The organism is Actinoplanes lutulentus, from assembly GCF_003259845.1.
In the GTDB taxonomy this organism is placed as follows: domain Bacteria; phylum Actinomycetota; class Actinomycetes; order Mycobacteriales; family Micromonosporaceae; genus Actinoplanes; species Actinoplanes lutulentus.
The window spans coordinates 1-56,954 of the sequence record NZ_QLMJ01000017.1 but is presented as its reverse complement, the minus strand read 5'-3'; the positions used below and the strand labels follow the sequence as shown (position 1 = coordinate 56,954).

54 protein-coding genes (1 of these 54 running past the window's edge) are annotated in these 56,954 nt (G+C 69.1%); 32 read left to right on the top strand and 22 right to left on the bottom strand.

From position 1 onward, the window contains the following. Positions 1 to 386 carry the 3' portion of a dihydrofolate reductase family protein gene (locus B0I29_RS31210; RefSeq protein ID WP_111652710.1) on the top strand. The gene continues 238 nt to the left of window position 1, outside the view, so the window shows 386 of its 624 coding nt (coding positions 239–624); its start codon lies off the left edge, out of view; it ends in the stop codon at positions 384 to 386. A 28-nt stretch (positions 387 to 414) separates the two neighbouring features. Here the strand turns inward: B0I29_RS31210 and B0I29_RS31205 are convergent, their stop codons facing one another. Further along, positions 415 to 744 carry an STAS domain-containing protein gene (locus B0I29_RS31205; protein ID WP_146616937.1) on the bottom strand — a complete coding sequence of 110 codons (330 nt, stop codon included), beginning with the start codon at positions 742 to 744 and terminating at the stop codon, positions 415 to 417. A gap of 115 nt (positions 745 to 859) precedes the next feature. After that, the gene (locus B0I29_RS31200) at positions 860 to 2,437 is read right to left on the bottom strand and encodes a GAF domain-containing SpoIIE family protein phosphatase (RefSeq protein WP_111652708.1); all 1,578 of its coding nucleotides are present in this window, start codon (positions 2,435 to 2,437) and stop codon (positions 860 to 862) included. 156 nt (positions 2,438 to 2,593) lie between these two features. On the opposite strand from B0I29_RS31200, the gene B0I29_RS31195 reads away from it, so the two are divergent. Beyond that, the gene (locus B0I29_RS31195) at positions 2,594 to 3,265 is read left to right on the top strand and encodes an enoyl-CoA hydratase-related protein (RefSeq protein ID WP_111652707.1); all 672 of its coding nucleotides are present in this window, start codon (positions 2,594 to 2,596) and stop codon (positions 3,263 to 3,265) included. 78 nt (positions 3,266 to 3,343) lie between these two features. Here the strand turns inward: B0I29_RS31195 and B0I29_RS31190 are convergent, their stop codons facing one another. Then, on the bottom strand, positions 3,344 to 3,907 hold the full coding sequence (locus B0I29_RS31190; protein ID WP_111652706.1) for a TetR/AcrR family transcriptional regulator: 564 nt from the start codon (positions 3,905 to 3,907) through the stop codon (positions 3,344 to 3,346). Between the two features lie 93 nt (positions 3,908 to 4,000). Between B0I29_RS31190 and B0I29_RS31185 the strand changes: the two genes are divergently transcribed. The 3 genes from B0I29_RS31185 (at position 4,001) to B0I29_RS45995 (ending at position 6,507) form a co-directional block, all read left to right on the top strand. Next, positions 4,001 to 4,951, top strand: a complete 951-nt coding sequence (locus B0I29_RS31185; RefSeq protein WP_111652705.1) for an NADP-dependent oxidoreductase — start codon at positions 4,001 to 4,003, stop codon at positions 4,949 to 4,951. 68 nt (positions 4,952 to 5,019) lie between these two features. Next, the gene (locus B0I29_RS31180; RefSeq protein ID WP_111652893.1) at positions 5,020 to 6,186 is read left to right on the top strand and encodes an RtcB family protein; all 1,167 of its coding nucleotides are present in this window, start codon (positions 5,020 to 5,022) and stop codon (positions 6,184 to 6,186) included. Positions 6,187 to 6,354: 168 nt separating this feature from the next. Beyond that, a complete protein-coding gene (locus tag B0I29_RS45995; RefSeq protein WP_181558059.1) occupies positions 6,355 to 6,507 on the top strand; it encodes a hypothetical protein in 153 nt (50 codons plus the stop codon). Here B0I29_RS45995 and B0I29_RS31175 read toward each other — a convergent pair. Genes B0I29_RS31175 through B0I29_RS31165 form a run of 3 tightly spaced genes read right to left on the bottom strand, consistent with a single transcriptional unit; the run spans position 6,480 to position 9,201 of the window. Then, positions 6,480 to 7,409 carry a hypothetical protein gene (locus B0I29_RS31175; protein WP_111652704.1) on the bottom strand — a complete coding sequence of 310 codons (930 nt, stop codon included), beginning with the start codon at positions 7,407 to 7,409 and terminating at the stop codon, positions 6,480 to 6,482. The genes B0I29_RS45995 and B0I29_RS31175 overlap by 28 nt on opposite strands. Beyond that, positions 7,406 to 8,365 (bottom strand): phosphotransferase, encoded by a 960-nt coding sequence (locus tag B0I29_RS31170; protein ID WP_111652703.1) that lies wholly within the window; start codon positions 8,363 to 8,365, stop codon positions 7,406 to 7,408. The genes B0I29_RS31175 and B0I29_RS31170 overlap by 4 nt, the downstream gene beginning before the upstream one ends. Continuing rightward, positions 8,350 to 9,201 carry a radical SAM protein gene (locus tag B0I29_RS31165; protein WP_181558058.1) on the bottom strand — a complete coding sequence of 284 codons (852 nt, stop codon included), beginning with the start codon at positions 9,199 to 9,201 and terminating at the stop codon, positions 8,350 to 8,352. The genes B0I29_RS31170 and B0I29_RS31165 overlap by 16 nt, the downstream gene beginning before the upstream one ends. Positions 9,202 to 9,313: 112 nt before the next feature. Between B0I29_RS31165 and B0I29_RS31160 the strand changes: the two genes are divergently transcribed. Continuing rightward, the gene (locus tag B0I29_RS31160) at positions 9,314 to 10,963 is read left to right on the top strand and encodes a hypothetical protein (RefSeq protein ID WP_146616936.1); all 1,650 of its coding nucleotides are present in this window, start codon (positions 9,314 to 9,316) and stop codon (positions 10,961 to 10,963) included. 19 nt (positions 10,964 to 10,982) lie between these two features. Continuing rightward, entirely contained in the window at positions 10,983 to 11,753 is a 771-nt protein-coding gene (locus tag B0I29_RS31155) for a protein phosphatase 2C domain-containing protein (protein WP_111652700.1), read from the top strand. On the opposite strand, the gene B0I29_RS31150 is transcribed toward B0I29_RS31155, so the two are convergent. Both B0I29_RS31150 and B0I29_RS31145 read right to left on the bottom strand, forming a co-directional pair. Then, positions 11,750 to 12,484, bottom strand: coding sequence for a copper homeostasis protein CutC (locus B0I29_RS31150; protein WP_111652699.1), 735 nt, complete (start codon positions 12,482 to 12,484; stop codon positions 11,750 to 11,752). The two genes, B0I29_RS31155 and B0I29_RS31150, sit on opposite strands and share 4 nt — an antisense overlap. 42 nt (positions 12,485 to 12,526) lie before the next feature. Beyond that, on the bottom strand, positions 12,527 to 15,625 hold the full coding sequence (locus B0I29_RS31145; RefSeq protein WP_221403187.1) for a diguanylate cyclase domain-containing protein: 3,099 nt from the start codon (positions 15,623 to 15,625) through the stop codon (positions 12,527 to 12,529). Positions 15,626 to 15,768: 143 nt separating this feature from the next. Here B0I29_RS31145 and B0I29_RS31140 point away from each other — a divergent pair, with 143 nt between their 5' ends. Further along, complete coding sequence (locus tag B0I29_RS31140) at positions 15,769 to 16,158, top strand: MmcQ/YjbR family DNA-binding protein (RefSeq protein ID WP_111652697.1); 390 nt, start codon at positions 15,769 to 15,771, stop codon at positions 16,156 to 16,158. 117 nt (positions 16,159 to 16,275) lie between these two features. On the opposite strand, the gene B0I29_RS47740 is transcribed toward B0I29_RS31140, so the two are convergent. From B0I29_RS47740 to B0I29_RS31125, 3 genes are read right to left on the bottom strand one after another with little or no spacing between them, the layout of a single operon-like run. Continuing rightward, a complete protein-coding gene (locus B0I29_RS47740) occupies positions 16,276 to 16,605 on the bottom strand; it encodes a cold-shock protein (RefSeq protein WP_111652696.1) in 330 nt (109 codons plus the stop codon). Between the two features lie 23 nt (positions 16,606 to 16,628). Beyond that, complete coding sequence (locus tag B0I29_RS31130) at positions 16,629 to 17,453, bottom strand: TIGR03619 family F420-dependent LLM class oxidoreductase (protein ID WP_111652695.1); 825 nt, start codon at positions 17,451 to 17,453, stop codon at positions 16,629 to 16,631. Further along, positions 17,450 to 18,589, bottom strand: coding sequence for an LLM class flavin-dependent oxidoreductase (locus tag B0I29_RS31125; protein ID WP_111652694.1), 1,140 nt, complete (start codon positions 18,587 to 18,589; stop codon positions 17,450 to 17,452). Before B0I29_RS31125 ends, B0I29_RS31130 begins: the two co-directional genes overlap by 4 nt. 215 nt (positions 18,590 to 18,804) lie before the next feature. Here B0I29_RS31125 and B0I29_RS47005 point away from each other — a divergent pair, with 215 nt between their 5' ends. Further along, on the top strand, positions 18,805 to 19,815 hold the full coding sequence (locus B0I29_RS47005; RefSeq protein ID WP_245972856.1) for an ATP-binding protein: 1,011 nt from the start codon (positions 18,805 to 18,807) through the stop codon (positions 19,813 to 19,815). A gap of 25 nt (positions 19,816 to 19,840) precedes the next feature. After that, a complete protein-coding gene (locus tag B0I29_RS31115) occupies positions 19,841 to 20,461 on the top strand; it encodes a DUF4937 domain-containing protein (protein WP_111652693.1) in 621 nt (206 codons plus the stop codon). On the opposite strand, the gene B0I29_RS31110 is transcribed toward B0I29_RS31115, so the two are convergent. The 4 genes from B0I29_RS31110 to B0I29_RS31095 form a co-directional block, all read right to left on the bottom strand. Then, on the bottom strand, positions 20,458 to 20,817 hold the full coding sequence (locus B0I29_RS31110) for a VOC family protein (RefSeq protein ID WP_111652692.1): 360 nt from the start codon (positions 20,815 to 20,817) through the stop codon (positions 20,458 to 20,460). The genes B0I29_RS31115 and B0I29_RS31110 overlap by 4 nt on opposite strands. A 105-nt stretch (positions 20,818 to 20,922) precedes the next feature. Then, positions 20,923 to 21,918, bottom strand: a complete 996-nt coding sequence (gene meaB, locus B0I29_RS31105; RefSeq protein ID WP_111652691.1) for a methylmalonyl Co-A mutase-associated GTPase MeaB — start codon at positions 21,916 to 21,918, stop codon at positions 20,923 to 20,925. Next, complete coding sequence (gene scpA, locus B0I29_RS31100; RefSeq protein ID WP_111652690.1) at positions 21,918 to 24,110, bottom strand: methylmalonyl-CoA mutase; 2,193 nt, start codon at positions 24,108 to 24,110, stop codon at positions 21,918 to 21,920. The genes meaB and scpA overlap by 1 nt, the downstream gene beginning before the upstream one ends. After that, a complete protein-coding gene (locus B0I29_RS31095; RefSeq protein WP_111652689.1) occupies positions 24,107 to 25,900 on the bottom strand; it encodes a methylmalonyl-CoA mutase family protein in 1,794 nt (597 codons plus the stop codon). The genes scpA and B0I29_RS31095 overlap by 4 nt, the downstream gene beginning before the upstream one ends. 192 nt (positions 25,901 to 26,092) lie before the next feature. On the opposite strand from B0I29_RS31095, the gene B0I29_RS31090 reads away from it, so the two are divergent. Both B0I29_RS31090 and B0I29_RS31085 read left to right on the top strand, forming a co-directional pair. Beyond that, on the top strand, positions 26,093 to 27,682 hold the full coding sequence (locus B0I29_RS31090; protein ID WP_111652688.1) for an MFS transporter: 1,590 nt from the start codon (positions 26,093 to 26,095) through the stop codon (positions 27,680 to 27,682). A gap of 159 nt (positions 27,683 to 27,841) precedes the next feature. Next, entirely contained in the window at positions 27,842 to 29,290 is a 1,449-nt protein-coding gene (locus tag B0I29_RS31085; RefSeq protein WP_220091451.1) for an MFS transporter, read from the top strand. Between the two features lie 55 nt (positions 29,291 to 29,345). On the opposite strand, the gene B0I29_RS31080 is transcribed toward B0I29_RS31085, so the two are convergent. Both B0I29_RS31080 and B0I29_RS31075 read right to left on the bottom strand, forming a co-directional pair. Then, positions 29,346 to 29,669, bottom strand: coding sequence for a hypothetical protein (locus B0I29_RS31080; RefSeq protein WP_146616935.1), 324 nt, complete (start codon positions 29,667 to 29,669; stop codon positions 29,346 to 29,348). 36 nt (positions 29,670 to 29,705) lie between these two features. Continuing rightward, positions 29,706 to 30,443, bottom strand: a complete 738-nt coding sequence (locus tag B0I29_RS31075; RefSeq protein ID WP_181558057.1) for a nucleotidyltransferase domain-containing protein — start codon at positions 30,441 to 30,443, stop codon at positions 29,706 to 29,708. Positions 30,444 to 30,731: 288 nt separating this feature from the next. On the opposite strand from B0I29_RS31075, the gene B0I29_RS45320 reads away from it, so the two are divergent. The 9 genes from B0I29_RS45320 to B0I29_RS31030 all read left to right on the top strand — a co-directional run bounded on the left by B0I29_RS45320 (position 30,732) and on the right by B0I29_RS31030 (position 42,064). Continuing rightward, entirely contained in the window at positions 30,732 to 31,331 is a 600-nt protein-coding gene (locus B0I29_RS45320) for a hypothetical protein (protein WP_146616934.1), read from the top strand. A 259-nt stretch (positions 31,332 to 31,590) separates the two neighbouring features. Next, positions 31,591 to 32,133, top strand: a complete 543-nt coding sequence (locus B0I29_RS31065; RefSeq protein WP_220091450.1) for a hypothetical protein — start codon at positions 31,591 to 31,593, stop codon at positions 32,131 to 32,133. A gap of 156 nt (positions 32,134 to 32,289) precedes the next feature. Further along, positions 32,290 to 33,381 (top strand): hypothetical protein, encoded by a 1,092-nt coding sequence (locus B0I29_RS31060; RefSeq protein ID WP_220091449.1) that lies wholly within the window; start codon positions 32,290 to 32,292, stop codon positions 33,379 to 33,381. Between the two features lie 92 nt (positions 33,382 to 33,473). Further along, on the top strand, positions 33,474 to 35,726 hold the full coding sequence (locus tag B0I29_RS31055) for a tetratricopeptide repeat protein (protein ID WP_146616932.1): 2,253 nt from the start codon (positions 33,474 to 33,476) through the stop codon (positions 35,724 to 35,726). A gap of 248 nt (positions 35,727 to 35,974) precedes the next feature. Continuing rightward, positions 35,975 to 37,591 (top strand): glucuronyl esterase domain-containing protein, encoded by a 1,617-nt coding sequence (locus B0I29_RS31050; protein ID WP_245972855.1) that lies wholly within the window; start codon positions 35,975 to 35,977, stop codon positions 37,589 to 37,591. A gap of 16 nt (positions 37,592 to 37,607) precedes the next feature. After that, entirely contained in the window at positions 37,608 to 38,927 is a 1,320-nt protein-coding gene (locus tag B0I29_RS31045; RefSeq protein ID WP_111652682.1) for a glycoside hydrolase family 10 protein, read from the top strand. A 20-nt stretch (positions 38,928 to 38,947) separates the two neighbouring features. Continuing rightward, a complete protein-coding gene (locus tag B0I29_RS31040; protein WP_375790655.1) occupies positions 38,948 to 40,216 on the top strand; it encodes an extracellular catalytic domain type 1 short-chain-length polyhydroxyalkanoate depolymerase in 1,269 nt (422 codons plus the stop codon). Positions 40,217 to 40,411: 195 nt separating this feature from the next. Beyond that, positions 40,412 to 41,512 (top strand): hypothetical protein, encoded by a 1,101-nt coding sequence (locus B0I29_RS31035; RefSeq protein WP_111652680.1) that lies wholly within the window; start codon positions 40,412 to 40,414, stop codon positions 41,510 to 41,512. Between the two features lie 48 nt (positions 41,513 to 41,560). After that, positions 41,561 to 42,064: an LURP-one-related/scramblase family protein gene (locus B0I29_RS31030; RefSeq protein WP_111652679.1), complete on the top strand. Its 504-nt coding sequence runs from the start codon at positions 41,561 to 41,563 to the stop codon at positions 42,062 to 42,064. A 6-nt stretch (positions 42,065 to 42,070) separates the two neighbouring features. Here the strand turns inward: B0I29_RS31030 and B0I29_RS31025 are convergent, their stop codons facing one another. Beyond that, positions 42,071 to 43,039, bottom strand: coding sequence for a zinc-dependent alcohol dehydrogenase family protein (locus B0I29_RS31025; RefSeq protein WP_111652678.1), 969 nt, complete (start codon positions 43,037 to 43,039; stop codon positions 42,071 to 42,073). A 75-nt stretch (positions 43,040 to 43,114) separates the two neighbouring features. Here B0I29_RS31025 and B0I29_RS31020 point away from each other — a divergent pair, with 75 nt between their 5' ends. Further along, positions 43,115 to 43,750 carry a TetR/AcrR family transcriptional regulator gene (locus tag B0I29_RS31020; RefSeq protein WP_181558055.1) on the top strand — a complete coding sequence of 212 codons (636 nt, stop codon included), beginning with the start codon at positions 43,115 to 43,117 and terminating at the stop codon, positions 43,748 to 43,750. A 199-nt stretch (positions 43,751 to 43,949) separates the two neighbouring features. Here the strand turns inward: B0I29_RS31020 and B0I29_RS31015 are convergent, their stop codons facing one another. Then, positions 43,950 to 44,408, bottom strand: coding sequence for a UTRA domain-containing protein (locus tag B0I29_RS31015; RefSeq protein ID WP_111652677.1), 459 nt, complete (start codon positions 44,406 to 44,408; stop codon positions 43,950 to 43,952). A 100-nt stretch (positions 44,409 to 44,508) separates the two neighbouring features. Here B0I29_RS31015 and B0I29_RS31010 point away from each other — a divergent pair, with 100 nt between their 5' ends. Then, complete coding sequence (locus tag B0I29_RS31010) at positions 44,509 to 45,060, top strand: TetR/AcrR family transcriptional regulator (RefSeq protein ID WP_220091448.1); 552 nt, start codon at positions 44,509 to 44,511, stop codon at positions 45,058 to 45,060. Between the two features lie 5 nt (positions 45,061 to 45,065). Further along, the gene (locus B0I29_RS31005) at positions 45,066 to 46,103 is read left to right on the top strand and encodes a ketopantoate reductase family protein (RefSeq protein WP_111652675.1); all 1,038 of its coding nucleotides are present in this window, start codon (positions 45,066 to 45,068) and stop codon (positions 46,101 to 46,103) included. On the opposite strand, the gene mraY is transcribed toward B0I29_RS31005, so the two are convergent. Then, a complete protein-coding gene (gene mraY, locus B0I29_RS31000; protein WP_111652674.1) occupies positions 46,073 to 47,176 on the bottom strand; it encodes a phospho-N-acetylmuramoyl-pentapeptide-transferase in 1,104 nt (367 codons plus the stop codon). The genes B0I29_RS31005 and mraY overlap by 31 nt on opposite strands. A gap of 229 nt (positions 47,177 to 47,405) precedes the next feature. On the opposite strand from mraY, the gene B0I29_RS30995 reads away from it, so the two are divergent. The 5 genes from B0I29_RS30995 to B0I29_RS30975 all read left to right on the top strand — a co-directional run bounded on the left by B0I29_RS30995 (position 47,406) and on the right by B0I29_RS30975 (position 51,738). Then, on the top strand, positions 47,406 to 47,960 hold the full coding sequence (locus tag B0I29_RS30995) for a hypothetical protein (RefSeq protein WP_111652673.1): 555 nt from the start codon (positions 47,406 to 47,408) through the stop codon (positions 47,958 to 47,960). Between the two features lie 54 nt (positions 47,961 to 48,014). Continuing rightward, complete coding sequence (locus B0I29_RS30990; RefSeq protein ID WP_245972854.1) at positions 48,015 to 48,212, top strand: helix-turn-helix transcriptional regulator; 198 nt, start codon at positions 48,015 to 48,017, stop codon at positions 48,210 to 48,212. Positions 48,213 to 48,291: 79 nt separating this feature from the next. Next, complete coding sequence (locus tag B0I29_RS30985; protein WP_181558054.1) at positions 48,292 to 48,873, top strand: DUF2975 domain-containing protein; 582 nt, start codon at positions 48,292 to 48,294, stop codon at positions 48,871 to 48,873. Next, the gene (locus B0I29_RS30980) at positions 48,873 to 49,118 is read left to right on the top strand and encodes a helix-turn-helix domain-containing protein (protein WP_111652671.1); all 246 of its coding nucleotides are present in this window, start codon (positions 48,873 to 48,875) and stop codon (positions 49,116 to 49,118) included. Before B0I29_RS30985 ends, B0I29_RS30980 begins: the two co-directional genes overlap by 1 nt. A 67-nt stretch (positions 49,119 to 49,185) precedes the next feature. Continuing rightward, positions 49,186 to 51,738 carry a P-loop NTPase fold protein gene (locus tag B0I29_RS30975; protein WP_111652670.1) on the top strand — a complete coding sequence of 851 codons (2,553 nt, stop codon included), beginning with the start codon at positions 49,186 to 49,188 and terminating at the stop codon, positions 51,736 to 51,738. An 86-nt stretch (positions 51,739 to 51,824) separates the two neighbouring features. On the opposite strand, the gene B0I29_RS30970 is transcribed toward B0I29_RS30975, so the two are convergent. Further along, entirely contained in the window at positions 51,825 to 52,742 is a 918-nt protein-coding gene (locus B0I29_RS30970) for an oxidoreductase (protein WP_111652669.1), read from the bottom strand. A 107-nt stretch (positions 52,743 to 52,849) separates the two neighbouring features. On the opposite strand from B0I29_RS30970, the gene B0I29_RS30965 reads away from it, so the two are divergent. Together B0I29_RS30965 and B0I29_RS30960 are read left to right on the top strand one after the other, a co-directional pair. After that, on the top strand, positions 52,850 to 53,446 hold the full coding sequence (locus B0I29_RS30965; protein ID WP_111652886.1) for an acyl-CoA-like ligand-binding transcription factor: 597 nt from the start codon (positions 52,850 to 52,852) through the stop codon (positions 53,444 to 53,446). 113 nt (positions 53,447 to 53,559) lie between these two features. Continuing rightward, a complete protein-coding gene (locus B0I29_RS30960; protein ID WP_111652885.1) occupies positions 53,560 to 54,930 on the top strand; it encodes a family 43 glycosylhydrolase in 1,371 nt (456 codons plus the stop codon). A gap of 32 nt (positions 54,931 to 54,962) precedes the next feature. Here the strand turns inward: B0I29_RS30960 and B0I29_RS30955 are convergent, their stop codons facing one another. Next, the gene (locus B0I29_RS30955) at positions 54,963 to 56,141 is read right to left on the bottom strand and encodes a CobW family GTP-binding protein (protein ID WP_245972853.1); all 1,179 of its coding nucleotides are present in this window, start codon (positions 56,139 to 56,141) and stop codon (positions 54,963 to 54,965) included. A 108-nt stretch (positions 56,142 to 56,249) separates the two neighbouring features. Here B0I29_RS30955 and B0I29_RS30950 point away from each other — a divergent pair, with 108 nt between their 5' ends. Continuing rightward, positions 56,250 to 56,828, top strand: a complete 579-nt coding sequence (locus B0I29_RS30950) for a HutD family protein (RefSeq protein WP_181558053.1) — start codon at positions 56,250 to 56,252, stop codon at positions 56,826 to 56,828. Positions 56,829 to 56,954 lie beyond the last annotated feature (126 nt).

Here is a 56,954-nt window from a genome sequence, read left to right as displayed (position 1 = left end):
TCGACGCCGGCGAGCACGCCTGGCCGGAGGACGCGCCGTTCCACACGCCGGTCTTCGTGGTGACACAGACAAAGCGAGACCCTTGGGTACGCGCGGGTGGCACCACTTTCCACTTCGTCAACGACGGCATCGAGGCCGCACTCGACCAGGCCCGCCAGGCCGCCGGCGACCGCGACGTGCGCATCGCGGGTGGCGGCGAGACGATCCTTTCGTCAGTGAACGCCGGGCTGGTCGACGAGTTCACGATCGCGCTGTCGCCCGTGCTGTTCGGCGCGGGTGTCCGGTTGTTCGAGGGTGTGGACGCGTCCAGGGTCGCACTGGAGCAGGTTCGCTCGGAGGCGTCGGACCGGGTCACCCACCTCACCTATGTCGTGCGCGCGAGGTAGGCGCTCTTTGGGCGTACCCAGAAGGGTTTTAATCGGGGTTGCCGATCAGCAGTTGGTAGACGCCGGTGATGTCCAGGACCTGGCGGACGCTGGGGCTCGCGCCGGTGATGGTGAACGACTTGCCGGTGCGATGGCAGTGGTTGAGGGCGGCGACGAGCGCGCCCAGAGCCGCGGAGTCGAGGAAGATCACCGCGGACAGGTCGGCGACGACGGCTTCGGCGGTGGGCTGGTCGAGTTGATCGATCAGGGTGAGGCGGAGTTCGTCGGCCGCGGCGAGATCGAGTTCGCCGCCGAGGGCCACGATGCGGGTGGTGCCTTCGTCGTGCAGACGGCTCGACCACAGGGGTGTTTCGGCCATGCTGTTCCTGACGTCGTGGATCACGCGCTCGGCCTGCTGGCACCGCGACGCCTGGTGGAGCTCTATGGGTCTTCAGCTCTGCTTCTTGCCCTGCCGGGGCCGAGTGCAAACGGCGTCAGCGCGGAACACGCAGGGCGAGCAGGGCCACGTCGTCCTCGTGGTTGTCGCCGGCGAGGCGGGTCAGAGTCTCGTCGAGCAGGTCGGGGAGTGGCGCGGTGGCCAGGCCGCGCAGGACCCGGTGCAGTTCGCGTTTACGGACGTCGATGACATCGGTACGGGTCTCGATCAGGCCGTCGGTGTAGAACAGCACCGTCGAACCCCGTGGAAGCGTGCGGGTGTGATCGTTGCGTGAGGTGTGGTGGCGTACGCCGAGGAGCATGTCGCGGCCGGTCAGCGGGGTCACCGTGCCGTCGAGTTCGATCAGTACCGGCGTGGGGTGCCCGGCGTTGGCCCATTGCAGGCGGTACCCGGCGGCGTCCGGTTCGACGTACGCGAGCACCGCGGTGGTGGGGAAGTGGTCGTCGAGGATCCGCATGGCGTTGTCGAGGCGGCGCAGCAGCGCGGACGGCGGTTCCTGCCGGTCGATGATGTAGGCACGCAGCATGCTGCGCAGCTGTCCCATCCGGCCGGCGGCGCGCATGTCGTGTCCGGCGACGTCGCCGACGACAAGCGCGAAATGCTCGTCCTTCACGCGGACGACGTCGTACCAGTCGCCGCCGACGTGCTCGCCGCGGGTGGCCGGGGCATATCGGGCGGCCAGTTCGAACGGCGCCGCCTCCGGCAGGTCGCTGAGCATGGCCTGTTGCAGCAGGGTGGCGACCTGTTCCCGGGAGAACAGGTAGTCGGCGCGCAGCAGGGCCTGTGCGACGTAACCGGCGAGGGCGGCGAGCACCGTGCGTTCCGCGTCGTCGAGGGGATAGGGCTGTTTCCAGGCGAAGGTGAGCGTGCCGATCGGGCCGGCCGGCCCGGGCAGCGGCACGCTGACGGCGGCCTGCCAGCCCATCTCCTGGTACGTCGCCTCGGTCGGGCTGAGCGGGGAAACCCCGACGTAGTCCGGGTCCAGGGTGCCGGTGACCAGGGTACGGACGATGTCCACGACGTCGGCGACCGTGGTGGTGTTCGCCAGGGCGACGCTGGCGCGCAGCAGCAGCTGGCTGCGGTCGAAAGCGGCGCCGGTGGCGCCTTCCCGGTCGCCGGCCGCGACGGTGGCGATGCGCAGCCGCAGACTGTCCGAGCAGGTTGCCGCCAGGTCGGCGAGCAGGTCGAGCTCGCCGGTCGTCCACTGCCTCGGCGAGGTGTCGATGGCGCACAGGGATCCGAGCAGGTGACCGTCGGCGTCGGTCAGCGGCATGCCGGCGTACCCGACCACGCCCAGCTCGGTGACGGCGAGGTTCCCGGCGGCGCGCGGGTCGGTGCGGGCGTCGGTGATCACCAGGGGTACGCCGCTGGTGACGACGTGCTGGCAGAACGAGTGCGACAGCGGCGTCCATCGTTGCTGCTGCCAGGGTTCGGCCAGCCCGCACGCCCCGGGGAACACCTGCTGGACGTCGTCGACCAGCGACACCAGCGCGACGGGGACGCCGAGAGTCCGCTGAACGATGCTCGCGAACCGGTCGAACGCGGGGTCGGGCTTTGCTTGCAGGCCGGTCCGGCGCAGAGCGTGCAGGGGGATGTGGTCACCAGACGTCTGCACTCAGTCCCCTTACGCCGTACCTTCTCGCCTGTGACGGTAGGGCATTTCCCGGAACCCCCGGTTTTTACGCGGCCTCCGTGTCGTTCGCTTGTCTCTTAAGTTACCCATGAGTAGCATCGGGCTGGTTCAACCCGCGCAAACACCCCGGAGCCGTCGATGCCTACCCTCGATCGTCAGAACGATGTCTTCATCCTCGACCTCGGGGACGGCGAGAACCGGTTCCACCCCGACTGGATCGCGTCGGTGAACGCGGCCCTCGACGAGGTCGAGAAGGCGCCGAACCCGTCCGCCCTGGTGACCGCGGCGACCGGCAAGTTCTTCTCCAACGGCCTGGACCTGGCCTGGCTGGGTGTCAACGGCGACCAGTACGACGCCTACGTGATCAGCGTCCACGACCTGTTCGCCCGGTTCCTGGCACTGCCGGTGGTGACCGTGGCGGCGCTGCAGGGTCACACGTTCGCGGCCGGAGCGATGCTGTCGCTGGCCCACGACTTCCGGGTGATGCGCGCCGACCGCGGTTTCTGGTGCCTGCCGGAGGCGGACATCGGCATCCCGTTCACCCGGGCGATGTCCGCGCTGATCCAGGCCCGTCTGTCCCCGGCGACCGCCCACGAGTCGATGGTCACCGCCCGCCGGTACTCGGGGTCGGACGCGGCCGCCGCCGCGATCGTCGACAGGGCGGTCGGCGAGGACGAGGTGCGGTCGGCCGCGATCGAGATCGCGGCGGCGCAGGCCGGCAAGGCCGGCTCGGTGCTCGGCACGATCAAGGCCCGGATGTACGCCCCGGCGCTGGAGTTGCTGCGCGACACCGACAACCCGCTGGCGTGACATAGCGAATTCGGGCCTACACCCGCTGCGGGCGTGGTCACATCCACAGTGGGTGTAGGCCCGAAAAGCCATATAGGCCTAGGCCGGGACGGCCGGCGCGCGGAGGCCGGCGAGGACGAGGGCGGCCAGCTTGCCGATGATGCGGGCGCCGCCCGGCGCCGGCAGCCGGTGCAGCGAGGCGAGCGCGAGCAGCCCGGCTCGGACGTCGTCGGCGTCGACGCCCTCGCGGAGCACTCCGGCCGACCGGGCGCGGCTGACCAGGATGTTCAGCGCCTCGGAGTGTTCCTGACGTTCCTTCGGAAAGGCGTCGCCCGACCCCAGCAGCGCCTCGTTGAGCGCCCGGTCGTGGATCTGCCGGTCGGCGAACGTGAGGATCGTGCCGGCCAGGGCACGCCACGGGTCCGGGTCGTCGAGGGCCGCGCGTACCTGCTGGTTGCAGGCCTCGACGCGTTCGGCGAGCACCGCCGTGATCAGCTCGGTGCGTGACGGGAAGTGCCGGTACAGGGTTGCCACGCCGATTCCCGCCCGCCGGGCGATCTCCCGCATGGGTGCGTCCAGCCCGGCGTCGGCGAACGTCTCGCGCGCCGCGGCAAGGACCCGTTCGCGGTTGGAACGGGCATCGGAACGCTGGTTCTGAGACATCTGCTGCCGCTGTCCTTCTCACTTCGACGCTCGGCGGAACACCCGCTCCGTTTCCGGCTTACGGTACGACGCAGCCACGTCAAGGAGCGTTCGATGTTCGCAGTACGGTTCGAGGAATTCGGTGACCCGCGGGTCCTTGCGCTCGGTACGGCGCCCGCGCCGCGGCCGGAGCCGGGCCAGATCCGGGTACGCGTGCGCGCCGCCGGCGTCTCACCGGCCGATGCGGCCCTCCGGTCGGGTCGTACGCCGATGAGCGCCCGCCTGACACTGCCGCACATCCCTGGTGTCGACGCGGCCGGTGTCGTCGACGAGATCGGTGACGGCGTCGGCGGGGTGGCCGCCGGCGACGAGGTCTTCGGCGTGGTGGATCTGGCGAAGCTCGGCGGCGCCAGCGCGGAGTTCGCGGTGCTACACCTGTGGGCCGACAAGCCGGCCGGCATGCCGTGGGAGCAGGCGGGTGCGGCCGGTTCCAGCGTCGAGACGGCCACCCGGGCTCTCGACCTGCTGGATCTGGAGCCGGGGATGACACTGCTGATCGACGGTGCCGCGGGTGGTGTCGGCAGCGTCGCCGTCCAGCTGGCCGTGGCTCGCGGCGTCCGTGTCGTCGGTACCGCTCGTGCGGCCAACCACGACTTCCTGGCGAGGCTCGGGGCGGCGCCGATCACCTACGGTCCGGGACTCGCCGGCCGGGTCACCGGGCGGGTGGACCGGGCTCTGGACGTTGCCGGGGCCGGATCGGTGCCCGAGCTGATCGGGCTGACCGGCGACCCGGGCGCAGTGCTCACCCTGGCCGACTTCACCGCTCGTGAGCTGGGCGTTCGTCTGTCGATGGGGCAGCTCGCCGGTGAGCCCGACGGCGGACACGGCCTGGCGGTGGCCGCCGACCTGTTCACACGGGGCCGGTTCACCGTTCCGATCGACGCCGCCTTCCCGCTGGCGAAGGCGGCCGACGCCCACGAGCTGGCGGAGCAGGGATCCCGTCGCGGCAAGATCGTGTTGACGGTGGACTCTGTCCGGCGTGCCCGCACGGGTTCGCGCCTTTAATCAGAGGCGCGGGGGCGATCTTGGCGGTTACCGTGGCGGCGACCGGAGAGACCGGGGAGGGAAGTGTCATGGAGCGCGTCAACGACCGTCTGATCAACTGGGCCAGCCTGATCGAGGAGGGCACCCTGGCTCAAGCCCGAACCGCGTCGACGCTGCCGTTCATCTTTCCGCACATCGCACTGATGCCCGATGCGCACCTCGGTAAGGGCGCGACCGTCGGTTCGGTCATCCCGACGCTCGGGGCGATCATCCCGGCGGCGGTCGGCGTGGACATCGGCTGTGGCATGGCGGCGGTGCGGACCCAGTACCACCGCGATGATCTCGGGCCGAAGCTGGCCGATCTGCGTACCGCGATCGAGCGGGCCGTGCCGCTCTCGGCGGGCTCGTACAACACGGTGCTCACCGAGACGGCCGCGCGCCGGGTCGAGGAGCTGACCGTCAAGGCGGACAAGGCCGGTTTTGATCCGGGACGGTACGCGGGGAACTGGACGCTGCAGCTCGGCACGCTGGGCAGCGGTAACCACTTCATCGAGGTGACCGCGGACGAGAAAGGCGCGGTGTGGCTGTTCCTGCACTCCGGGTCGCGCGGCGTCGGCAACAAGATCGCCACGCATCATATCAAGGTGGCGCAGGAGGCGATGAAGCGCTGGTGGATCAGCCTGCCAGACCCGGATCTCGCGTACCTGGCCGAGGGTACCGAGGAGTTCTGGCGTTACATCCGTGAGCTGCGGTGGGCGCAGGACTTCGCCCTGGCGAACCGGGACGAGATGATGGACCGGGTGATCGACTGCTTCGCCGCGTTCGTCGGCGGGCCGGTCCGCGAGCTCGAGCGGGTGCAGTGCCACCACAACTACACGGAGCAGGAGACCCACTTCGGCAAGAAGGTGTGGCTCTCCCGTAAGGGCGCGATCAACGCGGAGAAGGGCCGGCCGGGCCTGATCCCGGGTTCGATGGGTGACGCGTCGTACGTGGTGGTCGGCAAGGGTGACCCGGTTGCGCTGAACTCGTCGCCGCACGGCGCCGGGCGTAACTACTCGCGGTCGAAGGCCCGCAAGACCTTCACCCGCGAGCAGCTGCGCGAGGCGATGAAGGGCATCGAGTACCGCGACACCGACGCGTTCCTCGACGAGATCCCGCAGGCGTACAAGCCGATCGACGTGGTGATGAACGACGCCGGCTCGCTCGTCGAGATCCGGCACACGCTGCGCCAGATCGTCAACGTCAAGGGCGACTGACGCCGGCCGGGGACATCGTGGAGGCTGCGTGAGTTTCCCGGATCCTGTGCCGCATCGCCGGTCTCTGTGAGCGTTTCCCCTCCGGCTCGGCCGGAACTCGAAGGGCGGCGGTCTCCGCCTCCATGCTCTGCATCGTCACACCGACGCTGTAGCGCCCCTGGAGGCGAAATGCCCATCGATGAAATTCTCACTCTTGTGGCCGGCGTGCTCAGCATCGTCGCCAATGCCGGGCGGATCGGCGGTCTGGTAGCCGCCGCCGCCCGGCGATGGCGGGGCCGGGCCGGCGACGACGGTCAGGACCAGCCGCCTCGCCGGCCGTAGATCAGCTTCCGATGTGCCCAGAGCTGATCCCGTGCGCGGAGGGTGTCCATGTCGAAACGTCCGGTGCGGAGCATCTCGATGCCGAACTGGCTGACCCCGAAGTGCAGGCTGCGGTGGTACTGGAAATGCCACCACTCGGCGCACAGATAATCCGCCGGGAATCCGGGGCGGGGGCCGATCGGGGCGAACCCGTGCCCCGCCGCCGCAGCCGTGAAGTCGACGACGCGGGCGGTGACCCGTACCGATGTGGTCGCCGCCCCCTCGTGCACCACCGCGTCGAGGGTGCGGGGCCGGCCCCGCGCGGTCCTGGCCCAGACCCGCCACTCACCCGGCTGCTCGGTCACGAGGTACGGGTCCGTGTGCGGGTCCCGCATCCCGTCGGCGATCCACAGGTCGAAGGCCAGGCCCGCGTAGTGCATGGACGCCGCGGACCGGCCTGAGGTGACCGGGGCGTCCGGCCGGCGCACCCCGCCGGCCGTCGTGACGATCGCGCCCGCCGACACCATCTCGTCCCGCAGCGCGCGGAACGCGTGGGCGGCGTCGGCGCGGAGCCAGAGCGCGTCATGGCCGTGCGAGCCGGACGGCGAGACACGGACGTCGACCTCGGATCGGACGATCGGCACCAGGTCCCTGTCGTCCGCTGCACCCAGGTGCAGCTCCCAGAGCGTGTCCGCGCAGGCGATCCCGTCCGTGCGAAGCTCGCCGATGCCGCGCTGGAAGACCGATACCGCGTCCAGGACGTCGCGCGTCGTCGGGCCGGAGACCGTGATCCCGTTCTTCTCGACGAGCCGGCGGAGCGATTCGGCGTAGGCCCGCTCGTGCCTTCTCAGCACCGGCTCGTCGACCCCGAGATAGGCACAGAGCCCGGAATAGGTGCCGTCCCCGGCTTCACGAGCCGTCACGCCACACCGGCCGGCGCCGAGCCGACGAGCTCCCGAACCGCCGCGGTGGCCGGATGTGTGCCCGGCAGGTCACCGAGGTACCACAGCGCATTGCGCAGCTCCCGCCGATAGCGCTCCTTCCGGTCCCGGTGGATCAGCCGCGCGCAGACACCGGCGAGCTGCAGCAGCCGATGCGCGGCGGCCACGTGGATCCGGCTGACGAAGAGCTCCGGCGAATCGGGGGTCAGACCGGCTCGCCGCCAGATGCCGAAGGCCTCGTCCAGAAGGGCACGGCGAGCCGAGGAGGGTCTGCGGACGGCCGGATCGAACACGAACGTCGCGAGGTCGATCGAGGCCGGCCCGACCATCGCATCCTGGAAATCGATCACCCCGAGCCGGCCGTCCAGCCCGACGATCAGGTTGCCGGCGTGGAAGTCGTTGTGCTGGAAGCACGCGGGCTGCCCGGCCAGCTCCGCGGCCAGCGCCCTGACGACCGGCTCGCCGGACGGCAGGAACCACTCGAGGAACGGTTCCAGCGCGACGGACAACTCCACCGCGCCCCGGCGGGGGAGATCGGGCGCCGCGCCGAGGGGAAGGGCGTTCATCGTCGCCAGAATCGTCAGGGCCGATCGCGCGACTCCGGGACACTCGCCCGCGGCGAAAAGATCATCGAGCCGGGTACGACCGAGATCGGACTGCAGCATCACTCCGGCTGACCGGTCGTACGCCAGCACGGCGGGCACCGGAAGACCCGCCGTGCAGAGCCAGTCCCGGATCGTGCCGAAGCGCAGCGCCCCGGCCTGGCCGCCGGCCGGATCGAGGACACAGCAGATGATCGACCCGCGATCGGTCGACGCGCGCAGGTAGCGCCGTGTCCCCGCGCCGGACGGGATGCTCTCCAGGGCGGCGACGCGGTAACCGTGACGCGTGAGGCAGGCCCTGGCGCGCGCGGCTGTCGCCGTTACGCCGGCACCCATGCATGCCCCTCCTTCTTGTGGCAGCTCGAACAGCCCGGCACGACCGCGCGGGTCTCGGCCGTGACGCGGCGACGCAGGTCGCGCGCCCGGTCGAGCACTGCCATCACGCCCTCGTCCACGACCGAGCCGAGCCGCGTTCCCTTGCGGAGCAGGCAGGTCCAGGCGTAGCCGTCGACGTCGATGGCGAGCACGTTGCCCAGCCAGAAACACGGTCCGCGCGGTATCGCGAGCGGCTGGTGCCCGATGACCGCGCCGTCGAGGTCGACGGGTTTCTCCACCACGTGGCTGTCGACCCGTTCGGTGATTCTGACGAATCGTTCGTCGTACGATTCCGGGTCGACGCCAAGATCGAGTTGGTAAATGCCGATGAAGGGCGTTGCGCGCCCGTTTCTCGCGTCGAGCAGCGCCTCCGCGCCACGCAGCGCTTTCGGCCAGGCGCCGGCGCCGCGATTCTTCTCGAACGAGTCGCGATCGCCGCCGTCCAGCGACATCATCACCCGCTGGCCGGGGTGAGAATCGATGATCGCGGGTGCGTTCCGGTCCGTGATGATGGTGGCGTTCGTGTGCCACTCGACCGGCCAGGGGTGGCGCGTGAGGGCCGACAGCATCGCCGCGAGACGGGGATTGCTCGCGGGCTCACCCCTCCAGTTGAGATGGAACTTCATCACCTCGACGGGCGCGGCCCGGACCGCGTCGACGATCGCGGAAAACAGATTCATCCGCATGAAAGAGGCGGATCGCATCGGAGTCGTATAACAGAGTTGGCAGGAGAGATTGCATGTCGCCGAACTGTCGAGCCAGATCCAGACAGGTGTTCTTGCGAACGTCGCGCTCACATTCCTCGCCCCACGTCGTCAGATACAAGATCATGAATAGCTCCGACCGCGGACATCGGCAATCTAACATGGAGAAGGGTCGATGCGGAATGATCTTGATAGCGTGGATGAGGTGAGCCAGCCATCGGCCGATGACGTGCACCGGCTGCTCAATGCCTTCCGGTCGACTCTGGACGGGACGTGCTCGGCGAGCACCAAGGCGGTCCCCGCGGCGCTGGCCGGTCATGTCGTCGATCCGGAGACCGGGATTCGCCGGCCGCTGGGGCAGACACGGCAGCTGCTTCTCGGCCAGGTCGACCGCGCGTTCGATCTGACGCCCCTCGAACGCACCGTTGTGTCGCTGAGTTACGGCCTGCACCTTCTGCGGATGCCCGCGACCCACGAGACGGGCCCGAGCATGGCAACGCTGCTGCCCGCGCCGGCGGCGAGTACCGGCCGGCCCCGGACCAGCGATCCGCACCTGCTCGGGGTCAACGGCGTCCGGCACTGCCGGAGCAAGGCGCTCGCGAAGCTCGCCGCCGTCTGGACGCCCGAGCCCGGCCCGGAACCGGTGGTGCCCGCGGTGGAGCCGGCGGCGACGAAGGCGGCCTGGTTCCGGCACGCCACCACCCGGCTGGACGAGGCGGACAGGTTCGCGCTGGTGCTCAACGCGCTGCGGTCGGCCCGCCGCACCTGCGGCTCAGTGCCCGAGATCCGCGACGAGCTCTGGCTCGACCTCGACTGGTGGGAGTTCCGCAACGCCCGGTCGCGTCTGGGTGTCGCGCTGGGGCGACCGGACCGGCCGGTCAATCAGGTCCGGCTGGCCCGCGCCGAGGCGAGGATGAGCATCGCGCTGTGGGATCTGCTGGCGGGGGTACGCGAGACGGCCGCACGGAACACCGGATCACTGACGTCGCTCGTCGTGCCGAGCCGGTTCGTCAGTGACATCGTCGGACTCGACTCGCCGGTGGAGGCCGCGCGGTCGGCCATCGTCAGCCTGGAACAGCAGGGGCTGCGCGGCGTGACCGACCCGGATCTCGCGCTGCTCGTCGCGTGGCTGGAGCCGACCCTCCCCGACGAGCTGGACGCCGAGTGGTGCGGCCGGGCAGCAGCGGTGGTGACCAGGGCGGCCGCCGACCACCCCGCACTGCAGTCGATGGGTTCGAACTGGTTCGACATCGCGACAGCCCGTGGTGCGCCCGTCCGGGTGCTGGCGGAGGCGGCCCTGAACCTCTCGGTCGCCTACTCGGCCCGCCGTCGGTACGCCGAATCCGCCCACGCGTTGAACAGCTTCGCGCCGTCCGCGGGCACCGATCCCCTCACGGCGGGCCTCCTCGCGATCGGGCAGGCGGCGTGGCGCCGGCGTGCCCTCAGTGAGGTCCTCCGGTCGCACCGCACCTTCGACCTGGACCGGGCCAGGCAGATGGCGGCCGACGGGGTGCGGCACTCGCAGACGGCCGTCGAGCAGATCCGGCGAGCCGGTGCCGACGGCATCTCGGCCGAGCTGCGCGCGACCGTCCGGCTGGCCGAGGCGCTCGCCCTCGGCTCGGCGCTGCTGCACACCACCACGGTCCGGCCCGGCCGGGCGGCCGCCGCGCTCAGCGCGCGGGCGACCACACTGTTCGACACCACCGCGGACCTGGTCAGCCGGCACAGTGCCACGAACGATCTGCTCGCCTACGAACGGGCACGCTTCCAGGTCATCACCGACATCGCACATAGTCTCGAGCGGGGTGACCAGATGACTGAGTTCGGCGTTCTGTCACGGGCCAGACGACTCTAATTTCGGACGGTGGTTCGACATGCAGTACACCTTTGTTTCCAGTGCCCAACCCGGCCCACGGGAGAACGAGGATTTCGTGGTCGCGTCCGCCGACTGGGTGCTGGTCCTCGACGGGGCCACGCCACGCCGGGGAGTCGACAGCGGCTGCCGTCACGGGGTTTCGTGGGTCACCCGGCGGCTCGCGGCGCTGACCACCACCGTGTTGATGAACGAGCCGGACTGTTCGCTCGGCGACGGCCTCGCCGAGGCCATCCGGGCGCTGCGCCGATGTCACGGACCGTCGTGCGACGTCGACAATCCGGACAGTCCGTCGGCCACCGTGAGCCTGCTGAGGCACCGGGCCGATGTCGTCGACTACCTGGTGCTCGGTGACTCCCCCCTCATCCTCGAGGTGCGCGGCGAGGTCACTCCGATCGTCGACGAGCGGGTCAACCAGCTGCGCGACTACTCCGTGCAGGGTGTCCGCGCCAGCCGCAATCAACCGGACGGATTCTGGATCGCCTCGACGTGCCCGGAGGCCGCCCTCAACGCCCTCGCCGGCAGCCTGCCCGCGAGCGAGGTGAGCCGCGCCGCGGTGATGACCGACGGCGTGTCCCGGTACGTCGAACGGTTCGAGCTGGGCTCGTGGCGTGACCTTCTCGACGAGCTGTCGACGAGCGGTCCGCTGAGTGTCATCGCCCGGGTACGGGCGGCCGAGAAGGCTCTTCCGGAGTTCAGCGAACAGCCCAACGGCCGTCCGCTGAAGCGTCACGACGACGCCACTGCCGTCTACCTGGAGATAAACGGCTAGGGACGCAGGGCTGCCAGGATGCCGGCGACCTGCGCCTCGTCGGTGGTCTCCCGGCCGGAGCCGCCGGCCGGGGCGGCGGTGCCCAGGCCCACGCCGACGTTGTCCGCGACGGTGCGTTTCGCCGACGCGTGCACGGCCGGGACGCCGGCACGGACCAGGTCGGCGACGACCTCGGGACGCACGCCACCACCCGCCATGATCTCGATGCGGCCGGCGGCGGCCTCGACCAGGGACGCCAGCGCCGGCAGGGCGTCGGCCACGGAGTCGGCCCCGGCTGAGGTGAGCACTCGGCGTACCCCCAAATGGGCGAGAACGTCGAGAGCCGCCGGCGGGTCGCTGAGCGTGTCGAACGCGCGATGGAAGGTGACGTCGGCGCCGCAGGCGGCGTCAATGACCCGCTTGACCAGGTCGGCGTCGACCTGACCGGCGCGAACGCCACCGACGACGACGCCGGACGCACCGGCCGACACGGCATGCCGGACGTCGCGCACGATCAGGTCGGTCTCGTCCGGGGTGTGGTCGAAACCGCCCGGCCGGGGACGCACCAGCACGTGCACGGGCGGGATGCCGGCGGTGGACACGGCGGCCTCGATGAAGGCGAGCGAGGGTGTGAGCCCGCCGAGCGGCAGCGCGACACACAGCTCGATCCGGTCCACCGCGAGCTTGGCGGCGACCGACAGACCGTGCGTGTCCTGGACCGCGAGCTCGAAAGCGACGTCGTTCGGCTTCAGCGGAGGCTCCTGGCGTCACGGGGAAAGATCAACCGCAGTATCTCATCCGGCCGAGGCGGGGGAGGGGTCGGTGCGCCGCTGCTGTTTCGCGGCATACATGGCCGCGTCGGCCTCCTCCAGCGCCGCGGTGAAGCCCTGCTCGGGGGTGACCGAGGCCCAGCCGATGGAGGCGGTCACGCCGGCGGCCGCGAGTTCGAGATGCAGCCGGGTGGTGACGGCGTCGGCGCTGGCCCGGTCGCAGTGGGCCAGCAGCAGGCCGAACTCGTCACCGCCGAGGCGGGCGATCAGGTCGGTGTCGCGGATGACGCTTCGCGCGGCGCCGGCCGCGGCCTGCAGGTAGGTGTCGCCGGCCGCGTGACCGAGGGTGTCGTTGATCGTCTTCAACCGGTCGAGGTCGATCATCACGATCACGGTCGGGTCGGCGAGCCGCTGGTAGTGGGCCTGCCACTCGGCGATCCCGCGCTCCCAGGCGCGCCGGTTCGGCAGCCCGGTCAGCACGTCGGTGTCGGCGCTGAGCTGCTCGCGCAACAGCGCGTTGGTGGACCGGTTCTGCGCGCGGTCCGACGCCAGCGCGCCGGTGAGCAACCGGCCCAGCAGGGCGAGCAGCGGCTCCGCGTGCGCCATCCGCAGGTCACCGGTGTGGGTACGCGGATCGAGCCCGCAGATCGCGCCGAACAGCGAACCATCCGGCTCGGTGATGGCGGCGCCCGCGTAGGTGCCGATCTCCAAGGTGCTGTTGACACCGGCATTCGCGTACAGCGGGACGGCCTGGGCGTCGCGGGCGACCGCCGGCGCGCTTCCGGCGGCCATGTGCACGCAGAAGCTGTCTTCCCAGGCATGGCTCTGGCCCTGCCGTAGCCCGTACCCGTTGTCGGCGTCGAGGTACAGGTAGGTCTGCCTGCCGTTCTCCACCCGGGTGACCGACCAGAAAGCCAGGGGGATCTGCTCGTGCAGGTACTCCAGGACCAGCAGGGCGGCGTGCTCGAAAGCCGCGGCGGGTGGCAGCGGTGCGGCCGTACCGGCGTCCGCCGCGGGTTCGGGCCGCGGTGTCGCTTCCGCCCGCGGTTCGGCATCGGCGGCCGGCGGACGCTCGTCGGAACCGGCCACCGGCGCCTTGCGCGCATCCGCCGGCAGGGTGAACGTGAACCGCGATCCCGCACCGCTCGGATTGTCGGCCGCGGCGATGGTGCCGCCGTGCCGCTCCACGATGCGTTTGCAGATGCCGAGACCCAAACCCGTTCCCGTGTACGCGGCGCCGGGGTGCGCCCGGTGGAAGTTGTCGAAGATCCGGCCGTGCTGACCCGCCGGGATCCCGATGCCGTTGTCGTCGATGATCACCGTGACCATGCCGTCGGCGAGCTCGGTGTGGATGCGCAGCGCCGGGGTGACACCGGGCGCGGTGTACTTCACGGCATTGCTGATCAGGTTGTCGAGCAGCTGCCGGAGCAGGACCGCATCGGCGTACACCTGATGCAGTTCGTCGATCGCAAAGATCGGCGCGGGTTTGCCGGTGCTCTCGGCCTGGTCGATGCGGCCGGTGGCGATGTCCTCCGCGATCTCGCGCAGGTTGATCGGCGCGAAGGCCACGGTGGCGTCACGGGCGGTGGTGTACGCCAGCAGGTCCCTGATCAGGTTCCGCATCCGGACCGCGGCCCGGTCGATGCGGGCCAGCCCGTCGCGGGCCTCGGCGGCGTCGGGATGATCGGATTCGGCGAACGTGTCCGCCAGGGCCTCGGTCCAGCCCTCGACCGTGCTCAGCGGGTTGAGCAGGTCGTGGGCGACCACCCCGGCGAACGAGGCCAGCTCCCCGCGATGGCGGCGCTCGGCGGTGACGTCGTGGAAGACGGTCACCGCGCGGCGGGCGCCGTCCTTGTCGACGGGCAGGGTCCGGGAGCTGACGCTGAGGATACGGCCGTCCGGCACACCGGGGTTGCGGACCAGGATGTCGATGCCGCGGATCTCGCGCCCGGTCAGGGCGAGCCGGTGCGGCATCTCGTCGGGGTGCACCGGCGAGCCGTCCGGATGGAACAGCCCGTAGTAGTCCGGCTGCGCCACCTCACCGGAGGCGCTGGTCATCCCGCCCAGCAGGTGACGCACGGCGGGGTTGCGCAGCAGCAGGCGACCCTGTTCGTCGACCACGGTGAGCCCTTCGCTCAGCGAGTCGACGATGGTGTTCATCAGCTTGGCCTGGCCGATCGCGGCCTGCTGTGCGGTAAGCAGGTCGCTGACCAGGGCGATCCGTTCGTCGCGGCCCAGCGCCAGGGCCAGGCCCACCACGGCGATCATGCCGACGAACACCTGCGCGACCAGGGCCCGGGCGGCATGCGACTCGATCTGGGCGAACACGCCGTACCCGTTGAGGGTGAACAGCACGGCGACCGAGCCGAACAGCAGATCGTGCACCACCACGAAGGCGGTGTGCAGCCGCGAACCCGCCCAGACGGTCATCGCGATCACCGTGAACGCCAGCGGCAGGGACGTGTTCACCCCGAACACGGCGAAGTAGGCGCCGGCCGACAGGACCAGCACGGCCACGTACTCCAGCCGGCGCGGGGCGCTCACCGTCGACCAGGCCGCGTGCAGGTCCGCGCGGGACAGCTGGGGCAGGCGTACGCGTACCAGATGGCCCAGGCGCAGGCCGGTGGCGCCGATCAGCAGGATGCTGACGGTGTTGCGGGTGAGCCAGACCGCCGTCGCCGGCCAGGAGTAGTCGCCGTTGATCACCCAGACCCCGGTCGGCCCGATCAGCGCACCGCAGGCCGTGCTCAGAAACGCCGCCGCCGCGAGGGGCCACAGGTCACTGAGCCGGGCCAGCGGACGGTCACCGCCGCCGCCCCAGAGATGCGGCAGCCATCGGCGGAACAGGTAGACGAACAGCCAGGCCTGCGCCAGGTTCGCCACCACGAACCATTCGGCGAGCACGAGGGGCGCGCCGGTCGCCACGTTCACGAACACGGTCACCGCGCTGAGCGCGATGACGTCGAGGATCCGCCACGGCGACGACCACTGGGCCAGGAACCACACCGCCGAGACGCCCGCGGCCGGCCACACCAGGCTCAGGTTGGTGTCGTCCATGACGGTGAGCCGGCCGGCATAGGTGGCGGCCAGATACAGAGCAGCGAAACCGAGGGTGCGTCTCACCCGTGAGCGAATGTTCACGGCTCATCCCATCGATCCCGCAACGCCGTTTGCTGCTGTGCCGTCCCTGTAGTGGTCCTATCGGCGCGGATGGGCCGGGAATGAGCGCGGAGTTGCGCATAGCATGGGGTGTGGCGCATCCGAGGATGTTCGATGAGGCAGATCCGCTCCTGGGCCGGGTACGCGTGCTCGCGCTGGCCCTCCCCGACGCGGCCGAGAAGGTTTCGCACGGGCGTCCGGCGTTCTTCACCACCAAGGTCTTCGCCTATTACGGCGGGTCGGTGAAGGTCGACGGCGTCTATCGCCAGCACGAGCAGTCGGTCATGGTGCTGCCCGACCCGGACGAACGGGAGGCACTGCTGGGCGACGAGCGGTGTTTCGTGCCGGCGTACCTCGGCGTTTCCGGCTGGGTGGGCGTGGACCTGACCGAGGACAGCGACTGGCAGGAGATCGCCGAGCTGCTCGGCGCCAGTTACCGCCGCACGGCCGGTCCACGCCGGATCGCCGCGCTCGACGCCCGCTCCGCAGCCTCCTGAGGTGGGGCCGTGCCCGGCCCGGGGCATGTGTGCGACTTGTGTGCCACACCCGTTGCGGGTGTGGCCACACCCACGACGGGTGTGGCGCGATTTCGAGGTGTACGACCCGGGCGATGCCTACGTCTGCGCGCTTGCCGGGCCATCCGGGCGAGGCGGATCGAAGGTCAATGTCAGCGTGCTGCGGTAGGCGACCGACCTGTTCTCGGTGGCTGCCTCGTCGGCTGGTTCGGTGCTGCCTGCCCAGACCTTCAGCGCCCGATAGGCGAAGCCGTCCTGGTCGGCGGGCTCCGCTCGGAAGCTGACCCGCTGTCCCGGCGTCAGCTCGCGATAACCGTCCATGACGATGGCGGAGAAGGACACCCAGCAGCCGCCCGGCACGTCGGGACCATCGATGATGCCCCAGCCCTCGTCGGCGTTGAAGGCTCGTACCGTTCCCTCGCTCGTCATGAGCACAGTCTGTACGGAAACCGTCAGAGCCGGCCGATCAGGGTTTCGCCGATCGTGGTGATCAGGTCGTCGACGCGGTCGTCGGGGACGCCCTCCAGCTCGATGATGAGCCGGTCGACGCCCGTGTCGGCATATCGGCGGGCGGTGTCGAGGTCGGGGAGGCCGGTCGGTGTCAGGGTGATCTCCAGTTCGCCGAGCGCGGCCGGTCGCTGCTCGGTGCGGGTGGCCTCGGCCAGGGTGCGCTGCGCCTGTGCGGTCTCGTCGGGGTCCAGGCCCCACCCGTACCAGCCGTTCGCGGTCCGGGCCGCTCTGCGGTAGGCCGCGCGGGAGTGGCCGCCGACCAGGATCGGCGGGTGCGGTGACTGGACCGGCGACGGATGCTGCACGACACCGGCGTAGGAGGCGAACCGGCCGGTGAACGCGGGCTCGGCGGTCCACAGGGCGTGCATCGCCGCCAGGTATTCGTCGGTCCGGGCACCGCGTTCGGACAGTGCGACGCCCATGGCGTGCAGTTCCGGTTCGACGTAGCCCGCGCCGACGGCGACGGTCAGCCGGCCGCCGGACAGCACGTCCAGGGAGGTGAGCTGTTTGGCGAGCAGCACCGGCTGGCGTTGCGGGAGCACGATCAGCCCGACGCCGAGGCGGATCCGGCTGGTCACGGCGGCCAGGTAGGTCAGGGCGATCAACGCCTCCAGGCGGGGCGGGTTGCCCTCACCGGGCGGCAGCGCGATGTGGTCGCCGACCCAGAGCGACTCGAAACCGGACTGCTCGGCCAGCGCTGCCCGCCGGGCCAGGACGTCGGGCGCCACGTTGCGGTCGCGGTGCAGGCCGTACAGACCGAACTTCATCGGGTCCTGGCCTTCTCGATCTCGGCGGCCGCGTCCGGGGTGGTGCGGCCGTGGGCGGCCGGGCGGCCGCCGTACGGGTCCTGGTCGCTCCACAGGGTGGTCGGCGCGGCTTTGCGGACGACCGGGAGCACCTCGGCGGCGAGTCTTTCGAGCATCGCCAGCTGCTGCTCGTGCGGGATCATCGTGGGCAGGCTGAACGACTGCAGGTCGTGGCCGTACGCCTCGTGGAACCAGAGGATCTTCTCGGCGATCTGCTGCGGCGAGCCGACCAGGACCGGCCCGTGGGCGATGGCGTCGTCGATGGTCGCGAAGGTCATCGCGTTGCCGGGTGTGTGGTTCCCGGGCTGGTTGAAGTACGCGACGATCTTCTCGTAGGTCGGGCCGAACGCCTCCCGGGCCTGCTGGGTGGTGTCGGCGAGGAACAGGAATCCGGCGCCCGCGCCGACGTACGCCAAGCGCGGATCGTGACCGTGTCCGGCGTACTGCTGCCGGTAGTGGTCGATGAGAACGGTGTAGTTGTCGCGGGGCTGGATCGCGTTGGCCGAGAAGAGCGGGTCACCCCAGGTCGCGGCGAGCTCCGCCGAGGTCCGTGTGGTCGCCGAGCCGTGCCAGACGCGTGGGGCGCCGGCGTACGGCCGGGGCAGGCTGGTGACCTCGGTCAGCGGGTCCCGGAAACGGCCCTGCCAGGTGACGTTCTCCTCGCGCCACAGCCGGCGCAGCAGCTCGTACTTCTCGGCTAGGGCGTCCCACTGGTCGCCGTTGGTGATGCCGAACATCGGCAGTTGGCGCAGCTCGTTGCCCTTGCCGATCACCAGTTCGAGGCGGCCGCGGGAGAGCTGATCGACCGTGGCGTAATCCTCGGCGACCCGCAGCGGATCGTGGATCGACAGGACCGAGACCCCGGTCATGATCCGGACCCGGCTGGTGGTGGCGGCGACCGCGCCGAGCAGCACACCGACGCCGCTGGACAGGAACGCTCCGGCGTGCCGCTCGCCGATGGCGACAGCGTCGAAACCGAACTCCTCGGCGTACCGGGCCGAGGTCAGGGCCTGGGAGAACCGCTCGTCGGGCCGGACCTCGCGGCCGGTCACCGGGTTCGTCAGGTTCGGCAGGATGTCTAGGACCTGGAATTTCACGCGCTCTCCTCGGGGACGAGCAGATCCGGCTCGCCCGAGGATACTCGTCATCGCCGATAGGTGAAGAGGTGATACCGGCGTACCCGGAAGGGTGCGGGAGCGAACCGCTCAAGCGTGCGGAAACGGCCTATAGTCGACATCACAGCGTTTTCGCTGCTCCGGTCCCTGGTGGCGCATTCAGCTTCTTCGTGATGCCGGTCCAGGGAGCACCACCGATGAAACAGCCGAGCGTCGTTTGGGATCTGATCGGCGCCTACGGCCCGGACCTGGTCGAGTTGTGCCGGGCGGGCACCGCGTTGATGCCGGGCATCACCGGGATCGGCGTCTCGGCGGGCCCGCTGACAGCAGGCCCGCTCCTCGCCTCTCAGCCCGGCAACGCGACTCTGCTGACCCGGTTCAGCAGTGACCGGGCCAGCGCGCGGCTCGAATCCGCGCAGGAAACGCTCGGCGACGGTCCGTGCCGCGACGCCACCGCGACCCGCCAGCCGGTTCATGCCGCCGATCTGAACGACCCGTCGTGGCGGGCACGGTGGCCGCGGTTCACCCCCGCCGCCCTGGACGCGGGCGCGCGAGCGGTGTTCGCGCTGCCGCTGCACGCCGGCGGGGTTCGGTACGACGGCGCCGTCGACCTGTACCGGCGCACCCCGGGGGAGTTGCCCGCCGCTGACCAGGACGTCGCGGCGGCGTTCACCGGCGCGGCCGCCGAACTGCTCACCCTGGAACGGCACGGCCTGGACTGGAGCGGAGCGTTCGCCCGAGCCCGGATGGGCCAGGCCGCCATGACCGCCGCCGGTCCGGCGGACCTCGTACGTGACTGGACCGCCGCGTTACCGCTGGTCCGCTGGTTCGACGGCGGCGCGCTGCCCGGGTTGCGCCGGCGGATTCACACCATCGGCATCGTGCACGGCCTGGCCGGTCAGGACGCTCACCGATTGGTGCTGGCGGTGCACGAGGCGATGATCAACGTCGTCCACCACGGCGGCGGACGTGGCCAGTTGCTGCTGTGGCAGCGCGGCGGCCGGCTCTGGTGCGAGGTGAGCGACCACGGCCCCGGCATCGGCACCACCCTGCGGTCCAGCAGCGGCGCCACCGACCCGCCGCGGTCCCGAAACCGGCAGCGTCACCCGACCGGCCTCGAACTCATCGACCAGGCCTGCACCAGCCTGGACATCACCACCGACGGCACCGGCACCCGCCTGCGGCTCAGCCACGCGCTCGGGTCGTGAGGACGGCACTGGATATGGTCGATCCATGCTCGTCAAATGGATCACCTGCTGGGCATCGGACAGGGCGGCTTTCGATCAGGGCCAGCAGGCCTGGGCCGAGCTTCAGGGCGTTCCAGGATTTCGGGGCCAGGCCGGCGGCTGGGGCACCGGCACCGCGCAGATCTTCGGATTCTGGAGCGACCCCGACCGCTACCGGGCATTCATGGAACGCGACCACGACCGCATCGCGGCCACCCAGTCCGGCACGTTTGACCAGGTGCGCGCCCGCGTCTTCGACCACCGGCTCGACATCGGCGGCGGCTTCCCCGCCGACCTGACGGCGGTCGCCCTGGTGCGACTTGCCCACTGCCAGGTGCGCCCAGGCCGTCAAGACCACTTCGTGCGTACGCAGATAGAGGTTTGGAATCCGGGCATGACCGCGGTGTCCGGCATGTGCGGCGGTGTGGTCGCGCAGAGCGGCGACACCGAGTTCCTGGTCCTGTCAGCGTGGCGAACACCCGCCAACCACCAGCACTACCTCGACGAACACTTCGGCGCTCTGCGCGATCGAGCGGCGCTGACCACCGACCTCGCCGGCATCACCGGCGACGTGATCACCCTGGAGCCGGCCTGGACCGTCAGTGGCCGGCCGGTGCCCGAGATCTAGAGCCATTTGGTCAGGTTGAGCATGTTGCCGTCGGGGTCGAGAACGTGCGCGACGCGCTGCCCCCACGGCATGTCGTGGGGTTGTCCCGGCACCGTGCCACCGGCCGCCTCGACAGCGGGGAGCAGCGCGTCGACATCGTCGACGTCGGCGCTGAGAATGATCCGCACCGGCGCGCCGATCGTGGTGTCAGCCTCGTGCACGAGCCCGAGAGTGGTCGCGCCGATCCGCAGCTCGACATAGAACTCAGGGCCGTCCTCGGGTACGCGGAAGGTCTGCGTAGCACCGAGCACCGTCTCGTAGAAGGCGCGGAGCCGGGGCAGGTCGGGCGTACCGGCGATGGGCTGGATCGAGGTCATGAGGCTTCTCCCGGGTAGTGGTTTCGTGAGGTAGACCGCACGGCCTCACCAAACTCATCGACGCCTCGCCCAAGGCGTCTCCCGAGCATGGGGTGTAGCACCGAACTAGGCGTCGTCGGTGTCGAAGGCGGTGAGTAGCTGGTCGACGGCCTGGGCGGGGGTGAGGGAGCCGTCGAGGATGTGTTGCTCGACGGATTTGCCGGTGGTGCGGACCGCTGGGTTGGTGTCGAAGCGGGTCAGGATGGTTTCGCGGGCCATCGCCCACATCCAGCCGACCTGCTGGCGGCGGCGCTTCGCGGCGAAGGCGTTGTCCGGCTCCAGGCTTTCGCGGTGGGCGGTCAGCTGGGACCAGACGTCCTTCACGCCGGTGCCTTCGACCGCGCTGCAGGTCAGGACCGGCGTCACCCAGGATGACTCGCCGCCGCGCAGCAGGCGTAACGCGCCGGACAGCTCACGGGCCGCGCTCTTCGCCTCGGTGGCGTGCGGGCCGTCGGCTTTGTTGATGGTGATGACGTCGGCGAGTTCCAGGATGCCCTTCTTGATGCCCTGGAGCTGGTCGCCGGTGCGGGCCAGGGCCAGCAAGAGGAATGAGTCGACCATGTCGGCCACCGCCGTCTCGGACTGGCCGACGCCGACCGTCTCCACGATGACGATGTCGTATCCGGCTGCCTCGACGACGACGATGGCCTCGCGGGTGGCCTTGGCGACGCCGCCCAGGGTGCCGGCGGTGGGCGACGGGCGTACGAAAGCGGCCGGGTCCGCCGCGAGGCGTGACATCCGGGTCTTGTCGCCGAGGATGCTGCCTCGGGTACGCGTCGACGACGGGTCGACGGCCAGCACCGCAACCCGATGACCGGCAGCCGTCAGGTCGCTGCCGAGCGCGTCGATGAACGTCGACTTGCCGACGCCGGGCACACCGCTGATCCCGATCCGGTGTGACCGGCCGGCGTCCGGGGTGAGCAGTGCCAGCAGCTGCTGGGCCAGCACCTGGTGGTCGCGGCGGGTGGATTCGACCAGGGTGATGGCGCGGGCCACCCAGGCCGGCGTGCCGGCGCGGACACCCGCCGCCATCTCCTCGACGTCGACCGGAGGCCGGGCCATCACGCCGCGGCGGGGTGGCCGAGCCGGTCGGCCAGGTCGGCGAGCAGTTCGATCGCGGCGTCGGCGAGGACCGTGCCCGGTGCGAAGATCGCGGCGGCGCCGGCTTCGCGCAGCGCGTCGTAGTCCTGGGGCGGGATGACGCCACCGGCGATGATCACGATGTCCGGGCGGCCCTGGGCGGTGAGCTCGTCGCGCAACGCCGGGATCAGGGTGAGGTGTCCGGCGGCGAGGGAGTTGACGCCGACGATGTGCACGTCGGCTTCGATGGCCTGGCGGGCCACCTCGGCCGGGGTGGCGAACAGCGGGCCCACGTCGACGTCGAAGCCGAGGTCAGCGAACGCCGTCGCGACCACTTTCTGCCCTCGGTCGTGGCCGTCCTGGCCCATTTTGGCGACCAGGATGCGGGGCTGGCGGCCTTCGGCGTCGGCGAACGCGGCGGCTGCGGCCCGGGCCTGTTCGATGTTGGTCACCGTGCCTGCTTCCTGCCGGTAGACCCCGGAGATCGTACGAATGCGGGCGGTGTGCCGTCCGTAGACCTTCTCCAGAGCGTCGGAGATCTCGCCGACGGTGGCTTTCGCGCGGGCCGCGTCGACGGCGAGGGCGAGCAGGTTCGCTCCCGGTTCGCCGGCGGCGGCCCTGGTCAGGGCTTCGAGGGCGGACGTGCAGGCGTCCTGGTCGCGTTCGGCGCGCAGCCGGCGCAGTTTCTCGACCTGGCTGGCGCGCACGGCGGCGTTGTCGACCTTCAGGACGTCGATCGGCTGGTCGACGGCCGGCCGGTACTTGTTCACGCCGATGACGGGCTGGCGGCCGGAGTCGATGCGGGCCTGGGTGCGGGCGGCGGCCTCTTCGATGCGCATCTTGGGGATGCCTTCGTCGATGGCGCGGGCCATGCCACCGGCGGCTTCGACTTCGGTGATGTGTTCCCAGGCGCGGGCGGCGAGGTCGTGGGTGAGGCGTTCGACGTAGGCGCTGCCGCCCCACGGGTCGATGGCGCGGGTGGTGCCGGACTCCTGCTGGATGAGCAGCTGGGTGTTGCGGGCGATCCGGGCCGAGAAGTCCGTGGGAAGCGCGAGGGCTTCGTCGAGGGCGTTGGTGTGCAGCGACTGGGTGTGGCCCTGTGTCGCGGCCATCGCCTCGATACACGTACGCATGACGTTGTTGTAGACGTCCTGGGCGGTCAGCGACCAGCCGGAGGTCTGACAGTGCGCGCGCAGGCTCAGCGACCGTGGGTCTTTCGGCTCGAACTCGCGGACCAACCGAGCCCAGAGCAGCCGGCCGGCGCGGAGTTTCGCGACCTCCATGAAGAAGTTCATGCCGATGGCCCAGAAGAACGACAGCCTCGGGGCGAACGCGTCGACGTCGAGACCGGCCTTGCGGCCTGCGCGCAGGTACTCCACGCCGTCAGCGAGGGTGTACGCCAGCTCCAGGTCGGCGGTCGCTCCGGCTTCCTGGATGTGATAGCCGGAGATGGAGATCGAGTTGAAGCGGGGCATCCGCTGCGAGGTGAACGAGAAGATGTCGGAGATGATCCGCATCGACGGCTCGGGCGGGTAGATGTAGGTGTTGCGGACCATGAACTCTTTGAGGATGTCGTTCTGAATGGTCCCGGACAGCTGCTCCGGGGCGACACCCTGTTCCTCGGCGGCGACGATGTAGAGGGCGAGGATCGGCAGCACCGCGCCGTTCATCGTCATCGACACGCTCATCTTGTCCAGCGGGATGCCGTCGAACAGTTGCCGCATGTCGTAGATGGAGTCGATCGCCACCCCGGCCATGCCGACGTCGCCGGTGACCCGCGGGTGGTCGGAGTCGTAACCACGGTGGGTGGGCAGGTCGAACGCGACCGACAGGCCCTTCTGCCCGGCGGCCAGGTTGCGCCGGTAGAACGCGTTCGACTCCTCAGCGGTGGAGAAACCCGCGTACTGCCGGATCGTCCACGGCTGGTTCACGTACATCGTCGGGTACGGCCCGCGCAGATACGGCGCGATACCCGGATAGGAGTTCAAGGAGTCCAGGCCGGACAGGTCCGCGCCGGTGAACAGCGGCGGCACCGCGATGCCCTCCGGGGTGTGCCAGAGCAGGTCCTCGGCGGACTGGCCGGTCTCGGCGAGCACCGCGGCATGCCACGCCTTGTCGGCGCCCGGTGCCGGCGAGGCGGCGGTCAGTTTCGCGGTGGAGAAATCGGGGATCACTCCGGCACTCCCAGGTCAGCCAGTGTGGTGGTCAGCAACGCGACGGCGTCACCGCCGGCGAAAACGTACCCGTCGACGCCCGGGTAATCGCCGCGGCCGGCCAGCAGCACACGACTCGCACCGGCCGCCCGCAGCCGCTCGGCCAGCGGGCCGGCCTGCTCCGGGTACGCCTTGTCGGGCCCGCACACGCAGGCCACCGCCGAACCGGGTTCGGTGCTGACGGCGATGCCCCCGGCGGCGAACAGGTTGGTGGTGAACGTGACCCGGGGGCCGTGCGCCGCCGGTGAACCCAGCGTCGCCAGGTGCACGACCGGACGGCTGCCGGTCGCGGCCAGGTAGGCGTCACTGCGGTCGCGCAACCGCTCGTACGCCTCCGCGTACCGGTGCTGGGGCAGACCGCCGCCGACGGGTGTGGCAGCGGGCCGGCGCGCTGGGAGCTGCTCGCCCAGGTTGGGGAACTCGCTGACCCCGGTGATCGGGTTACGGCGGTGGGCTAGATCGGCCGCCCGTGCGTCCCAGGCCGCGGCCAGCCGGTCGGCGACGAGGCCGCTGTCGAGTGCGGCGGCGAGGCCACCGGCCCGTTCGATCTCGGTGAACCACTGCCAGGCGGCCTGCGCGAGCTGCTCGGTGTAACTCTCCACGTACCAGGACCCGCCCGCCGGGTCGAGGACCCGGGCGACGTGCGCCTCCTCGACGAGCAGGATCTGCGTGTTGCGGGCCAGCCGCCGGGAGAACGCGTCGGGCCGGCCGAGGCGTTGGTCGAACGGCAGGACCGTGACCGCGTCCGCACCGCCGACCCCGGCGGCGAAGGAGGCGATCGTGGTGCGCAGCAGGTTCACCCACGGGTCGCGGGCGGTCATCATCGCCGCCGAGGTCACCGCGTGCTGATGCTGCCCGCCGCTCTCAGCTTCCTCGGACAACTCGGCGACCCGGGCCCACAGCCGCCGGGCGGCGCGCAGCTTCGCGATGGTGGCGAACTGGTCGACGGTTGCCGCGTACCGGAACTCGATCTGGCTCAGCGCCGCGCGTACCGAAAGGCCGGCGCCGGTCAGCGCCCGCAGGTACGCGACCCCGGCCGCGACGGCGCAGCCGATTTCCTCCACCTCGGAGCCGCCGGCGTCGTGGTGGATCGTCGCGTCCACGGTGATCGCCCGCAGCCCGGGAGCGTCGGCGACACATCGGCCGGCCAGTGCGGCGGCGTCGGTCAGGGCGCCGGCGAGACCGGCGGTGTCACCCGTACGGGCGCGCCAGCCCAGGGGGTCGGCGCCGAAACCGCCGGAGGCCTTCCCCGGCTCGACGTCGCGGGCGGCGAGCAGGTCGAACCACGCGCGGGAGGCCGGAACGAAGGCGTCACCCGGGTCGAGGACCACCGCGGCCAGGTCCAGATACACCCCTTCGAGGGCGTCCGGCAGGGCGTCGGTCGGCAGCGCGCCGCTGCCGACGGCGAGCCAGACTGAGGTGGTGCCGTTCTCCAGGTCGCCGAGGACCGCCTCGCGGAGCTCTGCGGGCTCCGGTTCGGCGTAGCGCTGGCGGATGTCCCAGCCACCGGCCACGGCACCGGCGGCGCGGGCACCCCGGACGAATGGCTGCTGGCCGGGCAGGCCGATCTCCGGCGGTGACGCGGTGTCGGGGGTGTGCAGGGCCGCGACCGTCAGCCCGCCGTACGTGGCAGTGGCCAGCAGGTCGTCGACCTGCTCCAGGGTGGTGTCCTCGGTCGCGCCACCGGACCTGCGCAGCGCCGCGAGGGCGAGGCCCCGCCACTGCTCGGCGGTGGCGGCGGGAAAGTCCATCGACACGCTTCACCTTTCGTCAGCTCTCATCGTCCGGCAACCCTTAGCCCGGGACATTAGCGCGAGGAAAAAGTCACAGTCCGGCGAACCCGGTGCCACCCGAGGGGTTCTCGCTGCGCAAACTTGCCCACTGTGCACCGATGCTGAATGCTTGGCGGCACCATCCATTCACACCCCGGGAGAAACCGCGCGATGAGCGCAGCTACCACCACCGGCACCGAGCCGATGTCCCACCGGCGCATTCTCGAAGCGCTCAGCGGCCTGCTGCTGGTGCTCTTCATCGCCCTGCTCAGCAGCACGATCGTCTCGACCGCGCTCCCGAAGATCATCGGATCGCTGAACGGCTCGCAGACCCAGTACACCTGGGTCGTCACCGCGACCCTGCTCACCGCGACCGCGACCACCCCGATCTGGGGCAAGCTGTCCGACCTGTTCAACAAGAAGACGCTGATCCAGGTCAGCATCCTGATCTTCCTGGCCGGATCCATCATGGCCGGGCTGTCGCAGAGCGCCGGGCAGCTCATCGCCGCCCGCGCCTTCCAGGGCCTCGGCGTGGGCGGCCTGCAGGCGCTGGTCCAGGTGGCGATCGCCGCGATGATCCCGCCGCGCGAACGCGGCCGCTACAACGGGTACCTCGGCGGCGTGATGGCCCTCGCCACGGTCGGCGGCCCGCTGCTCGGCGGTCTCATCGTGGACACGTCATGGCTCGGCTGGCGCTGGTGCTTCTTCGTGGGCGTACCGGTCGCGCTCATCGCGCTGGTCCTGCTCCAGCTCACCCTCAACCTCCCGACCGTACGCCGGGACAACGTCAAGATCGATTACGTAGGCGCCACGCTGATCGCGGCCGGAGTCAGCGTCCTGCTCGTCTGGATCTCCTTCGTTGACGACACGTTCGCCTGGATCTCCTGGCAGAGCGCCGCCATGGTCGGCGGGGGAGTCGTGCTGCTCGCGCTCGCCGTCTGGGTCGAGTCGCGTGCCGCCGAGCCGGTCATCCCGCTGAACATCGTGCGGCAGCGGACCACCGCGCTGGCCATCCTCGGCAGCCTCGCCGTGGGCATGGCGATGTTCGGCGGCGCCGTCTTCCTCGGCCAGTACTTCCAGATCGGCCGCGGATACAGCCCCACCGAGGCGGGACTGCTCACCATCCCGATGATGGCCGGCGTACTGATCTCCTCGATCGTCAGCGGCCGGCTGATCACCAAGACCGGCCGGATCAAGCCGTACATCCTGGCCGGCTCGATCGTGCTGGTCGCCGGGTTCGGCATTCTCGGCACCATCGACCACGAGACCGCGCTCTGGTACGTCGGCGCGGGCATGTTCCTGGTCGGCGCCGGTGTCGGCATGTCGATGCAGAACCTGGTGCTGGTCGTGCAGAACACCGTGGCGCTCAAGGACATCGGCGCGGCCAGCGCGACTGTGGCGTTCTTCCGATCGCTCGGCGGCACGATCGGCATCGCGGTGCTCGGCGCGGTCCTGGCCCGCCGGGTCACCGACCAGATCACCAGCGATCTGGCGGCGGCCGGGGTGCCGGCGTCCAGCAGCGGCGGAACCAGCAGCCTGAACCTGAGCGCGCTGCCGGACCCGGTGCTGCACATCGTCCGGGCCGCGTACGGCGACGCGACCGGGCACATCTTCCTGATTTCCGCCGTCATCGGCGTTGTCGGTGTCATCGCCGCGGTGCTGCTGCCGCAGGTCACCCTGCGGACCAGCCTCGACCTGCCCGCCGCGGCCACTGATCCGGTCGCTGAACCGGCCGTTGACCAGCCGCCGACCCGCGGCTGACCAGGCGACACGACGAGGCGGCGGGGTCCGATCGGGTTCCGCCGCTTCGTCGCCTGCGTCACATCAGGGGTACGGATCCGGCCGGCGCGGAGCAGCCTGATCATCACGTGGTGGGCTTCGAAACGCGCGCCGGTTAACGCGTACCAAAGGAATTTGATCTTGAAGGTTGTCTCGCGCCGCCCAGGGCTGATTCTCGCCGTGCTCGCGGCCTCCGGCGTCGTGGTGTCGATCATGCAGACGATCGTGGTGCCGCTGCTGCCGTCGCTGCCGAGGCTCACGCAGAGTGAGCCGACCGATGTGAGCTGGCTGGTCACGATCGCGCTGCTGACCGGCGCTGTCTTCACGCCGCTGCTGGGTCGAGCAGGTGATATGTATGGAAAAAGACGGATTCTGCTGTCGGTCCTCGCTCTGTTGATCGTGGGGTCGTTGCTCTGTGCGGTGACTTCGCATCTGGCCGTGCTGATCACCGGGCGGGCGCTCCAGGGCGCGGCGCTCGCGGTGGTGCCGCTGGGGATGAGCATCCTGCGCGACGAACTGCCGCCGGAACGGGTGATCTCGTCGGCGGCCATCATGAGTTCGACGCTCGGTGTCGGCGCGGCGTTCGGTATCCCGGCGGCAGCGGCGGTCGTGCATTTCGCCGACTGGCACACGATGTTCTGGGTGTCCGGCGGGCTGAGTTTTGTTCTGTTGATCCTGGTTCGCCTGGTCGTGCCGGAGTCGCCGCAGCGCTCGCCGGGCCGCTTCGACGTCGTGGGCGCGGCCGGGCTCACCCTGATCCTGGTCAGCCTGCTCACCGCCGTGTCGAAGGGCTCGGCCTGGGGATGGGCGTCGCCTGTCACCCTGGTGCTCGTCGCCGTCGCCGTCGTGCTGACGCCGCTCTGGGGCTGGTATGAGCTGCGCGCCGCCGAACCCCTCGTCGATCTGCGCACCGCCGCTCGCCCGGCGGTGCTGTTCACGAACGTGGCCAGCCTGCTGGTGGGTTTCGCTTTCTACGCCAACTCACTCTCGACTGCCCAGCTCGTTCAAGAGCCACGATCCACCGGGTACGGGCAAGGGGCCTCGCTGATCGTGAGCGGTCTGTGTCTGATTCCCGGTGGACTCGCGATGGCCGTGCTGTCGCCGGTGTCCGGGCGGATCTCGAACCGGCGGGGGCCGCGGTTCACGCTGCTGGTGGCGTGTGTGGTGATGGTTGCGGGCTATGCCACCCGGATCGTCACCAGCCAGGCGCTGTGGACGATCGTTCTCGGCACGCTGTTCGTCGGGGCGGGGACGGCGCTGGCGTATTCGGCGCTGCCCAGCTTGATCATGCAGTCGGTGCCGGTGCGGGAGACCGCGGCGGCCAACGGGATCAACACGTTGATGCGGTCGATCGGGCAGGCGGTATGCAGTGCGGTGGTGGCGTCGGTGCTGGCCGGGGTGACGATGGCGGTTCCGGGTGGTGGGAGGGCGCCGGCGCTGAGCGCTTACCTGCTCGTGTTCGGGGTGGCGGGGGTGACGGCGCTGGCTGCCTTCGTGATCGCGATCTTCATCCCGGTGCGGGCGAGTCGCCGGTCGGGGCCGGCGGTTGCTGAGGCGTCGGAACTGGCGGCGACGCGGATCCCGACATGACCGGCCCGATCGGTGCTGCCGGTTCTGGAAGCGTCGTTGGCAGCGGCTGTCCGATTCAGGATGTGAGGTGGAACTGGCCGGGGAGCTCGCAGCAGCCTGCGGCGTGGAGATCGGCGGTGGGGGCGCTGAGGGGCGACCGCGTGAAGAAGGACGGGTCGAGGTGGTACGTCAGCGTGGAGCCGGTGCCAGGTCGTGCGTCGAGATCACGGAGTGGGCCGGTGGGCGCTACTTTCGGGCCAGGGTGGAGAGACGCTATGACGACGGCGGTCAGGACGCTGGTAGGCAGATGCGGATCGGATCCGAAGTACATGCCCGGCCACCGCCGGACCGACTCGTCGAAATCCAGGACCGTGATGTCCGCTGCGGAGTACTCCCTCACGGGCATACGGTGCCTGAAAGGGGAGGGAAAGAGAAGTCAGGAGCGGTCGGCCGCGGCGGCTTCGGCGAAGGTGCGGATGAGCTCGATGTCGCTTCCCCAGCCGTCGAACACCTCGGCGTGACCGTTGCGCCTCGCCAAGATTTCAACCTCGGGGAAGAAGCGCAGCGACGCGGTCCGGATGCGGTCCGGCATGAGTGCTGTGGTCCAGTGGCCGGGGAGCGGGAAGTTCTCCAACTCCCACCGCAGGTATTTGTTGTAGGGACGAAGTCTGCCGTGCAGGGCGAACACCGTCTCCAGCAGCCAGGGCAGACTCTCCGCCTCGTCGAGCAGCGCGGCATCGGTGGCGCCGTCCCGGCGGCTCTTGACGCAGCGGTAGAGCTGGTTGATGTAGGCGTCCAAGGTGGCTCGTGCGTGAACGGCCGCCTCCTCGGCCGAGAGCGTTGCCTGCCGTTCGACCAAATGGGTGATGCCCCCGTCCAAGCGGTCCAGCAGCACCGTCGCACCGCGATAGGAGTACCGCCGCCAGTGCACGGATGTGTCAGCGAGAGCATCGACGGTGCAGACCACCTCGTCCAACGTCTCGGTGCGGGTGCTGTGCTGCCACGGCTGCGACTGCGTCGCCACCACGATCGTCACGTCGTAGTCGGATCGCGTGGTCGCGGTGCCCCGCGCTCGCGAACCGGTCAGGATCACGCCACGAACGCCGGGATCGTCGCCCGCGCGGGCGAGGACCTGATCGAGGATGTCCACGGCACACAGGTACCAGAACACCACGGCGGCCCACCACGGATTTCTAACGCCTGGGGTCGGCGGTATCAGCGGCAGCGTCTGGGACTGCGTCGATCTCGCCACCAACGTTCGAGGGGTCCCGAAGAAGCCGAAGCTTCCCAAGAAGAAAAGAAGCCCCGCCGCGGGTGAATGAGATTCGGTGATGCTGTCGGGCCCGCTCGGCTGGTCGGCCCAGCCAGGAATATCGCGATCTTCGGAGGTAAGATCCAAGGCGATTCGAGCCGCAAAAGGCTGACCGGACGATCGCAATTCGTGTGGGATCGGTGGTGACAGGTGTCATTCGATGACGACTCGATGCGGGCGCTCATTCAACAGCTGAGCCCGGCTCAGCGTGGTGCGGCAGGGGCCGCTGCGCTTGACCGGATACGCGTGGTTCTCGATGTTGATCTGGAAGTCGACACCCTCGATGAAACCCGTCGTGTAGTGGATGAAGCCGTTCGGGTCGGACTCGAGCAGGCTGCGGGGCGTGGTTCCGGGAACGCAGGCACGGTGTTGTCGGCGCTTCGCGCCCTGCTGCCTGATGAAGCCGATGAGGATCCCTTCGTGGGGGATGAGGAATGGACCGTAAATGTAATGACGGTTGCGTTGAATGCGGTCCTGGGTGGACTCTCTGACGGAGATTCGGCACGCTTCTGCTTCAACGCGCTTCACTGTTCCTATAGTGTCGCCGGTTATCTCGAGGATGATTTGAACGTGCCTTACGATCAGCCGTATTCCGATGGGGAGGCTGATCAGCAGATGGCGGATATTCGTTACCTCGCCGACCTCGGCCGCGCAGTGGATGATGATGCGATCGATCACCTGAGGAGCTCTTCAAATCATCTCCGCGACGGATATGCGACGCGGATGCGCCAGGTGATCGAATTCTTCTGATGCGAGTTGATTCGCCCCGGTGGCGTTCCCGGGACCTGACCAGCGTCTCGTGGCCCGCGGCGCTGGACGGCCGGGCCGGGCGACCACCAGCCCCTCAGCGGGGCGGCCGGCCTCAGAAGGTCGGCGAATGGCTCGACGCGGCCGACCTGGTCCCGGGCGAGTCGACGCTCGCCGGCAACGAGCCGGTCCTCGTCCACAACTGCGGCGCGGGCATGACGGTCTCCCAATCCTTCTATTGGATCGGCTCGAGGATATGTAGTTGCAAATGATGCTGGACAGGTTGTTCGTTGAAGGATCGTCCGTGCGGGCCACAGTCTTCGTCGCGGCCTGCGCGGAGCGTGCCATCAACATCGCCTCGTGGGCGGCGGCGCTCGATGGCCGGCCAGGTGATGCAGAGATCTATGTTGAGGCCCTGGAGTTCTTGTGGCGTCCTGGTGCCGTCGATTCGCAGGATGTCTGGGTGCGCATGGCCCGGCTCGAGGAAGCCCATGAGATGGCCATGGCAGATGAGTTGACCGGACTGCCGCTTTATGGACTGGGCTCGGTGCTGGTCCTTCATTCTGGTCTCGTCGTACTGGCTGAACCCACGCCGGCTAATGTCGAGGATTGTTCGATGGCGGCCCGCAACGCTGCCTTTCATCTGGAAGGCCTCGTTCCCGATCAGCAGTTCCTCAGCGGGGAGGAGCGCAGTCAGAACGAGGACATCGAATCATTGCTGGGCGGCGTTTCCGCGGACGAGTTGCGGAACCGGGCCAGAGCAGCTGGCCGAGATCGCCTGAGTCTCATCCGCTCAAGAGTCTGACCGGCTGTGAGATCGGGCGAGGAGGGGGCAGACCTGCTCCCGATTGAGTGATCGGCGGGTCTCCTGGGCCTGCTGAGCAGCCTGTTTACTCCGTACCCAAGGAAGGAAGCCGGCGGCGTGCCGCGCGGGGTGGGTGGCAGGGCCATAATGTAAGAAGTGACCAGCTACGCCGTTGACGACGAGAACAACACCCTGATCCGCACGTGGGCGACGGGGAACGGGTTGCGCGCGGCGATTGTTGCCGCGCTGCCGGGACCGGCCGCCTCGAACCAGCGGATGCATCTGGCAGCGGCGATGTCGAATCTGTCCGAGGCGCTGTGGCGCTGTTACACCCATCCGGCGAGTGCGGCCGGCAGCCTGGACGTGAACACCGAGGGCTGGCGGCGGCAGCAGACCCGGGACGGGTTCTCGACCGTTGTGGCCGCGATTCAGAGTCCCAACCTGGTGGATGACGCGGGTTATGTGACCGTGGAGTACGACCCGGTGCAGGAGTACGGGCATCGGCTGGGGCGGGCTCTGCACGAGATCGGTGACAGCCCGCTGACCGAGGCCGTGGTGGCTGACGTCGCCGCCGAGATCCGGGCTGTTGAAGAGGCTGAGCTGGGCAATCTCGCCGGCCGGGCCGTTCAGGCCGTCGTGCTGAGCCGGGCGGATGCCAGTCCGGCGCAGGTCGCTGCCGCTGACGCGATCCTCGACAAGGATCCGCTGGGTGGGCGCGAGCTGTTCATGGAGCTCGAACCGACCGCCGCGGCCGTCGCCGCGGCGCACTGGCTCAAGGCCGCCGCCGATGTCACGGCCGAGCTGTCCGGGATTCCGGCTGAGCTGGTCGTCGCGTCCGCTGACGACATCGAGGCGCTGCCTTACCGCACGCCAACGCTGGTGCTTGAGCTTTTTGAGATCATGGGTACGCCGTACCAAATTGTTGTTGATCTTGTCTCGGAAGCCATGTTGATCGCTGAAGGGTTGGCGCCGCCGGACGGGTCGCTGACCTATGACGACAGCGGCGGCGACGACGGGGACGATGAGGACGACGACGAGTTGTCGGGCGATGCCGAGGACCCGCCGGTGCGGCTGACGCCGCTGGATCCGTCACGACCGGCCCGGGATCTGCTGGAGGATCTGCTGATCGGGATTCACGCTTGCCGGTTGCTGTACGCGCAGTACACCGAGGACCCGAGCGGCGACGACGATGTCTTCTCCGCTGCGGTGCGGGCTCGGGCCGCGCAGAACAGCGGGCGCCTGCTCTGAGCGATCGGTGACTTCCTCAGCGGGTTTCGCTGTGGTTCGGTGTGTCTGTGGACGCCGAGGTGACGGTCGGGATCATCAGCGCCGTCCTCACCGTGGTCGGCATCGGCGTGGCGTACCTCCAGCTGCGCCGGACACCGCAGGGGAAGACCGGTCCCGCGCCGCCGGTGACACCGGTGTCGCTGGTCCTCGGCGACATCCCTCGTCAGCCGCTCGCCCACGTCGAGCGTGAGGATCTGCTGCTTCGGCTGACGCAAGCTCTGGAACAGGAAAAACTCAGCGTCCTGGTGGGCCGGAAGGGTTCCGGCAAGACGCACCTCGCGGCTACCCACGTACGCGGGCGTCTGGGTGGCGGTATCGGTCGTGTCATCTGGATCGTGGCCGAGGACGCCGCCGCGATCGTCACCGCGCTGGCCGCGACGGCGCTTCGATGCGGCATCGTGGACGAGATCGCCGACACCGTGCCGGCCGCGCGCCACGCGCTGCGCTGGCTGGAGCAGCAACCCGATCCGACGCTGCTGGTCCTCGACAACGCGACGGACCCGGATGCGATCTTGGGCTGGCTGCCGACCACGGGCAACGTCGAGGTCATCGTGACCACGACGAATCAGGACTTCATCGTCTTCGGCGGTGTGGTCCCGGTCGGGCCGTTCGAGCCGGCACAGGCCGCGGCGTTCCTGTCCGCACGGGCCTCCAACGACGATGTCGCCCGCGCGGGAGAGGTCGCGCTGCGACTGGAGAACCTGCCGCTCGCGCTGGCCCAGGCCGGGGCGGTGATCCGGCGGCGGCGTCTGTCGTTCGCGCAGTACCTCAAGGAATTCGAATCGGTGCCGCTGGCCACGTCGCTTCCTCGGGTTCCCGGTGAGAACTATCCGAGCAGCCTTGAGGACGCGACGTTGCTGTCGATCGCGGGCGTGGAGAACGGGGATGCCGGCGGGGTTGTCCGGCGGCTGCTGCTGATGGTCGCGACGCTGTCGGAGGCGGGCGTCGGCCGTCATATTCTGCATCGCCTCCCCGATGGTCCGCTGGATGTCGATCACGCACTCGCGGAGCTGGCGAGTGCGTCGATCATCGGGTTCGATCTTGAGGGCGCGACCGTTCTGATGCACCGCCTGACCCGCAAGGTCGTGGTGGAGCGTGCTCGGCGGCAGGGGCAGGATCGCGCGGCCGTGGCCGAGGCGGTCGATCTGCTGACCCGTGTTCGGGAGGCCGGCATCGACGTTGTGGACCACATCGACGAGGTGTGGCGGGCGGGGCTTGGCGACTCCTCGGTTTTCGCCGCTCTTGTGGAGTTGCGGCTGTGGAGCATCAATCGCCTTGTCGACGTCAACGAACTCGACCGGGCCGTGCAGATCGCGGGTAGAACGTTGACTGACCTGCAGGCTGCCACCTCGACCGGTGACGATCACCTTGAGCACGCACGACAGGCGTTCCGACGCGTCAGCGTGCTGGCCGACCGATACCTCGAAGCAATCCCTTTCGTTGAGGAGGACCTGGCCGAGTGCCTCCGAAAGGCGGGACCGGATAGCTCGACCACGATCGCCGCTCGCAATTCACTGGGTTATCTCTGCGAATGCGGGGGACTACTGGATCGGGCGATCGAGATTCATGCCCTCAATCTCGCGGAGAGTCTTCGCGTGTGCGGTCCTGATGCGCGGTCCACCATGGCAGCGCGGATCAATATGGCGAGCACATACCGGTCGATGGGCAGGATGGCCGACGCGGTGCCGATCTTCGAGGAGAACCTGGCAGAGAACATTCGCGTTCATGGTCCGGGGGACCCGTCGAGCGTCAACGCGCGTGGCGAACTGGCTCGCGCCTACGTCCGCTCGGGGCGCGCCGAGGAAGGCTTGCGGCTGCACGAGGAGAACCGCGTGTTCATCGAGAACGCGCCCTCGGTGGATTGGGATGAGTTCTGGTGGTCGCAGTACCGCGCCACCGCCTACTCGGTCGCTGGGCAGCACGACGAGGCGATATCGCAACTGCGTGCGCTCGCGGCACGAGCCGGTGAGACGCTGACGGAGCGGAATCCGCGGGCCATCCGGATGCGTCTCTCGCTCGCGCGGGCGCTGATCACTGCAGGGAAGACAGCGGAGGCCGTGCGGCTGTTCGAGCGGACGGTCGATGACCGGAGCAAGGTGCTCGGGCCCGATCACACCGCGTCCCTGAACGCCCGGCGCAATCTCGGACTGGCGGTAGCCGTCAGCGGGCGTACCAGACGGGCCTCAGCGATTCTTCGCGCCGTGCTCGACGACTACGTCCGGGTTCTCGGTCCGGACCATCCCTACACCCGGACGGCGCGGTCGACCCTGGCGCGCGTCCGGGAGGTCCGCGCGTTCCCTGTCTGACCGGAACTTTCGGGCGGCTGATCGGCCGTCGCTTCTCACCGGCATGCATCGAGATACGTCGCTGCCCTTGACCCGCCGGACATGGGCTCGTAACGTGCGCTTAATCGCTCCGGAAGTGTCCGAGAGGACGCCGAAAGTTTCGGTGTCTTCCGCGAGAAGTCCCCTCAAGAGCGCCTTCAGCATGCCCTTTCCCATGCGGAGGCGTCGTGATTCCCCGATCACCATCCCCGTTCGGAAGGAGAGCCCTGGTGAATATCAACTCGGGCCGTTCCCGCGCGGCGCTCGCCGCGCTGGTCGCATCCGCGCTCGCGGTCACCGCGATCGCCCAGACCGGCTCCACGCTCGCGGCCGCCTCACATGTCTCCGTGCTGGTGGCCGCTGCCCCCGTCGAGGATGAGGGTGTCGACTGTCCGGTGCCGGCGCTCCCCGACGCCGGCGCGCTGCCCACCGACGCGAAACTCCCCGATCCCTTCACCCGGATCGACGGCACGCGCATCACCTCCGTGGCCGACTGGCGGTGCCGGCGACAGGAGATCAAGAAGCAGGCCGAGAAGTACGTCTACGGCACGAAGCCGGCCCGCCCGGCGACCGTCACCGGCACGGTCTCGACGAGCAGCATCACCGTGAACGTGACCGAGAACGGCCGGAGCGCCAGCTTCTCGGCGTCGGTCTCGCTGCCGAGCGGCACCGGGCCGTTCCCGGCGGTCGTCGTCTACGGCGGGATCGCCGACACGGCCACCATCCGGGCAGCCGGCGCCGCGGTCATCAACTACGACCCGTACGCGGTGGGCAAGGAAGGCACCGGCCGGGCCAGCAAACAGGGCGCGTTCTACACCCTGTACGGCTCGACCAGCACGACCGGGCTGCTGCAGGCCTGGGGCTGGGGCGTCAGCCGCATCATCGACGTGATCGAGCAGTCGAACGGCAGCGTCCTCAAAGCGGACGCGACCGGTGTGACGGGATGTTCCCGGTTCGGCAAGGGCGCGTTCGTGGCCGGGGTGTTCGACCAGCGGATCGCGCTGACGATGCCGATCGAGTCGGGCAGCGCCGGTGTGCCGATCTTCCGGGGCATCCCCGGTGAGGGCGCGCAGAGTCTGAGCAGCGCGTACGGCGAACAGCCCTGGCTCGGTGACGGGTTCGGATCGTTCACCAGTGCTCCGGGCCGGTTGCCGGTGGACACGCACGAGATGGTGGCAATGGTCGCGCCGCGCGGTTTGTTCATCATGGACAACCCGCACATCGCCAACCTGGGCCCGAAGTCCGCGAGTGTGGCGGCGCTGGGTGGCGCCGAGGTCTACAAGGCGCTCGGTGCGGGCAGCAACATCACGTACTGGTCCGACGTGGCGAGCGGGACGCACTGTGCGAACCGGTCGGAGTGGACGGCCCCGTTGCAGCAGAACATCAGGAAGTTCCTGGTGAAGACCGGCAACGACCCGGGCGCGATCAGGATCGCCGGCAAGGCGCAGGGCAACCTCGCCGAGTGGCGGAACTGGACGACTCCCACGCTGACCAGCGGGCCTTCGTCGCCGTCACCCAGCGTGCCGACATCTCCGTCTGCGTCTCCCTCCGCGTCCCCGTCGGCGCCGGGTGGTAGCTGTGCCGCGTCGATCACCCCGGGCACGGTCTGGGGCGACAGATACAACACCTCGGTCACCGTGACCGGCTCCAGCACCTGGACCGTCACGATCGACATCACCGCACCGCAGAAGGTCTCCACCACCTGGAGCGGCGCTTTCACCTGGAGCAATGGCGGCAACACGATGACCGTCAAACCCAACGGCAGCGGCAACGCCTTCGGCTTCACCACCATGACCAACGGCAACTCCAGCGCACGGCCTCGCATCACGTCCTGCACCGCGGCGTAAGCACTCAGGAGGAACCATGAAGCGCAAACATGCGGCGCTCACCCTGCCGGTCGCCGTTCTGCTGGCCGTCGCCGGAGCTGTCGTCCTTCCCGGCGCCGCCGGCGCCGCCACCACCCTCGGCGCATCCGCCGCGGCCCGCGACAGCCGAGTCTTCGGTACGGCAGTCGCAGCGAGCAAACTGAGCGACACCGCTTACACGACCATCCTCAACCGCGAGTTCAACGCGGTCACCCCCGAGAACGAGATGAAGATCGACGCGACCGAGCCGCAGCGGGGCCAGTTCAGTTACGGCAACGCGGACCGGATCGTCGCGCACGCCCGTGGACAGGGCATGCGGGTACGCGGTCACACCCTGGCCTGGCACTCGCAGCAGCCCGGCTGGATGCAGAGCCTGTCCGGCAGCACCCTGCGCTCGGCCATGCTCAACCACGTCACCCAGGTGGCCACCCATTTCAAGGGCCAGGTCGCCTGGTGGGACGTGGTGAACGAGGCCTTCGCCGACGGCAGCAGCGGCGCCCGCCGCGACTCCAACCTGCAGCGCACCGGCAACGACTGGATCGAGGCCGCCTTCACCGCGGCCCGGGCCGCCGACCCGAGCGCCAAGCTCTGCTACAACGACTACAACACCGACAACTGGAGTGCCGCGAAGACCCAGGCCGTGTACCGGATGGTCCAGGACTTCAAGAACCGTGGCGTGCCGATCGACTGCGTCGGATTCCAGGCGCACTTCACCGGCGGTTCCAGCTATCCGAGCAACTTCCGGACCACGCTGTCCAGCTTCGCGGCTCTCGGCGTCGATGTGCACATCACTGAACTCGACATCACCAACGCGCCGGCGGCCGCGTACACCAGCGTGACCAACGACTGCCTCGCCGTTCCCCGCTGCCGGGCCATCACGGTGTGGGGAATCCGCGACTCCGACTCGTGGCGCTCCGGTGAGAGCCCGCTGCTGTTCACCAGCAGCGGCGGGAAGAAGGCGGCGTACACGGCGGTGCTGACCGCGCTGAACAACGGCACCTCACCCAGTGATCCGGCGTCGCCGTCGCCGTCGTCGCCCGGTGGTGGCTGCACCGCTTCGATCACCCCGGGCACGGTCTGGGGCGACCGGTACAACACCTCGGTCACCGTGACCGGCTCCAGCACCTGGACCGTCACGATCGACATCACCGCACCGCAGAAGGTCTCGACCACCTGGAGCGGTGCTTTCACCTGGAGCAACGGCGGCAACACGATGACCGTGAAACCCAACGGCAGTGGCGCCACCTTCGGCTTCACGACCATGACCAACGGCAATTCCAGCGCCTGGCCCCAGATCACCTCCTGCACCGCGAGTTGAAGGCTACTCCCATGAAATGCATGCTCAGAGCCGCGCTCGCCGGGGTCGCGGCGGTGGCGCTGGCCGTCACGGCCGCGCTGGCCGGTGGACAGTCGGCGCAGGCGGCGTCGCTGGTCCAGGTGACCGGGTTCGGCACCAACCCCAGCAACCTCAACATGTACATCTACGTCCCGGACCGGGTGGCCGCCCGGCCCGCGCTCCTGGTCGCCATGCACTACTGCAGCGGCAGCGCGTCAGCCGTGGCCAACGGGTACTTCCGTGACTACCAGACGGCCGCCGATCAGTACGGATACATCATCGTGTTCCCGGAGGCGACCCGCAGCGGGAACTGCTTCGACGTCTACTCAGCGCAGGCCCTGCAACGTGGCGGCGGCAGCGATCCGGTCGGCATCATCTCGATGGTCAACTACACCAAGTCCCGGTACAACGTGGATCCGAGCCGGGTGTACGCCACCGGTGTCTCCTCCGGCGCCATGATGACCAACGTGATGCTGGCCGAATATCCGGACGTGTTCGCGGCGGGGTCGGCGTTCATGGGCGTACCGGCCGGGTGTTTCGCCACCACCGGGGGCTCGACCTGGAACTCCCAGTGCGCCAACGGCCAGATCTCGAAAACCGCCCAGCAGTGGGGTGACCTGGCCCGTTCGATGAACCCCGGTTACAGCGGCGCCCAGCCTCGGATGCAGCTGTGGCACGGCACCACGGACAGCACGCTGAACTACAACAACTTCGGCGAAGAGATCAAACAATGGACCAACGTACGCGGTGTCAGCCAGACACCGGTGCTGACCGACTCGCCGGCGTCCGGCTGGACCCGTACCCGGTACGGCAGCAGCAGCGTCACAGCGCCGGTGGAGGGCAACAGCCTCGCGGGGGTCGGTCACTCACTGCCACAGAACGGCATGATTGCGTACGCCATCAACTTCCTCGGCCTCAACAGCACCTCCGCCTCGCCGAGTGTGCCGTCGTCCCCTTCTCCGTCGTCCCCGTCTCCTTCGCCGTCCTCGCCGGGTGGTAGCTGCACCGCGTCGATCACCCCGGGCACGGTCTGGGGCGACCGCTACAACACCTCGGTCACCGTCTCCGGCGCGAGCACCTGGACCGTGACGGTGAACATCACCGCGCCGCAGAAGGTCTCGACGACCTGGAGTGGCGCCTTCACCTGGAGCAACGGCGGCAACACGATGACCGTCAAGCCCAATGGCAGTGGCAATACCTTCGGCTTCACCACGATGACCAACGGCAACAGCAGCGCCCGGCCCCAGATCACCTCCTGTATCCCAAGCTGACTCCGGGGGCGCAGGACCGCGGTTGAGGCAGCCGGCTTGCCTCAACCGCGGTCCTGCCAGGTGTCCGCACGATAATCTTGCGTGATCGAAACGTCGGAAAAATCCCGATACAGGCGGCGAGCCGGCCGCACAGCGGCAGCGGCAGCCGTAGTGGTACTCGCTGCCTGCTCGGCATCTGACCTGAAGTACTCAGACGTGTCGGAGAAGGATTTCCCCGCGACGTACCTGAACGACAAGATTGCTGTCGCCTTCTTCTCCACCCAGATGGACGCGACATTCAAACGGGGGCGCGTCGCATTCATCAACAGCGACGGTACGACCGAAGTCTTCAACCACGAAGGCCTCGACGTGGGAAGACTTGCCAACGACGGCCGGAACTCGGTGCTGGTCGCCGACCGTAAGTCCGACACGGTCATCGGCGCCGGCGGCCGCAGCACCGCGCGTGGGCGTACCGAAGATGTTGGGTTCTTCTCGGGGTGGGTTTCTCCATCGAATGGCTATCTGTCGCTGTTCAACAGCGGCCCGCAGGACAACGCCCGGGGATACGGCTTCAACCTGGACTGGTACGACAGCGCCGGGCACCACACCGGCAACATCCCCTATTACCTGGAGGTGGCCGGAATCTGCGACGGCATTCTGTACACCGTCGGCAGCTCCAATCTTCCCGTCGCGGTGACGAAGGAAGCGCCCGTGGCGAGGTTGCTCAGAACGCGAATGGCGGCGACCGCATCCACGGAGATCGTTGCCAGTTGGCCGCAGACAGCGACGACCCACGGCGGTCCGGTCGGCCAGGTGTTCTGCCACGCGGGTGCAGCGCATTTCATGTACCAATCGCTGGCTGAGGCCGACGACACCACCACCCCCTGGGCCGTCTACCTGAAGTCCGCGAACTTGCGGTCCGGCAAGGTGGAAGACCGCATGGTGCACCAGTTCAGTGGTCGTGACGAAGCCATCGAATTCCAGACCTGGCACGCCTATCGCAGCGATCATCTGCACGACGGGGCTATGCACTATCTCGACGGACAGGGCCGGGTATTTTCCACGGATCTCGCCACCGGGCGGGTGCGGCAGGACGTGGTGCTCGACATTCCGCACTACCAGGACGGCATGGCAGTGACCTATTGGGCGGGCAGCAACCTGTACTTCCTGTACCAAAGCCATGACCTCGACAAGGACGCCGTCCTCACCTGCTACGACTTCACCACCGGTTCGAAGACCTACCAGAAGCAGGTAGAGGGAATCGGGGATCTGATCGGTGACGGTGTCTACCTCAAGGATCTCGTCGCCTTCGAGTAAGCGAGTCCCCCGAACCGGTGCTTTCCGTCGGTGGCGGACAATCGGTCCATGTTTGTGATCAAGGAACGGCTCTTCGCCCTCGGTGACGACTTCGACGTGCTGGACGAGAACGGCACGAAGGTCTATCGGGTCGACGGCAAGGTGCTCAGCGTCCGGAACAAGGTCGTCATCGAGAACGCGGACGGCGACGAGGTCGCCTCCGTACACCGCCAGCTGATCGCGCTGCGCGCGACCTACGAGATCCAGATCGGTGGTGAAAAAGCTGCTGAGGTACGGAAGAAGCTCTTCACCCCGTTCCGCGACAAGTTCACCATCGACGTGCCCGGACCGGACGACCTGGAGATGAAAGGTGACCTGCTCGACCACGAATACGTGATCGAGCAGGACGGCACCGAGGTCGCCTCGGTCTCCAAGCGCTGGCTGACGATCCGCGACACCTACGCGGTCAAGGTCGCCGACGGGATCGACCCGCTGCTGATCATCGGCAGTGTGCTCGCCCTGGACCTGGCGCTGGAGCGCGACGCGGAGAAGAAGCCTGGCAAGGACGACTGACCCGGCTCACACGGTCAGGACGATGCGGCCGAACACCTCGCCGGCGTCCATCCGGTGGTGCGCCTGCGCGGCGTCGTCCAGGGGCAGCACGTCGTGCACGACGGCATGCAGTTCCTTGCGGGCGGCGGCGGCGAACTGCTCGGCACGGATCCGGTTGCGCTCGTGGACGGCCACGGTGTTCAGGCTGAAGGTCGCGAACGAGCGGGAGCGTTGGAACGTACCCAAGAGGGTCTTGCCGAAATCGGCGGGCGGGAGCCCGGCGACGACGCCGACGGCGACCATCCGGCCGTTGTCGGCGAGGCGGTCGATGAACGAGGCCGTCGCGTGCCCGCCGACGATGTCGAGGATGACGTCGAACTCGTCGGCGGGTGCCGCGTTGTTGTCGGTCTCACCGTCGCGGTTCAGCACGGCTGTGGCGCCGAGTTCCCGCAGCCGGGCGCCGCGTTCGGGGGAGGAGGTCGTCACGGCGATCGTGGCGGCGCCGCCGAGGGCTGCCAGCTGGACCGCGGTGATGCCGATGCTGCCGGCCGCGCCCCGGATCAGCACGGACTCGCCGGCGGTGAAGCGGCCGTGCGCGAGCGCGAAGTGGGCGACCGGGCCGGCGCTGCCCAGTGCCACCGCGTCGACCGGCGACAACCCCTCCGGCAGGGCGGTCACGTCCTCGAGGCGGGCCACCGCGCGTTCGGCATATCCGCCGCCGGTTCCGGTGAACGCCCACACCAGCCGCCCGATCCACGACGGGTCCACGTCGTCACCGGTGGCGATCACCCGCCCGGCGACCTCGCTGCCCGGGACGAAGCCTTCCTGGAAGCCGTACCCGCCGAGCGTGCCGCGCCGGATGACCGCGTCGACACCGCCCACCCCGATCGTCTCGACCTCGATCAGCACCTGTCCGGCCGTGGGCGTGGGAACCGGCACGTCGAGCAGAGCCATGCCGCTGGGGTCTCCGAACGTACGAATGCTGATGACTTTCATGGCTTTTCTCCGCTCTCGTAACACGTACCGCGACCGTAGCGGACACCCCCGTCCACTTCGGTAAAGTGAGAGGTCATGGCCGACTCTTTGCCTCACATGCTGCGCTCCGACGCCCGGGACAACCGGGACCGTGTGCTGGACGCTGCGCGGGAGCTCTTCGCCGACCGCGGCCTCGACGTGCCGATGCGCGAGATCGCCCGCCGGGCGCAGGTCGGTCCCGCGACGCTGTACCGGCGGTTCGCCACCAAGCAGGCGCTGATCGACGCCGCGTTCGCCGCGGAGATGCAGGCCTGCGTCACGCTGGTCCGCGACGGTTGCGCGGATCCGGATCCGTGGCGGGGGCTGTGCTCGATCGTCCAGGGCGCTACTGAGCTGAACGCACGGAGCCGCGGTTTCGTCGACGCTCTGTCGTCGGTGCCGGACGGGGTGAGCGTGCCGGACCATCGGCGGGTGCTGCTGCGGTCGGTTGAGGGGCTGTGCCGGCGTGCGATCGAGGCTGGCGCACTGCGACCGGATTTCGTCCTCGATGATCTGGTCCTGATGCTGCTGGCCGCGCGCGGGTTGCCGGTCGCCTCGTTGGAGGATCGGCTTGCGGCGGCGCGGCGGTTCGCGGGGCTGGCGCTGGAGGCGTTCCGCGCGGCGAGCGAGGCAGGCCCGCTGCCGCCACCGGCGCGGCTCATCCCCGCGATGCTGCCCAGCGAAACGTCATGACCTAGTCGTCACCGCCGAGGCTTCCCAGGCCAGCCAGTGCAACAGCTGCCGCTCCACCTTGCGCGGGCCGGCAGGCAGCCGGCGGTAACAGCCTTGGATCCCATCGGCAGCCACCAGCGCCTCAGGAATGGCCGACCAACCTGAGGACCACGAGAACCCGGCACCGCACAATTATGCGCGTGACCGGCGCGGCGCCGTTTCAGGCGGTGAAGAGGTATTCCAGCGTGTAGGCGCTGGAGTCCAGCACCATCTCGTTGACTCGACGCTCCCGGAACGTCTCCGGCCCGATACCGGCCTCGGCCATCCTGGCGTACATGCCGCCGGGCCTCGGGCTGGTGTAGGCCACCGCCGGGACCGCGGCCACCACGTCGAGCGGGATGTAGCTGGTCGCGGTCTGCACGATGCGATCTTCGATGGCGAAGCGCCGTGCCCGGGTCAGCACCGCTGCGCCTGGCGGCACGCCGAGCGCTTCCGCGATGTCCTCGGAGGCAGGCGCCTCTTCGACGATCACGTTGACCGAACAGAGCCGCCCGCCGGTGTCGTGGTCCTGGATCGCCTTCCCCTCGGACCACCAGGATCGCGAGAGCCGGTCCGGTGACGAGCGCACGATGCCGGCGCGAATCGCGTTGGCAATGTCGCGGTGCACCGGTTCACCCACGCGTTCAGATTACCAGTCTCTAAGGATCATTCTGCTTTACGGTCGTGAAGTGCGGCACTTTACGATCGTAAAGTTCTCAGGTCCGCTAAGGTCCGTCAGCGTGGCCAGGCAGAAGTTTCTCGACGCGGCGATCCGGCTGTTCGCGCGGCACAGTGTCGCCGGCACCTCGCTGCAGATGATCGGTGACGAGCTCGGGGTCACCAAGGCCGCGGTGCACCATCACTTCCGGTCCCGGGAGGACCTGCTCGCCGCGGTCGTCGAGCCGGTTCGGGTCGGGCTGCGGGAGACCGTGCTGGCCGCTGAGGCGCTGCGGGGCCGGCACGCCCGGGCCGAGCGGGCTCTCACCGGCTTCGTCGCCGTGGTGCTGGGCAACCGGGAACTGCTGCCGGTGCTGACCGGCGATCCGGGGGCCGCGGAGCTGCTCGGTTCGCACCCCGACCTGGGTGATCTGACCCGCCGGCTGACGAATCTGCTCGCCGAGGTCGACCCCGATCCCGGTCCGGGCGGGCACATCCGGGCCGACGTCGTGCTGTCCGGCATCGCCTGCGCCGCCGGGCCCCGGAGTCACGGTGCGGATCCGGCGATCCTGCGTGGACACCTTCTTGACACTGGCCGGCGCGCGCTCGGTCTCCGTACCCGGAAAGGCTCTTGATCTTGATGAATGACACATCGGTGCTGGTTGTCGGTGCGGGCGCGGTCGGGATGGCGCTCGGCTATCACTTGCGGCTGGCCGGCGCGGGCGTCACCTTCCTGGTCCGGCCCGGCCGCACGGCAGCGTTCGCCGCTCCGCGGCGCCTCTATGACTACAACGAGGCGACGATCAAAACCTTCGATGGGTACGGAGTAATCGACGACACCGCGGATCTGGTCGGCCGGAGTTTCGCGTTCGTGCTGGTCACGCTGGACGGGCACACCAGCCGTACCGAACAGGGCGCGGCCACCCTGCGGGCCGTCGGCGAGCTGATCCGTGACTCGGACGCGGTCGTGCTGATGGACGGGATCGGCGTCGGGCTGCGCGAGTTCTACCTGGAGACGATGGGGATCAGTGGGGACCGGCTGCTGCTCGGGTTCCTCGGCATGCTGGCACATCAAGGATCGGCCGGATTGCCCGTACCCCAACAGGCGGATGGGGCGGCAATCGCCGCCGCTGACGTCTGTTTCGTGCATCCGCCGAACCGGACCGGGTTCACGATCGCGCGCGGCAACCCGGCTGCCGCGAAGAGGTTCGCCGCACTGTACGACCGCAGCGGCGTCTCCCGCGTGGGGTTCCTGCCGGCGAAGGTGGCCGACGTGGTCGGCAGCGCGGTCTTCACCATCTATGCCGCCTGTGACGTCGCCGGATGGCCGCCGGTCGCCGACGTGGTCGCGGACCGGGAGCTGTGGCAGCTGGCGGTCCGCGCCCAGCGGGAGATCCTGCGGCTGCCGCGCAACGGCTGGTTCGGCACGGTGGCCGCCGCCGTGATGGGCTCGCGGGTCACCGCGTCGATCCACGTCAAGCAGGAGAAGGACATGCGGCCGCTGGACGTCGCCGCGTTCAACCGGTTCCACCACGGCGGCAAGGTCCGGGCGCAGGACATGGACGTGCTGCGCGACTTCGCCGCCGAAGGGCAGCGCGCCGGCCGGCCGATGACGGCCCTGCGGGCGCTGCTGACCCGCGCCGATGCCTATCCGACCGCCGCCAGGAAGTCGGAGTAGAACACGCCCAGGCCGGCCGCCACGCAGACGCCGGCGATGGTCCAGAACCGGACCACGATGTTGACCTCGCTCCACCCGGCGAGCTCGAAGTGGTGGTGCAGCGGCACCATCCGGAAGACACGTCTGCCGGTGGTCCGGTACGAGACGATCTGGATCACCCAGGTGATCGTGATGATGAAGAAGAGCCCGCCGATCAGGATCGACAGCAGCGTGGTGCGGGTGACCACCGCGAGCCCGCCGATCAGGGCGCCGAGCCCGAGCGCGCCGACGTCACCCATGAAGATCCGCGCCGGGGAGGTGTTCCACCACAGGAAGCCGACGCAGGCGCCGGCGGCCGCCGCCGCGATCATGGCGATCTCCAGGGGATCACGGACCTGGTAGCAGTACTCGTTCGCGCGGGCGTACGTCTCGTCGGCGCACCAGTGCCGGTACTGCCAGTACCCGATCAAGGCGTACGCGCCGAGTACCAGGGTCGACGCGCCGGTCGCCAGGCCGTCGAGGCCGTCGGTGAGGTTCACGCCGTTCGACATCGCCGTGATCACGAAGACGAACACGATCACCGAGCCGACCTTGCCGACGTTCAGCCAGCTGATGTCCCGGATGAACGAGATGTTCTCGCTGACCACGGTCTGGCCGTTGGTGCTCGCCACGTAGAGCGCGGCGATGCCGAACCCGGTGCCGATGATCGCCTGGCCGAGCAGTTTGCCCTTGGCGGACAGGCCGTCGGAGTTGCGCCGGCGGACCTTGAGGAAGTCGTCGACGAAGCCGACCGCGCCGCAGAAGACGAGCAGGCCGAGCAGGACGAGGGCCGTCATGGTCGGCTTTTCCTGGGCGATCTGCCGCTCGGGCAGCGTGGTCAGCGCTACGTGCCCGGCGACGTACGCGATGAGGGTCGCCACGATGAACACGACACCACCCATCGCGGGGGTGCCCTTCTTGCCCTCGTTCGAGGCGAGCCCGAGGGAACGGATCGGCTGTCCGGCCTTGAGCGCGGTGAAGACCCGGATCGCCACCGGTGTGAGGAGCAGGGAGACGATGAACGCGACCGCCGCCGCAACGATGACCGCCCTCACGCGCACGCCTTCACGAGATCCGGGTGCGTGCCGGACAAGTCAGCATCAACGATCATGGAGCATGATCTTGCCATCCGGCGCTGACCGGAGCAGCCGTGGCCGGGTGTGTGGCGGATCCGGTGCGGGTGATGACCTTGGGCGTGGGGTCGGTCCTGACGTCGTGGGCCGTGGCGGTTGGGTCGGACATCCGGTCTGGCATCGGCGCGGCAGCGGCTGCCATGATCAGCTCATGGTGATCGGCGACGCCCCCGTGCCGGGTGATGTGGTGTTCGGGTGGTCGCCGTGGCGTTACGTGGTCGCGGCGGCCGCGATGGGCTTCTTCGGGGCTGTCGTCGGTGTTCTCTGGTGGGAGTCCATGTTCCTGCTGTTCCCGCCACCCGCCGGCAGGCCAGGCAACCTCGTCATCGCCAACGCTGTCCGGTCGGTAACTATCTATACGATTTCCTTCGCGATCTTTTCTCTGCTGTTCTCTCGCACGCGTCCGGCTTGGTTGAGGTTCGGCGTCGACTGGGTCGATCTGGCTGCTGAGCGGCGCGATGTGGTCGTGGTGCCCTGTGCGGCCGTGACCAGTGCCCGTGTCCGGTGGGTGTGGCCTGTCGCGATGCTCGACGTTGTCGTCGGTTCCGCTGACGAATCGCGGGTGATGCGACTGGACCGCGGTGGCCGTCGTCCGTTGCGTAAGTGCAAGGGTGATCAACTGCGCTTCTCCATGCCGATTGCGGGGCTGAGGTCGTCGTCGGCGGATATCCGTTCTGAGCTTCGGCGTCGTGGATTCGGCGAGTGAGGGGTCCGGTCGGGTTACCGGAATCATGGGACTACTTGTCGTGGGCATATAGTCATGGGCATGGAACGGTGTACGAGTGTGCTGATGGGTGCTCACGAGATCCGCGTGCGGCTCGGCGGGCTCACTCGTCAGCGCATCTACCAGCTGACCAGTCGTGCCGACTTCCCGCCGCCGGTTGCCGATCTGGCGCAGGGCAAGGTGTGGCTGACGTCGGATGTGGAGGAGTGGATCGCTGTGCGTCGCAAGGTGTAAGGCGCTCTCGTCTTGACGGGCATCGGAAACTTATCGATAGTCGATGTATCGATTGTCGATAAGACGGGGTGTGGTCATCATGCGTGCGTCCTTGCGCCGGCCGGACTGGCTGGATGAGCTTCATGGGTTGCTGGCGATAGCCGTGGCGCTGACCGGGATCGGAAGTGTGGTGACGACTGTCGGCATTCTGGCTGGTCAGGCGGTGGACGTGGAGGTGAGCAGTGCGGGTGCGCTGATCAACCTGCCGGCCGGAACCACCGTCGACTCCGGACTCCACCTGCACGTGGAGGAGCCGACCGGAGCGCAGCGAGCCTGGGAACTGCTGGCGACGCTCCCCAGTGTCCTGCTGCTGACGCTGGCGTTGGTGCTGCTCTGGCGCCTGGTCGGCCGGGCACGCCGAGGCGACCCCTTCACCGGGGGCATCGTCAGTCGTTTCCGGGTGCTCGGACTGGTGCTCGTGGTCGGCGGTCCGGCGGTGTGGGCGATCGAGTTCGTCGGCAATTTCGCGCTCAGCGCCACGGTCGCGCCCGATGGCACCTATGCGCCGCTGTCTTTCGCGGTTCCCGGAGCGTGGCTGCTCAGCGGTTTCGTCATGTTCGCATTCGGCGAGATCGTCCGCCGCGGTCAGGTGCTCCGCGCGGAACTCGACGAGGTGGTGTGATGCCACCTGAGGGCGAGCACCGCGTGGAGGTGCACATCGACAAACTGCTCGCGGCGCGCGGCATCACGCTGACTGAGCTCGCCGATCGGGTCGGCATCACCCTGGCCAACCTTTCCGCACTCAAGAACGGACGGGTGCGGGCCGTGCGGTTCAGCACGTTGACGGCCCTGTGCGACGCGCTGCGGTGCCAGCCCGGCGATCTGTTCACCGTTTCCGTTAGCCGCGGTCAGCAGCCCCGGACCTGACCCTCCCCCTTTCCCGCGATTCACGACATAATGCGAGGCCCGCGACCTCACCCACGGAGGGCCCTCGTTGCCGCCGAACTCCGCAACCGGCGACGGCCTGAACCGCCGCGCTCTCCTGGTCTCGGTCGGGTTTACGGCAGGACCCGATCCGGAGGGCAGCGAGGCCAGCTGGCCTCGGTTGCCGTTCGCTGCCGCCGCCAGCGCCGCGCTCGGCTCCGCACTGGAGCCCTTCGGATACGAACCGAGGTTCGTGGCTGACCTGGCAGCGTCAGAGGTCAGCAAACAGATCGAGGACGCGATCACGTCCACGCCCAAGGACGGCGTCCTGATCGTCCACTTCGTCGGGCACAGCCACGTGACTGTTTCCGGTCAACTGGCGGTCATCGGCGCCGATGGACAAAAGACCAGAACAACGGAGTACTGGGTCGACCTGGCCGCTGACCACGACGTGCGCCTGCTCCTGCTCCTTGACACCAGTCACGCGGGCCGGGCCGTCCGATCGAGCGAGCAGCTTCCGAACTCCAACATCTGGGTCATCGCCGGAGCCGACGATGACCATGCGGCCTTCAGCGGACGGTTCACCGCTGCCGTGATCGAGGCGCTCCGCGAACTCGCCGCGGACTCCGGCGATCCGTACATCGGCTACCCGGCGCTCGTGCCCCGGGTGGCCGACGTCCTCGACCGGCTCGTCGTCGAAGCCCAGGCCCTGCCCCAGCGGATCAGCTACACCCGGCTGGACCTGCTGAGACCGAACGAGTTCTTCTTCTTTCCCCTCAGGGGCACCCGCCCGGCGTCACCGAACGCGCGGTGGGAGGTACAGACACGCGGATACGGTGACCGTCCCACCTTCGATGATCACCTCCGCCGTGAAGCCCTCTGGCGGTCCCTGGCCGACCTGATCGAACCCACCGCTACCACAGCCGATGACCAGGACAGCGGCCCCACCGTCCTGGTCATCGACGGACCTTGGGGCACCGGCAAGACGTCCCTCGCCGGCCTCGCCCGGCAACACCTGGAGGCAACCGAACGAGCTGCCGAACAACCGGACACGAAACCCGGCCCTCTGCGTGTCCGCGACGCCGACCGGGCACTCTCCGGCAAAGGCCCGGCGGTTTGGGAACCCGCCATGATGCGCCATGCGCCCGCCGCGACGACCACCCCGCCGATCATCAGCGTGCGCTTCGATCCGTGGGCGCACCAGACCACCGAACAGGTCTGGGCCGGCCTGACCCGGGCCCTGCTCGACGCCGTGGAAGACAAGCTCCTGCCGGAGTCCGAGGAGTCGACGAGGCGGTACTGGTTCCAGCGCAACATCTCCAAGCTGGACCGGATGGCCCTGCGCCGCTCCCTGCGCCGCGCCACGATCTCCCCGCTGCTCGCGGTCAGCGCCCTGGCACTCCTCGTCCCGATCATCGCCCAGATGGCGCGGTCACCCGATGACTACAACCTGCTGGTCTTCACCATCGCCGGTTCGAACATCGCCGTGCTCCTCACCACGCTGGCTCTGCTGGGCAGCATCGGCCACACCCTGTGGCGGTACTTCCGTCGCCCGGCCGCCGATTTCCTCCCGGCCGACCTGTTCGTCGGCCCGATCCCGGCCGACGCGACCTCGGCCGAGAAGCCGGCTGCCGACGCCGCGTTGCGCGACCCGTACTACCGGGCCCGCTCGGGCTATCTCTACCTTCGTCAGCATGACGTTTTCGACGTCCTGACCGACGTGGAGAAGGCCGGCCATTACGTGGTCGTCTACATCGACGACCTCGACCGTTGCTCGCCGCGGACCACCGCCGATGTCTTCGAGGCGATCAACGTCTTCGTCAACGCGTCGTTCCCGGTGACCCGCTTCGTGCTCTGCCTGGACGCCACGGTTGTGGTCGCGCACCTGGACGAGGCCTATCCCTCCCTCGGCGGTCAGCGCAAATTCGCCAGGCCGCTCGACCCGACGCCGGGCTGGTCGTTCCTGCGCAAGGTGGTCCAGCTGCTGGTCCCGGTCACCGCGATGGCGCCCGGCCGCGTCGAAGACCTCCTGGACGACTTGCTGAGATCCCGTCCGGATGTGCCCGATCCGGTATCAGCGCCGGACACGCGGCCCTCGCCTGCTGCAAGTGAACAGCCGGCCGCCGCCGGCGCGCCGGCGCCGGCTCTGATCGATCAGGGCTCGGCCGGCGACTCGGTTGTCGTCCGTCAGCTGGAAGCGCTGGAGCATCACCCGCGGGTCCGGGCCAGCCTCGCCGCACGGGCGGCGGCATTTCCCCAGCTCTCGGCCCGCGAGGTCAAACGATTCCTGACGACCTGGCAGTTCTACGTGCGCGTCTTCGCACGGGTGGACCCGCTCGCGGAGCAGGACGACGTCGTCGAACGCGCTGAACATCTGGTGCTGCTCGCCGAACTCCTCGTCCGCTGGCCGGCCGCACAACGACTCCACAGCCAGCGTGTCGACGGCCGGCTCGGCCTGAGTCTGCTCGCCGAGTCCGCCGGCGACGATCAGGCCTGGAACCAGACACTGCGCCGGCTCCGTCTGACCGGCCCGCACCACGACGACTTCGCGACCGGGGTACGGGCGATCCTCCGTACCCCTGAAGGTCTTGCGATGACGAAGCGGGCCGAGTCGGTCCTCTAGCTCGCGCCCGGCCGTGGTCTCCACAGGTTGATGCCGGACCGGTCCGGGACCGAGGCAGTCATCATGGCGGGAATGTCACCGGGTGGTCACCGGTAGAGGACGCCGGTCAGGGTCTCGGAGACGGCCCAGAGTCGCTGCGCGTCTGCCTGGTCGTGTGACCGGGCTGATGACGTCGTGCGGCGCGGCCGGCCGCGCATCTCGCCGAGCCCGGCGGGGCCGTAGTACTCGCCGCCTTTCGCCCGCGGATCGGTGGCGGCCCGCAGGACGGGCAGCGCGCCGTCCCGGGGGCTCTGGGTGACAATCGGTCCGAGGACCGTGTTGAGCATGCGCATGTGCAGCGGCGCGTTGCGGGTCAGGCCGGTGGCGGAGCCGCCGGGGTGCGCGGCCAGCGCCTCGACGGGCCGGCCGGTGCTGTGCAGCCTGCGCTGGAGCTCATAGGTGAAGAGCAGGTTGGCCAGCTTGGACTGCGAGTAGGCGGTCTGCCCGTTGTACCGCCTCGTGGCGTTCAGGTCGTCGAAGTTGATCCGCCCGGCCCGGTGGCCGTTGCTGGCGACGGTGACGATCCGGGCGGCCGTCGACCGTTCGAGCAGGTCGAGCAGGAGCCCGGTCAGCGCGAAGTGTCCGAGATGGTTGGTGGCGAACTGCAGTTCAAAACCTTCGTCGGTACGGGTTTCCGGTGTCCACATCACGCCGGCGTTGTTGATCAGCACGTCGAGGCGGTCATGGCGGTCGTGGATCTGCTGCGCGGCCGTGCGTACCGAAGTCAGTGAGGAAAGGTCGGTTTGTTGCACTTCGAGGCGTGCGTCAGGGTGCCCGGCGAGGATCCGGTCGGCCGCGTCCTGGCCCCGGGCGGTGTCACGGACGGCGAGGATGACGGTGGCGCCGCGCTGGGCGAACGCGGTGGCGGTGGCGAGACCGAGGCCGGAGTTGGCCCCGGTGATGAGCACCCGGCGGCCGTCCTGGTCGGGCATGTCGGCGCTGGTCCAGACGTCGGTGCGGGTCATGGAGGTCTCCTGAATGTGAGCTGCGATCTCAACAGTGAGACACTGTGTCATCAGCGAACCACTACGTCAACTTCGACCTCGAAGACCGACTTTGGTACGATGGCCGCATGGTGGAGAAGACGCGGCTGCGTTCGGTCGCACGCGAGGCGATCCGGGCTGACCTGGCGAAAGTGGCACTGGCCGTGTTCACCGAGCGGGGCTTCGACAACGTCTCGGCCGCGGACGTCGCGGAGGCGGCCGGCGTGTCCCGCAGCACCTTCCTGCGCTACTTCGCCACCAAGGAGGAGGCGGTGCTCAGCTCCCTCGATCCGCTCGGCGACACCGTCGCCGCGGCGCTGACCGCCCGGCCCGCCGGCGAAGACCTCTGGACTGCCTTGCGCCGCTGCCTGGAACCCCTGATCGATCAGTACCGTGACGAGCCGGCCGTGGCACTTTCGCTCGCCAAACTGGTCGACCAGAGCTCCTCGCTGACCAGCGCCCGCCTCGACAAGCAGGCCCGCTGGCGCCGGGTGCTCGCCGGTGCCGTCGCGGACCGGCTGGAGGCCCGCGACGGCACCGACCCGCGGCCCGCTCTTCTCGCCGGCGCGGCGCTGACCGCGTTCGAGGTCGCCACCGCGCGATGGATCAGCTCCGACGGCACGGCGGTCCTGCCGGACCTGGTCGACGAGGCTTTCGCCTACCTCACCCCGGCGGGCGCCAGATAGGTCGCTCGCCGTGATTGCCTGATCGCCAGGATGCGGCGATCGACGGGCTTCACTTGACAGCAATCTGATGGAAATGACGATGATGAGTCTCCCTCGACCCCGTGGAGACCTTCATGACCTCGACATCCAGGTGGCGCCTGACGACCGCCGCCACCGCCGCGGTGGTTCTCGCCGCCGGCCTGCTCACCGCCTCGGCGACACCGTCGGCGGCCGTTGCCTCCGGGCCGGTCATCGATCAGAACTTCGCCGATCCGGACATCATGAAGGTCGGCCGCACCTACTACGCGTACGCCACCAACAGCGACGGCCGGAACATCACCTGGGCCACCTCCACCGACCTGACGGACTGGGCGGTCCAGGAAACCGACGCCCTGCCGGCTCTGGGTGCGTGGGCCGATCCGGACTGGTCGTTCCCACCCGGCGGGTCCGGTGATCACGGGGTCTGGGCGCCGGAGGTGTTCGCGGCCGGACCGCGCAGCTTCGTCATGTGGTACACGGCGCACGACAGGGCCTCGGGCAAGCAGTGCATCGGCGCCGCCACCGCGACCGCGCCCGGCGGACCGTTCGTACCTCGTGACACCGCCCTGGTCTGCACCCCGGAGACCGGTGGCGCGATCGACGCTTCCTCGTTCGCCGAGAACGGGCGCCGGTACATCCTGTGGAAGAACGACGGCAACTGCTGTTCCCAGGACACCTGGCTGCACCTTCAGCAGGTCAGCGCCGACGGGCTGCGCCGGGTCGGCGCCGAGACCGAACTGATCAAACAGAATAAGCCGTTCGAGGGCACCCTCGTCGAAGCGCCGACGTTGTGGAAACGCGGCAGCACGTACGTGCTCTTCTACTCCGCCAACTTCTTCGGCAACGGCAGCTACGTGAGCAGCTATGCGACCTCCACTGAGCTGCGCGGGCCGTACACGAAGGCGGCGGCGCCGCTGATGACCACCGACGCCTTCGCCGGCACGGTGCGTGGTCCTGGCGGCCAGGATGTGGTGACCGGGCCGGACGGCAAGGACCGGATCGTCTTCCACGGCTGGAATCCCGGCTTCACCTACCGGGCGATGTACTCCCAGCGGCTCGACTGGCAGGGCGGCCGGCCCATCGTGGAAGGCGCGAAGATCCGGTACGAGGCCGAGGACGCCACCTTCACCCGCGCGAACGCCCGGTACGCGGCCGGCGGCGCCAGCAACGGTGTGGTCGTCGGCGGGATCGACTTCGACGACAGCCGGGTCACGTTCACCGTTTACGTGCCCCGGGCCGGCACCTACCGCCTGTACACCCGGTACGCCAACGGCTCCGACGCCGGTGCGGCCGCCCACACCCTGTCCGTCAACGGCGCGAGCGCCGGAACCGTGGACTACCCCTTCACCGGCTGGGACAACTGGCAGGTCAGCGAACGGGCCGTGACCTTACGGTCCGGAACCAACACCATTTCGTACGCCAAAGGCGCCAACTTCGCCGAACTCGACGCGATCGACATCGCCTGACCGGGGTTCCGTGCTCCGATCCGGGCGGGAGCTCAGTCAGCGATCCCGGCGAAGGGGTCGGTCAGTGCGCGCCAGCTGTCGAAGCCGTCGGCGAGTTCGGCGTCGGTCAGCAGGCACCGGGTGAGCAGGCCGGTGATGGCGGCCTGGTCGAGATGCAGGCCGATGAGGGCCAGGGCGGTGCGGCGGTCGCCGTAGTACGGGTCCCAGACGAGGTCAGCGGCGATCCGGCGGTCGTCGCTGGTCCCGGTCCAGCGCTCGACCGGCAGGGCGTCGAGCCAGTAACCGAGGCTGCCCAGGCTGACGCCGCCGCCGGCGGATTCGAAGGCGAGGACGATGTCCGGCTGGCTGGCGATCCACAGCTGGCCGCGACCGCGCAGGGCTCGCTCGGCCAGCTCCTCGAGGGCGTCGCTCAACCGTTGAGGGTGGAACGGGCGACGGCTTTCGAACAGGACGGAGTCCTCGCCCTCGATGCCGATGGCCCGCCCTTCCAGGGCGAGACCGAGCATTCCCGGCCGGCGCGGATCGTGGCGGCCGGTACGGCGTACCAACTGGGAGAGGCCGGTGCAGTCGAGGCTGTTGGTCGTGCCGACGGGTACCTGAACCGCCCATGGCGCGAGGCGGTGCACGAGAGCGCCGACCCGGTCGAGGTCACGGCTGTCGGTACCGGGCCGGCTCCACAGGATCACGGTGTCGCAGAACTCGACCTGATGGACCACCACCTCGGCGACCGATCGGTGATCGGCCTCGGTGATGTGCAGATCCGCTGTGCTGCCCAGGTCGTCGAGGAAGCTTTCCGGGTCGACGACCGTGATGAAGGAGTCGAAGCGCACGCTGTGCGCGCCGGCGGCGGCGACCGCCTCGGGTTCCACAGCGGACGGCAGAACCAGCAGGACGTCGCTGCCAGGGTGGCTGCCTGTCAGGCGTACGAGGGTGGGCAGCACGTCCTCGCGCAGCGTGCAGGAGACGCAGCCGTGCGCGAGCTCGACGGTGCTCTGCTCGATCAGTTCGGTCGCGGACCGGACGGTGCGCCGGAGCACGCCGTCGCGGATGCCGGTCAGGTCGTGGCTGACCGCGATCAGCCGCTCGTCGGCGATCAGCAGGGCGCGGGCGGCCGCGTGAACAGCGCCGGGCGAGAAGCCGGACAGCACGGTGACGGCGGGCCGGTGGTCCACCGGGACGGGCGGGGCGGAGGCGATCGGATGGGAGCTCACCCCCTCATCTTGTTGGAAACGATTTTCATTGTAAAGTCTGCCGCGCGTTTCACGTTTGCGATGTCACCGGCGCCGAGCCGGCCTTCGGGCGGCTGAGATCATGTCCTGGTGCTGACGAACCGGACGAATGACCCCGCCACGCCCACGGTGATCGACGCCGGTGATGTCGAACGGCTGCCGTGGCGCAACGGTCTCGGCAGCACACGAGAACTCGCCACCGGTAACACCGGCTGGCGGCTGAGCCTCGCCGACATCACCACGGCGTGCGCCTTCTCCCGGTTCCCCGGTCTGTGGCGATGGTCGACGGCGGTCGCCGGACCGCCCGTCGAGATGGTCATCGGCGATCGTGATGCCATCACGGTCGCCGGTGACGTCGTCGTCGACTACGACGGCGAGGCGCCGGTGACGGCGCGCCCGGCATCCGGCGGGGTCACCCACCTGCTCAACCTCATGACCACCATGGGTACGCCGGCGCGGCTGACCCGCGCACGAATGGACGGCCCGGCTCGGGTGACCGCGGCCGCCGTGGCCGTGTTCGTCCTGGACGGCACGCTGCTCGTCGCAGACCAGCGGGCCACCGCCGGGCAGTTGATGCTGCTGGGTGACCACGACGGCCTCACGCTGACCGGGCACGACGCCCGATGCGTGATCGTGGAGGTGCCGGGTTCGCGGGTCAGTCGCCGCTGAGGGTGCGTGCCCAGGGCTCGTCGATGTCGGTGAGGCCCAGGGCGAGCGTGACGTTCTCGAGCATGCCGGCGCCGAACCATTGCCGGACAGCCTCGTCGGATCCGAGGAGTTCGCTGATGAGTTCGA

Coding starts and splice junctions, on each gene's coding strand:
- B0I29_RS31205 (WP_146616937.1), bottom strand. CDS start 744: ATGGCCGAAACACCCCTGTGGTCGAGCCGTCTGCACGACGAAGGCACC.
- B0I29_RS31195 (WP_111652707.1), top strand. CDS start 2,594: ATGCCTACCCTCGATCGTCAGAACGATGTCTTCATCCTCGACCTCGGG.
- B0I29_RS31190 (WP_111652706.1), bottom strand. CDS start 3,907: ATGTCTCAGAACCAGCGTTCCGATGCCCGTTCCAACCGCGAACGGGTC.
- B0I29_RS31185 (WP_111652705.1), top strand. CDS start 4,001: ATGTTCGCAGTACGGTTCGAGGAATTCGGTGACCCGCGGGTCCTTGCG.
- B0I29_RS31180 (WP_111652893.1), top strand. CDS start 5,020: ATGGAGCGCGTCAACGACCGTCTGATCAACTGGGCCAGCCTGATCGAG.
- B0I29_RS45995 (WP_181558059.1), top strand. CDS start 6,355: ATGCCCATCGATGAAATTCTCACTCTTGTGGCCGGCGTGCTCAGCATC.
- B0I29_RS31170 (WP_111652703.1), bottom strand. CDS start 8,365: ATGGGTGCCGGCGTAACGGCGACAGCCGCGCGCGCCAGGGCCTGCCTC.
- B0I29_RS31155 (WP_111652700.1), top strand. CDS start 10,983: ATGCAGTACACCTTTGTTTCCAGTGCCCAACCCGGCCCACGGGAGAAC.
- B0I29_RS31140 (WP_111652697.1), top strand. CDS start 15,769: ATGTTCGATGAGGCAGATCCGCTCCTGGGCCGGGTACGCGTGCTCGCG.
- B0I29_RS47740 (WP_111652696.1), bottom strand. CDS start 16,605: ATGACGAGCGAGGGAACGGTACGAGCCTTCAACGCCGACGAGGGCTGG.
- B0I29_RS31130 (WP_111652695.1), bottom strand. CDS start 17,453: ATGAAGTTCGGTCTGTACGGCCTGCACCGCGACCGCAACGTGGCGCCC.
- B0I29_RS47005 (WP_245972856.1), top strand. CDS start 18,805: ATGAAACAGCCGAGCGTCGTTTGGGATCTGATCGGCGCCTACGGCCCG.
- B0I29_RS31115 (WP_111652693.1), top strand. CDS start 19,841: ATGCTCGTCAAATGGATCACCTGCTGGGCATCGGACAGGGCGGCTTTC.
- B0I29_RS31110 (WP_111652692.1), bottom strand. CDS start 20,817: ATGACCTCGATCCAGCCCATCGCCGGTACGCCCGACCTGCCCCGGCTC.
- meaB (WP_111652691.1), bottom strand. CDS start 21,918: ATGGCCCGGCCTCCGGTCGACGTCGAGGAGATGGCGGCGGGTGTCCGC.
- B0I29_RS31095 (WP_111652689.1), bottom strand. CDS start 25,900: ATGGACTTTCCCGCCGCCACCGCCGAGCAGTGGCGGGGCCTCGCCCTC.
- B0I29_RS31090 (WP_111652688.1), top strand. CDS start 26,093: ATGAGCGCAGCTACCACCACCGGCACCGAGCCGATGTCCCACCGGCGC.
- B0I29_RS31045 (WP_111652682.1), top strand. CDS start 37,608: ATGAAGCGCAAACATGCGGCGCTCACCCTGCCGGTCGCCGTTCTGCTG.
- B0I29_RS31040 (WP_375790655.1), top strand. CDS start 38,948: ATGCTCAGAGCCGCGCTCGCCGGGGTCGCGGCGGTGGCGCTGGCCGTC.
- B0I29_RS31030 (WP_111652679.1), top strand. CDS start 41,561: ATGTTTGTGATCAAGGAACGGCTCTTCGCCCTCGGTGACGACTTCGAC.
- B0I29_RS31025 (WP_111652678.1), bottom strand. CDS start 43,039: ATGAAAGTCATCAGCATTCGTACGTTCGGAGACCCCAGCGGCATGGCT.
- B0I29_RS31020 (WP_181558055.1), top strand. CDS start 43,115: ATGGCCGACTCTTTGCCTCACATGCTGCGCTCCGACGCCCGGGACAAC.
- B0I29_RS31005 (WP_111652675.1), top strand. CDS start 45,066: ATGAATGACACATCGGTGCTGGTTGTCGGTGCGGGCGCGGTCGGGATG.
- B0I29_RS30995 (WP_111652673.1), top strand. CDS start 47,406: ATGGTGATCGGCGACGCCCCCGTGCCGGGTGATGTGGTGTTCGGGTGG.
- B0I29_RS30990 (WP_245972854.1), top strand. CDS start 48,015: ATGGGCATGGAACGGTGTACGAGTGTGCTGATGGGTGCTCACGAGATC.
- B0I29_RS30985 (WP_181558054.1), top strand. CDS start 48,292: ATGCGTGCGTCCTTGCGCCGGCCGGACTGGCTGGATGAGCTTCATGGG.
- B0I29_RS30980 (WP_111652671.1), top strand. CDS start 48,873: ATGCCACCTGAGGGCGAGCACCGCGTGGAGGTGCACATCGACAAACTG.
- B0I29_RS30970 (WP_111652669.1), bottom strand. CDS start 52,742: ATGACCCGCACCGACGTCTGGACCAGCGCCGACATGCCCGACCAGGAC.
- B0I29_RS30965 (WP_111652886.1), top strand. CDS start 52,850: ATGGTGGAGAAGACGCGGCTGCGTTCGGTCGCACGCGAGGCGATCCGG.
- B0I29_RS30960 (WP_111652885.1), top strand. CDS start 53,560: ATGACCTCGACATCCAGGTGGCGCCTGACGACCGCCGCCACCGCCGCG.